This is a genomic window from Massilia sp. Soil_C_3, from assembly GCF_057657035.1.
This window is the reverse complement of the sequence record NZ_JBDGJG010000004.1, coordinates 285308-342978: the sequence shown is the minus strand read 5'-3', so window position 1 is coordinate 342978 and position 57671 is coordinate 285308. Positions and strand designations below refer to the sequence as shown.

Annotated in this window: 46 protein-coding genes and 1 pseudogene (2 of these 47 running past the window's edge); 27 read left to right on the top strand and 20 right to left on the bottom strand. The window is 62.4% G+C overall.

Annotated features, from left to right (window positions below; genetic code table 11):
* The 10 genes from ileS to AC3A6F_RS09665 all read right to left on the bottom strand — a co-directional run.
* Positions 1-1645, bottom strand: the 5' portion of a protein-coding gene (gene ileS, locus AC3A6F_RS09710; protein WP_487680153.1) for an isoleucine--tRNA ligase. Its footprint begins 1241 nt before the window's first position; the window shows 1645 of its 2886 coding nt (coding positions 1-1645); the start codon lies at positions 1643-1645; its stop codon lies beyond the left edge, outside the window.
* Between the two features lie 100 nt (positions 1646-1745).
* Entirely contained in the window at positions 1746-2717 is a 972-nt protein-coding gene (locus AC3A6F_RS09705) for a bifunctional riboflavin kinase/FAD synthetase (protein WP_005665787.1), read from the bottom strand.
* Between the two features lie 281 nt (positions 2718-2998).
* Positions 2999-4228: a tetratricopeptide repeat protein gene (locus AC3A6F_RS09700; RefSeq protein ID WP_123068878.1), complete on the bottom strand. Its 1230-nt coding sequence runs from the start codon at positions 4226-4228 to the stop codon at positions 2999-3001.
* A gap of 70 nt (positions 4229-4298) precedes the next feature.
* Positions 4299-4730 (bottom strand): ExbD/TolR family protein, encoded by a 432-nt coding sequence (locus tag AC3A6F_RS09695; RefSeq protein WP_183407367.1) that lies wholly within the window; start codon positions 4728-4730, stop codon positions 4299-4301.
* A 79-nt stretch (positions 4731-4809) separates the two neighbouring features.
* Positions 4810-5226, bottom strand: a complete 417-nt coding sequence (locus AC3A6F_RS09690; RefSeq protein ID WP_137172942.1) for an ExbD/TolR family protein — start codon at positions 5224-5226, stop codon at positions 4810-4812.
* Between the two features lie 3 nt (positions 5227-5229).
* Positions 5230-6165, bottom strand: a complete 936-nt coding sequence (locus AC3A6F_RS09685; protein ID WP_487680150.1) for a MotA/TolQ/ExbB proton channel family protein — start codon at positions 6163-6165, stop codon at positions 5230-5232.
* Positions 6166-6249: 84 nt separating this feature from the next.
* Positions 6250-6912, bottom strand: a complete 663-nt coding sequence (locus AC3A6F_RS09680; protein WP_123068891.1) for an energy transducer TonB — start codon at positions 6910-6912, stop codon at positions 6250-6252.
* Positions 6913-7737: 825 nt separating this feature from the next.
* Positions 7738-9264 carry a SpoVR family protein gene (locus tag AC3A6F_RS09675; protein WP_487680148.1) on the bottom strand — a complete coding sequence of 509 codons (1527 nt, stop codon included), beginning with the start codon at positions 9262-9264 and terminating at the stop codon, positions 7738-7740.
* Positions 9265-9299: 35 nt separating this feature from the next.
* The gene (locus tag AC3A6F_RS09670; RefSeq protein ID WP_487680146.1) at positions 9300-10571 is read right to left on the bottom strand and encodes a YeaH/YhbH family protein; all 1272 of its coding nucleotides are present in this window, start codon (positions 10569-10571) and stop codon (positions 9300-9302) included.
* A gap of 212 nt (positions 10572-10783) precedes the next feature.
* Positions 10784-12706, bottom strand: coding sequence for a PrkA family serine protein kinase (locus AC3A6F_RS09665; protein WP_487680144.1), 1923 nt, complete (start codon positions 12704-12706; stop codon positions 10784-10786).
* A gap of 628 nt (positions 12707-13334) precedes the next feature.
* Here AC3A6F_RS09665 and AC3A6F_RS09660 point away from each other — a divergent pair.
* Genes AC3A6F_RS09660 through AC3A6F_RS09645 form a run of 4 tightly spaced genes read left to right on the top strand, consistent with a single transcriptional unit; the run spans position 13335 to position 18713 of the window.
* Positions 13335-14342: an adenosine deaminase gene (locus AC3A6F_RS09660; RefSeq protein WP_487680143.1), complete on the top strand. Its 1008-nt coding sequence runs from the start codon at positions 13335-13337 to the stop codon at positions 14340-14342.
* A gap of 22 nt (positions 14343-14364) precedes the next feature.
* A complete protein-coding gene (locus AC3A6F_RS09655) occupies positions 14365-16896 on the top strand; it encodes an ABC transporter permease (protein WP_487680141.1) in 2532 nt (843 codons plus the stop codon).
* A gap of 54 nt (positions 16897-16950) precedes the next feature.
* Complete coding sequence (locus AC3A6F_RS09650; protein WP_487680139.1) at positions 16951-17376, top strand: group II truncated hemoglobin; 426 nt, start codon at positions 16951-16953, stop codon at positions 17374-17376.
* 8 nt (positions 17377-17384) lie between these two features.
* Entirely contained in the window at positions 17385-18713 is a 1329-nt protein-coding gene (locus tag AC3A6F_RS09645; RefSeq protein ID WP_487680137.1) for a DNA recombination protein RmuC, read from the top strand.
* Positions 18714-18783: 70 nt separating this feature from the next.
* Here the strand turns inward: AC3A6F_RS09645 and AC3A6F_RS09640 are convergent, their stop codons facing one another.
* The 4 genes from AC3A6F_RS09640 to AC3A6F_RS09625 form a co-directional block, all read right to left on the bottom strand.
* Positions 18784-19320: an REP-associated tyrosine transposase gene (locus AC3A6F_RS09640; protein ID WP_487680135.1), complete on the bottom strand. Its 537-nt coding sequence runs from the start codon at positions 19318-19320 to the stop codon at positions 18784-18786.
* A 129-nt stretch (positions 19321-19449) separates the two neighbouring features.
* Positions 19450-21333, bottom strand: a complete 1884-nt coding sequence (gene moeA, locus AC3A6F_RS09635; protein WP_487680133.1) for a molybdopterin molybdotransferase MoeA — start codon at positions 21331-21333, stop codon at positions 19450-19452.
* A gap of 11 nt (positions 21334-21344) precedes the next feature.
* On the bottom strand, positions 21345-22457 hold the full coding sequence (gene moaA, locus AC3A6F_RS09630; protein WP_487680131.1) for a GTP 3',8-cyclase MoaA: 1113 nt from the start codon (positions 22455-22457) through the stop codon (positions 21345-21347).
* Positions 22458-22700: 243 nt separating this feature from the next.
* Complete coding sequence (locus AC3A6F_RS09625; protein ID WP_487680129.1) at positions 22701-25889, bottom strand: Rne/Rng family ribonuclease; 3189 nt, start codon at positions 25887-25889, stop codon at positions 22701-22703.
* 659 nt (positions 25890-26548) lie between these two features.
* Here AC3A6F_RS09625 and AC3A6F_RS09620 point away from each other — a divergent pair.
* Genes AC3A6F_RS09620 through AC3A6F_RS09605 form a run of 4 tightly spaced genes read left to right on the top strand, consistent with a single transcriptional unit; the run spans position 26549 to position 29673 of the window.
* Positions 26549-27532 carry an RluA family pseudouridine synthase gene (locus AC3A6F_RS09620; RefSeq protein WP_487680447.1) on the top strand — a complete coding sequence of 328 codons (984 nt, stop codon included), beginning with the start codon at positions 26549-26551 and terminating at the stop codon, positions 27530-27532.
* A gap of 60 nt (positions 27533-27592) precedes the next feature.
* Positions 27593-28252, top strand: a complete 660-nt coding sequence (locus tag AC3A6F_RS09615) for an HAD-IIIA family hydrolase (RefSeq protein WP_320476607.1) — start codon at positions 27593-27595, stop codon at positions 28250-28252.
* A gap of 16 nt (positions 28253-28268) precedes the next feature.
* Positions 28269-28646 (top strand): Rieske (2Fe-2S) protein, encoded by a 378-nt coding sequence (locus AC3A6F_RS09610; protein ID WP_487680127.1) that lies wholly within the window; start codon positions 28269-28271, stop codon positions 28644-28646.
* Between the two features lie 25 nt (positions 28647-28671).
* Positions 28672-29673: a S49 family peptidase gene (locus AC3A6F_RS09605; RefSeq protein WP_487680125.1), complete on the top strand. Its 1002-nt coding sequence runs from the start codon at positions 28672-28674 to the stop codon at positions 29671-29673.
* 364 nt (positions 29674-30037) lie between these two features.
* Here AC3A6F_RS09605 and AC3A6F_RS09600 read toward each other — a convergent pair whose 3' ends face one another.
* Positions 30038-30454 carry a hypothetical protein gene (locus tag AC3A6F_RS09600; RefSeq protein WP_487680123.1) on the bottom strand — a complete coding sequence of 139 codons (417 nt, stop codon included), beginning with the start codon at positions 30452-30454 and terminating at the stop codon, positions 30038-30040.
* A 238-nt stretch (positions 30455-30692) separates the two neighbouring features.
* Here AC3A6F_RS09600 and AC3A6F_RS09595 point away from each other — a divergent pair, with 238 nt between their 5' ends.
* From AC3A6F_RS09595 to AC3A6F_RS09585, 3 genes are all read left to right on the top strand, one after another.
* A complete protein-coding gene (locus AC3A6F_RS09595; protein ID WP_487680121.1) occupies positions 30693-31409 on the top strand; it encodes a pseudouridine synthase in 717 nt (238 codons plus the stop codon).
* Between the two features lie 145 nt (positions 31410-31554).
* The gene (locus AC3A6F_RS09590) at positions 31555-32691 is read left to right on the top strand and encodes a phospholipase A (RefSeq protein WP_487680119.1); all 1137 of its coding nucleotides are present in this window, start codon (positions 31555-31557) and stop codon (positions 32689-32691) included.
* A gap of 37 nt (positions 32692-32728) precedes the next feature.
* The gene (locus AC3A6F_RS09585; RefSeq protein WP_487680117.1) at positions 32729-33727 is read left to right on the top strand and encodes a fumarylacetoacetate hydrolase family protein; all 999 of its coding nucleotides are present in this window, start codon (positions 32729-32731) and stop codon (positions 33725-33727) included.
* Positions 33728-33840: 113 nt separating this feature from the next.
* Here the strand turns inward: AC3A6F_RS09585 and AC3A6F_RS09580 are convergent, their stop codons facing one another.
* Positions 33841-35028: a hypothetical protein gene (locus AC3A6F_RS09580; protein WP_487680115.1), complete on the bottom strand. Its 1188-nt coding sequence runs from the start codon at positions 35026-35028 to the stop codon at positions 33841-33843.
* Between the two features lie 292 nt (positions 35029-35320).
* On the opposite strand from AC3A6F_RS09580, the gene AC3A6F_RS09575 reads away from it, so the two are divergent.
* From AC3A6F_RS09575 to flhA, 3 genes are all read left to right on the top strand, one after another.
* The gene (locus tag AC3A6F_RS09575) at positions 35321-36607 is read left to right on the top strand and encodes an MraY family glycosyltransferase (RefSeq protein ID WP_487680113.1); all 1287 of its coding nucleotides are present in this window, start codon (positions 35321-35323) and stop codon (positions 36605-36607) included.
* 284 nt (positions 36608-36891) lie between these two features.
* Positions 36892-38061 carry a flagellar biosynthesis protein FlhB gene (flhB, locus tag AC3A6F_RS09570; RefSeq protein WP_487680111.1) on the top strand — a complete coding sequence of 390 codons (1170 nt, stop codon included), beginning with the start codon at positions 36892-36894 and terminating at the stop codon, positions 38059-38061.
* 18 nt (positions 38062-38079) lie between these two features.
* A complete protein-coding gene (gene flhA / locus AC3A6F_RS09565; RefSeq protein WP_487680109.1) occupies positions 38080-40194 on the top strand; it encodes a flagellar biosynthesis protein FlhA in 2115 nt (704 codons plus the stop codon).
* Positions 40195-40225: 31 nt separating this feature from the next.
* Here the strand turns inward: flhA and AC3A6F_RS09560 are convergent, their stop codons facing one another.
* From AC3A6F_RS09560 to AC3A6F_RS09550, 3 genes and pseudogenes are all read right to left on the bottom strand, one after another.
* Positions 40226-40507, bottom strand: a complete 282-nt coding sequence (locus AC3A6F_RS09560; RefSeq protein ID WP_487680107.1) for a hypothetical protein — start codon at positions 40505-40507, stop codon at positions 40226-40228.
* Positions 40504-40731: pseudogene (locus tag AC3A6F_RS09555) on the bottom strand (tlde1 domain-containing protein); the annotation flags it as partial. The pseudogene AC3A6F_RS09555 and the gene AC3A6F_RS09560, both read right to left, overlap by 4 nt.
* A gap of 80 nt (positions 40732-40811) precedes the next feature.
* Complete coding sequence (locus AC3A6F_RS09550) at positions 40812-41144, bottom strand: hypothetical protein (protein ID WP_487680105.1); 333 nt, start codon at positions 41142-41144, stop codon at positions 40812-40814.
* A 269-nt stretch (positions 41145-41413) separates the two neighbouring features.
* On the opposite strand from AC3A6F_RS09550, the gene flhF reads away from it, so the two are divergent.
* From flhF to AC3A6F_RS09520, 6 genes are all read left to right on the top strand, one after another.
* The gene (flhF, locus tag AC3A6F_RS09545) at positions 41414-42805 is read left to right on the top strand and encodes a flagellar biosynthesis GTPase FlhF (RefSeq protein ID WP_487680103.1); all 1392 of its coding nucleotides are present in this window, start codon (positions 41414-41416) and stop codon (positions 42803-42805) included.
* Positions 42798-43619, top strand: coding sequence for a MinD/ParA family ATP-binding protein (locus AC3A6F_RS09540; protein WP_487680101.1), 822 nt, complete (start codon positions 42798-42800; stop codon positions 43617-43619). Before flhF ends, AC3A6F_RS09540 begins: the two co-directional genes overlap by 8 nt.
* A gap of 46 nt (positions 43620-43665) precedes the next feature.
* Positions 43666-44394 (top strand): RNA polymerase sigma factor FliA, encoded by a 729-nt coding sequence (locus AC3A6F_RS09535; RefSeq protein ID WP_109346661.1) that lies wholly within the window; start codon positions 43666-43668, stop codon positions 44392-44394.
* Positions 44376-45119, top strand: a complete 744-nt coding sequence (locus tag AC3A6F_RS09530; RefSeq protein WP_147936417.1) for a flagellar motor protein — start codon at positions 44376-44378, stop codon at positions 45117-45119. The genes AC3A6F_RS09535 and AC3A6F_RS09530 overlap by 19 nt, the downstream gene beginning before the upstream one ends.
* Before the next feature lie 14 nt (positions 45120-45133).
* Entirely contained in the window at positions 45134-45889 is a 756-nt protein-coding gene (gene motD, locus AC3A6F_RS09525; protein ID WP_109346663.1) for a flagellar motor protein MotD, read from the top strand.
* A 96-nt stretch (positions 45890-45985) separates the two neighbouring features.
* Positions 45986-46489 carry a hypothetical protein gene (locus AC3A6F_RS09520; RefSeq protein ID WP_487680098.1) on the top strand — a complete coding sequence of 168 codons (504 nt, stop codon included), beginning with the start codon at positions 45986-45988 and terminating at the stop codon, positions 46487-46489.
* A 434-nt stretch (positions 46490-46923) separates the two neighbouring features.
* Here AC3A6F_RS09520 and AC3A6F_RS09515 read toward each other — a convergent pair whose 3' ends face one another.
* Entirely contained in the window at positions 46924-47976 is a 1053-nt protein-coding gene (locus tag AC3A6F_RS09515) for a M35 family metalloendopeptidase (RefSeq protein ID WP_487680096.1), read from the bottom strand.
* 327 nt (positions 47977-48303) lie between these two features.
* On the opposite strand from AC3A6F_RS09515, the gene AC3A6F_RS09510 reads away from it, so the two are divergent.
* From AC3A6F_RS09510 to AC3A6F_RS09480, 7 genes are all read left to right on the top strand, one after another.
* Entirely contained in the window at positions 48304-50862 is a 2559-nt protein-coding gene (locus AC3A6F_RS09510; protein ID WP_487680094.1) for an EAL domain-containing protein, read from the top strand.
* A 252-nt stretch (positions 50863-51114) separates the two neighbouring features.
* Positions 51115-52191 carry a dTDP-glucose 4,6-dehydratase gene (gene rfbB, locus AC3A6F_RS09505; protein ID WP_487680092.1) on the top strand — a complete coding sequence of 359 codons (1077 nt, stop codon included), beginning with the start codon at positions 51115-51117 and terminating at the stop codon, positions 52189-52191.
* Positions 52188-53093: a dTDP-4-dehydrorhamnose reductase gene (gene rfbD / locus AC3A6F_RS09500; RefSeq protein WP_487680091.1), complete on the top strand. Its 906-nt coding sequence runs from the start codon at positions 52188-52190 to the stop codon at positions 53091-53093. Before rfbB ends, rfbD begins: the two co-directional genes overlap by 4 nt.
* On the top strand, positions 53090-53983 hold the full coding sequence (gene rfbA / locus AC3A6F_RS09495; RefSeq protein WP_487680089.1) for a glucose-1-phosphate thymidylyltransferase RfbA: 894 nt from the start codon (positions 53090-53092) through the stop codon (positions 53981-53983). Before rfbD ends, rfbA begins: the two co-directional genes overlap by 4 nt.
* The gene (gene rfbC, locus AC3A6F_RS09490) at positions 53983-54528 is read left to right on the top strand and encodes a dTDP-4-dehydrorhamnose 3,5-epimerase (RefSeq protein WP_487680087.1); all 546 of its coding nucleotides are present in this window, start codon (positions 53983-53985) and stop codon (positions 54526-54528) included. The genes rfbA and rfbC overlap by 1 nt, the downstream gene beginning before the upstream one ends.
* Positions 54529-54876: 348 nt before the next feature.
* Positions 54877-57435, top strand: coding sequence for a sulfatase-like hydrolase/transferase (locus AC3A6F_RS09485; protein ID WP_487680085.1), 2559 nt, complete (start codon positions 54877-54879; stop codon positions 57433-57435).
* A 22-nt stretch (positions 57436-57457) separates the two neighbouring features.
* A protein-coding gene (locus AC3A6F_RS09480; protein ID WP_487680083.1) for a phosphatidylinositol-specific phospholipase C/glycerophosphodiester phosphodiesterase family protein crosses the window boundary here: on the top strand, positions 57458-57671 show its 5' end (the start). Its footprint extends 1484 nt past the window's final position; 214 of the gene's 1698 nt are visible here — the first part of the coding sequence; its start codon is at positions 57458-57460; its stop codon lies beyond the right edge, outside the window.

Below are 57671 nucleotides of genomic sequence, written 5' to 3'. Positions count from 1 at the left end.
CCTCGCCCAGCAGGGTAGCCGGGTCGAGTTCGTGCCAGGCGTCGATGCCGCCCGCTTCGATCAGCTTGGCCACCTGCTCCAGCAGTTCCGGGGTGCGCGGGTGCAGCGCGCCGGTTTCCTTGTGCACGAAGAAGGCCATCGGCACGCCCCACTGGCGCTGGCGCGACAGGGTCCAGTCCGGACGGTTCTCGATCATGCCGTGCAGGCGCGCCTGGCCCCAGTCCGGGTAGAACTGCGTCTTCTCGATGCCGGCCAGCGCGGTCTGGCGCAGGGTGGCGCCGCCGTCCTTCGGCACGACGTCCATGCCGGCGAACCACTGGTTGGTGGCGCGGTAGACGATCGGTGTTTTATGGCGCCAGCAGTGCATGTAGCTGTGGTCGAACATCTTCAGTTCGAACAGGGCGCCCGCTTCGGTCAGCGCGCCGCAGATTGGTTTGCTGGCTTCCCAGATCGACATGCCGCCGAACAGCGGCAGGGTCGAGGCGAAGCGGCCATCGCCCATCACGGGCTTGAGCATCTCGTCGTCCTTCATGCCGTGCGCCTTGCACGACTGGAAGTCTTCCAGGCCGTAGGACGGGGCCGAGTGGACCACGCCGGTGCCGCTGTCGACGGTCACGTAGTCGGCCAGGTAGACCGGCGACAGGCGATCGTAGAACGTATCCTGCGTGTGCAGCGGGTGCTTGAAGCGGATGCCTTCGAGCTTGGCGCCGATGGTGGTGGCGATGACCGTGCCTTCCAGCTTGTAGCGGGCCAGCACCGACTCCACCAGCTCCGAACCCAGGATCAGCAATTGCGGCTGGCCGTCACGCTCGACCTGCACCAGCGAATAGCCGACTTCCGGGCCCACGTTCAGGGCCTGGTTCGACGGGATGGTCCACGGGGTCGTGGTCCAGATGACGATAAAACCTTTATCGGTCGGCAGCTTGTCCAGGCCGAAGGCGGCGGCGATCTTGTCGTGTTCGTAGAACGGGAAGCCGACGTCGATCGCCGGGTCGCGCTTGTCCTGGTATTCGACTTCGGCCTCGGCCAGCGCCGAGCCGCAGTCGAAGCACCAGTTGACGGGCTTCAAGCCGCGATAGACATAGCCTTTTTCCAGCAGGGTGCCGAGCGCGCGCAGCTCGTCGGCCTCATTGCTGTAGGCCATGGTCATGTACGGGTTGTCCCACTCGCCCAGCACGCCCAGGCGGATGAAGCCGGCGCGCTGGCGGTCGATCTGCTCGAGCGCGTAGGCGCGTGCCTTTTGCAGCACTTCGGCGGTCGGCAGGTTCTTGCCGTACAGTTTTTCGATCTGGATCTCGATCGGCATGCCGTGGCAATCCCAGCCCGGCACATAGGGCGCGTCGAAGCCGGCGATGGTGCGCGACTTGATCACCATGTCCTTGAGGATCTTGTTGACGGCGTGGCCCAGGTGGATGTCGCCATTGGCGTACGGCGGACCGTCGTGCAGGATGAAGGTCGGACGGCCGGCGGCGGCCTTGCGCACGCGTTCGTAGATTTTTTTATCCTGCCATTGCTTGACCCAGCCAGGTTCGCGCTTGGCGAGGTCGCCCCGCATCGGGAATGGGGTGTCGGTCATATTGACCGGGTATTTGCTTTCAGGTTTCTTCTGACCCTTGGGGCCGTTGTTCTGTTTGGTATCGGACATAAGCTTCTTCTGGTAAGTGTTCGGTGTGCACGGCGCAAGGTGCCGCGGCAGAGTCGGGTGAGGCGCTTCCCAGGCGTCGCGACGACGACCGGGAGCGCGCTCAAATTCGGTCGGTCGCCGTCAGCGCGCTGTTGCGGTGGGCGAAGAAGGCGCGCGCCTGGGCCGCGTCGTTGTCGATCGCGGCAGTGAGCGTGGCCAGGTCATCGTACTTCTCTTCGTCGCGCAGCTTGGCGAGGAATTCCACGCGCACCAGCTTGCCGTAGCATTGCTGGGCATAGTCGAACACATGGACTTCAAGCAGCATACGGCCGGCATCCTCGACGGTCGGACGCACGCCCAGGCTGGCCACGGCCGGCAGCGGCGCGTCCGCCAGGCCGTGCACCTGCACGACGAAGATGCCGGAGAGGGCAGGGCGGTGCGCCACCCGCAGGTTCATCGTCGGAAAGCCCAGCGTGCGGCCCAGCTTCTGGCCATGGATCACGTGGCCCGACATCGCATACGGATGGCCGAGCAGCTCTTTGGTACGGACGAAATCGCCTTCCAGGAGGGCGGCGCGAACGGCCGAGGACGAGATGCGCTGGTCGCCATGCATGACGGCGTCGAGGGTGTGGACGTCGAAGCCGAACTCGCGGCCGGCCTCGACCAGCATCGCGATATCGCCCTGGCGCCGGGCGCCAAAACGGAAATCGTCACCGACCATCAGCCATTTGACGTGCAGGCCGTCGACCAGCACGCGCTCGATGAAGTCGCGCGGCGACATGGCGGCGAACTGTTCGTTGAAATGTTCGACGATGACGCGGTCGATGCCGGCCTGGTCGAGATCTTCGAGCTTGTCGCGCAGGTTGGCGATGCGGGCCGGGGCGCGCGACAGGTCGCCGGATTTGCGGGCGAAGTATTCGCGCGGATGGGGTTCGAACGTCATCACGGCCGCTTCCAGGCCGAGCCCCGCGGCGGCGCTGCGCACGTGGGCCAGCAGGGCCTGGTGGCCGCGATGGACGCCATCGAAATTGCCGATCGTGAGCGCGCAGGGCGCGCGCGCCCTGTCGTTGGGAAGTCCGCGAAATACCTTCATTAAATCTGGGTCCGGTTACAAGCCGCGCGACATTGGTGCGGCGCGAAAACCCTGATTATACGGTAACTCGGTAGTTGCATATGGGCGACGGCCGCAGGGATCGTAAGCGCAAATGACGCTGTGTTAGCGCAAATGACGTCGTCCCCGCGCAGGCGGGGACCCAAGTACTGCTTGCGATGTTGCAACGCATGCAAACTTGGGTCCCCGCCTGCGCGGGGACGACGGGTGACGCTGCTGTTGCAGGTCAGGCTTGATTCCCCGCTTGCGCGGGGACAGGCCGATCAGGACAGCGGATTGTTGATCGCCAGGATCCAGTAGCGGGCCAGTTCGGCGGTGCCGTCCTTGCCGCCCACGGTCTTGAGCGTGGCGATGGCTTGCTGCTTCTTGCCGGCAACAGCGTAGGCTTCGCCCAGGCGCAGCTTGGCGTCTTCAGGGTTCTTCAGGCCGCCGGCCTTGATCGCCGCGTCCATCATCTTGAGGCCCTTGTCAGCCTGGCCAGCCTGCACCAGTGCGTAACCCAGGCCCACCAGCGAGTCCTGGTCCTTGACTGCGGTGTGCTCGGCTTCCAGTGCAGCGAAGTTCTTGTTCTGCTCGGCCAGGTTCTTCTCGGCCAGATCCTTCAGGCGCTGGTGACGCGCGGCGTCGGTGCCGGTGCCCAGGGCGCCGGCCTTGTAGCCCTTGTCGATGATCTTGAGCGCTTCGGCCGGGGCTTTCGCCTGCAGCACCAGCTGGGCCATTTCCATGTACTCGCTCGGCTTCTTGAGCAGGTTGTTGGCCAGCTTCAGGCGGTACACGTCGACGTTCAGGCGCTGCGAGTAACCTGGCTGACGCTGCACGCGGTTCAGCAGGTCGGTCCAGTACTGGGCCTTCGGATAACTGGCGGCCAGCTTCTCGATGGTGCGCACGTAGCCGGCGGTATCGTTCTTCTTGAGCTGAATATTGGCCAGCATGCCGAGCTGGTCTTCGCTCAGGCGGCCGCTTTTCTCGATGGTGCGCAGTTCTTGCTCGAGGGCAGCGGTATTGCCTTGTTTGTAATAGTTCTGCAGCAGGTAAGCGCGCAGTTTCGGATCTTCCTTCTGCTTGAGCAGGGTCTGGATGGTGCTGTTCGCCTTGTTCAGGTCGCCTGCACGCATATAGATACCCACCAGGCCTTCGGCGAATTGCGAACGCTCGTTGGCGTTCAGCTTGCCAGACGCGAGCAGGGCTTCAAAGGATTTGGCGGCAGTATCGTAATCGCCGGCCGACGAGGCTGCCCCGGCGCGCACGCGCTCGATCAGGTAGCTTTCATTGGCGGTCTTGTTGCCCACCTTGTCCAGTCCGCGCAGGGTAGCCAGTGCTTCTTTGTGCTTGCCCTGTTTCATCTGGGCCTGGGCTTGCTGCAGCGGTTTACCAATCTCCGGGCGCATCGCTTCCTGCGCGACGGCGGAAGACAGGCCGATTACCGGGGTGAGCGCGGTAAAGCCCAGAGCGGCCATTGCAAGGCTGAGGTGAGCGAGACGGAACTTGATCATCTGAAAAATCCTTATTTCAAAATGGACACGGCAGGGATAGCCCTGCCGTGTTGGTCAAAACATGGAACGATTACTGGAACTGCTCGTTACCGACCATGCCGATTTTGGTGACGCCAATACGCTGGGCAGATGCCATGACACCGGCAACAACTTTGTACTCTACCAGCTTATTCGGACGCAGGTGCACTTCGGGCTGGTCAGGGATGGCCGCAACAGCGTTCATCTTGGCTTCCAGCGCAGCGCGATCCGGCACCACTTCGCCATCCCAGAGGATGGTACCGTCGAAGTCGACGTCGATCGTGATCACGACAGGCTTGATATCGCTCAGCGGCGGGTTACCAACTGGCATGTTCAGATTGACCGAGTGATCTTGCTTCGGAATCGTAATAATCAGCATGATGATAAGAACGAGCAAGACGTCGATCAGCGGCGTCATGTTCATTTCCATCATCGGTTCCGGATCCGCATCCGCTGCGGAGCCTCCACCTACGTTCATACTCATGGTGTGTCCTTATCAAATGTTGGGGAGAAGGTTACGGCGCCCGGTTTCACAACCAGGCGCCGCGTGCAGCGCTATCAGCTTATTGCGGCTGAATAACGAAACCAACCTTCTGCACACCAGCACGTTGTGCCGTGTAAATGACCCGGCCGATTGCTTCGTAGCGGGTTTCTTGGTCGCCACGAACTTTCACCGCCGGTTGCGGCACTTTCACCGACTGCTCCGCGAGGAACTTGAACAGCTCGTCCGTGTTCGCGAGGTGAGTCTGGTTGTAGTACATCTCACCGTCTTTATTGACGGTGATATTGACGTCTTCCGGTTTGGACAGGGTGACCTGGTTCTCTTCTTCAGGCAGCGTAACTTTCTGCAGATTCAGAACCACCGGGCTCGTGATCAGGAAGATGATCAGAAGAACCAACATGATGTCAACGAGTGGCGTCGTGTTGATCTCTGAATTCAGTGCATCTTCGCCGGAATCGGAACCGACACTCATCGACATAATTTATCCAATCTTTTTAGCTTGTGCAGCTGCGTTCGAGGTCGACATTGCGCCCGAGATCAGCACCGAGTGCACGTCAGCCGAGAACGAACGGACTTCTTCCAGCACGGTCTTGTTACGACGCACCAGCCAGTTGTAACCCAGGACGGCAGGAACTGCAACGAACAGACCGAAGGCGGTCATGATCAGTGCTTCACCGACTGGACCTGCGACCTTGTCGATCGAGGCGTTACCCGACATGCCGATGGCGGTCAGTGCGTTGTAGATGCCCCAGACGGTACCGAACAGACCGATGAACGGCGAGGTCGAACCGACGGTTGCCAGGAACGACAGGCCATCTTGCAGACGCGACTGGACGCGGTCGACCGAACGCTGGATCTGCATGGTGACCCAGGTCGACAGGTCGATCTGCTCGAGCAGGGCGCCGTCGTGGTGCTGGGTAGCCTTGGTGCCGGTTTCAGCGATGAAGCGGAATGGCGAACCTTCTTTCAGCTGAGCCGAACCAGCAGCGATCGACGGTGCTTTCCAGAACTTGGTTTGCATGTCTTTAGCTTGACGCATCACTTTTTGCTGATCGATCAGCTTGGTGATGATGATGTACCACGAACCGATCGACATCAGCGACAGGATGATCAGGGTGCCCTTGTTGACGAAGTCGCCGTGTTCCCACATGGCTTGCAGGCCGTACGGGTTGTAGACTTCTTCGGTCTGCTCGCCACCTGGAGCAGCGGCTGGCGCGCCAGCATCTGCAGGAGCGGCAGCGTCAGCAGGAGCAGCAGCTGGATCGACAGCTGGTGCAGCTGCGTCGGTCGCCACTGGAGCCGCGTCGGCTGCCGGGGTTTCTTGAGCGAAGGCGGGGGCCGAGACCAGAGCCGATGCTGCAGTAACCGACAACAGGACAGCCGCCAGGAAAGCGGACAAACGGGTATTCTTAAACATGCTTCCTCCAAAGATATTAAATAGACAGTTCGCTGAACTAATGACAACGACAATCAAAATTTGAGACGGTGTTTTGCCTCGGTTTTATTCCAGCGTCCAGACGTACTGCACCGCTGTCCACGCCTGTTCCGGCTTGCCATCAATCATGGCGGGCTTGAATCGGCATTTGCTCAGAGCCGATTGCGCGGCCCGGTCCAAGTCACGGAAGCCACTCGACTTCGCCAGCTTGGCTTCGATCACCCGACCATCGACACCGATCAGGAACTGCAGGGTCGTGGTACCGGTTTCTTCATTGCGCTGCGACGAACGCGGATATTCCGGACGTGCGCAAGTATTAAAGTCAGCGACTGCCTCGGTGCGGCTAGGACCACGTGCCGGCGGTGCCGGCGGTGCCGGAGGTGCTGGCGGTGCCGGCGGTGCCAGCTGGGTGGTTGGCGGCGGCGTGTTGGTCGCGGTAGCGATCGTGTTTTGCGGTGGCGGCGGCTGCTGCACCTGTACTTCGACCGGCGGGATGAACGGCGGCGGCGGCGCTTTCATTTCTGGCGGCGGCGGCGGCGGCGGAGTTTCCGGCGGCGGTGGCGGCGCGGTCTCTTCAATCAGCTTGGTTTCCACAGCTTCGGTCACCGTGGTGACAATCCGGGTACCCAGGCCAGCCACGAGTGCCCATCCCACGAGAATGTGGAAGATGAGGACAACGATGAATCCTGTGAGATTCTTCCCGGGTTGCTTCTCATTCGAAAAATTCATGCCATATTTCTCCAATACCAACTCTTTTTTGTTGCTACCAAACCCACTAAACACGACGAAAGCCTAGAGCCGCATCCGGGACATCGAAGAATTATACCTACGAATTCTTTTTTGCACATACATTTTTACAGCACTGAAAGGTACGCTAACTACCTGTAAATGCAGGCAAACAAGCTCATCTATACAAGCCTTGCGAGGTCGTTTTGAGGGGTCCGGAAGGCCGGAAAATGTGTAGTTTTATGTATCGATTCTCCTCATCGCGTGGAAGATCAGTGCAGATGCCATATTCACCAAATTTCTGACGCTAAATCGGAAAGTTGGCGAATTTCATATGACTCCGCAATGGCCTTTCTGCAAACAATAGCCTATTCTCATCAGACCCCGGCTTCCCTGCATTGTCCTGGAAGCTGCCTCGGGTGTACATACGGTATAGATAAAAGCGATACCCGGTATTGCGTTTGAGCTGCCTCAACAGTGCGTCATGCCGTAACTTCGACTTGACAGGAATGAAAGCTGCGCGCTCCCACACCCTGTGAGACAAACTATATTACTTAGTTAGTGCTAGGCCCTTCACCGCCAAATTGCCATGTCTTGGTTGTGACAGCGCTAACATGTGATGTCGGGAACATACCATGAAATCTGTATGTTGGCGATACCAGACGAGCGTAATTGAACATGCATAGGCAAGGCAAGGTGCTTGTGCCTCGTAGGGTCGGCCGGGGCGCGCAGCCGGCTGCGCCGCCGACCCTGCGTCAGTCCGCGGTTTGAATGCGTGAGCAGGCCGCCGCGCCGGCGGCGACCCACACGCATGAGGTACTCGGGAGGCTAGCGCCCGCGCTTTTCGCGCCGGCACTCGAGGAAGCTGACCACGTGCCCGGCCGGATCGGCCGTCTCCAGCCGCACGTCGAAGCCCCACAGCCGGGCCACGTGCTTGAGCACCTCTTGCGCCTGGCCGTTGAGCGGGCGGCGGTTGTATTGCGTGTGGCGCAAGGTCAGGGCGCGGTCGTCGCGTGTATTGACTTGCCAGACCTGGATGTTCGGCTCGCGGCTGCCCAGGTTGTATTGCTCGGCCAGCTTGTGGCGCACGTAGCGGTAGCCGGCTTCGTCGTGGATGGCCGAGATGGTCAGCTTGTCGCTGCGGTCGTCATCCAGTACGGCAAAGAAATGGAAGTCGCGAATCAGCTTGGGCGACAGGTACTGAGCGATGAAGCTCTCGTCCTTGAAGTTGCGCATCGCGAAGTCGAGCGTTTTGAGCCAGTCGCTGCCGGCGATGTCGGGGAACCAGGTTTTGTCTTCATCGGTCGGGTTTTCGCAGATGCGCCGGATGTCGGTCATCATCGCGAACCCGAGGGCGTAGGGATTGATCCCGCTGTAATACGGGCTGTTGGCTGGCGGCTGGTAGACCACATTCGTATGGCTTTGCAGGAACTCGAGCATGAAGCCGTCGCCGACGATCCCCTCTTTATACAGGTCTTGCAGGATCGTGTAGTGCCAGAAGGTGGCCCAGCCCTCGTTCATCACCTGGGTCTGGCGCTGCGGATAGAAATACTGCGAAATCTTGCGCGTGATCCGCACCAGTTCACGCTGCCAGGGTTCCAGCAGCGGCGCGTACTTCTCGATGAAATACAACAGGTTTTCCTCGGGCTCGGGCGGGAAACGGTGGGTCGGCGCATCCGCCGCCGCCTGTTCTTCGCGCTGAGGCAGGGTGCGCCAGATCGAATTGACCTGCGACTGGGCGTATTCCTCGCGTTCCTTGGTGCGCGCCGCCTCTTGCGCCACCGACAGCTTGGCCGGCCGTTTATAGCGGTCCACGCCGTAGTTCTGCAGCGCATGGCAGGAATCGAGCAACTCTTCGACCGCATCGATGCCGTAGCGCTGTTCGCATTCGGCGATATAGTTCTTGGCAAACACCATATAGTCGACGATGGCGTCGGCATCGGTCCAGCTGCGGAACAGGTAATTTCCCTTGAAGAAAGAATTGTGGCCGTAGGCGGCGTGGGCGATCACCAGCGCCTGCATCGTCAGGCTGTTTTCTTCCATCAGGTAGGCGATGCAGGGATTCGAGTTGATGACGATCTCGTAAGCCAGTCCCATCTGGCCGCGGCGGTAGCTCTTCTCGGTACTCAGGAAGTGCTTGCCGAACGACCAGTGGTTATAGGAGACCGGCATGCCCACCGAGGTGTAGGCATCCATCATTTGCTCGGCGGTAATGATTTCGAGCTGGTTCGGATAGGTCTCCAGGCCGTAGCGCTTGGCCACCCGCTTGATTTCTTCGTGCGCCTGCTCGATCAGGTCGAAGGTCCACTCCGACTGTTCGGGCAGGGCGCGCGGATTGCTTGGATCTCTTGGCATGGGGCGCCTCGCTGTGAATGCATCTGTTCCGCAGGCTATTTGGCCTGCTTCTTGAACAGTTCCCGGAATACCGGATAGATATCGGCCGGGGTCACGATCTTTTGCATCGCAAAATTGCGGTGCTGGGCGGCGACGTCGCAGTATTGTTCCCACAGGTTCTGCGGCGGGCCATCGGTGATCTCGACATAGGTGTAATACTGCACGCGCGGCATGATTGCGCTGGTAAGAATCTGCTTGCACAGCACCGAGTCGTTATCCCAGTTGTCGCCGTCCGAGGCTTGCGCCACGTAGGCGTTCCAGTCGGCGCTGCCGTAGCGCTCGGTAATCACCTTCTGCAGCAGGTGCAGGGCCGAGGAGACCACGGTGCCGCCCGACTCGCGCGAATGGAAGAACTCGTTCTCGTCGACCTCGGCCGCCGCCGTGTGGTGGCGGATGAAGACGACGTCGATCTTTTCGTAGACCCGCTTGAGGAAGAGATACAGCAGGATGAAGAAACGCTTGGCCGTATCCTTGCGCGTCTCGTCCATCGAGCCCGATACGTCCATGATGCAGAACATCACGGCTTGGGTGCTGGGCTTGGGGACCTTGATCCGGTTCGAATAACGCAGGTCGAACGGATCGATGAAGGGAATGGCATTCAGACGGATGTGCAGGTGGTGGATGCGGTCCTTCAGCGCGACCACCTGTTCGTCGTCGGACGGCGCCCCTTCGTCGAGCAAGGCCTGCAGCGCCTCTTCTGCTTCGGCCAGCTGGCGCCGGGCAGGGCCACCGACGGCGATGCGGCGGCCCAGGGCGCCGCGCAGCGAGCGCAGCACGTGGATGTTCGAGGGCGTGCCGGACACGTTGTAGCCGGCGCGCTGGTTCTTGTATTCGATGGTCTGGGTCAGCTGCGTCTTGACCATGTTCGGCAGCTCGAGATCCTCGAAGAAGTAATTCATGAATTCTTCGCGCGACAGCTCGAAGATGAAATCGTCTTCGACGGTCTGGTCGCTATTGCCGGCGCGGCCGCGCCCGGCGCCGCCACCGCCGCCGCGGGGACGGTTGAACTGGTCGCCTTTCTGATATTCGGTATTGCCGGGGTTGACGGTTTCATACACGCCGCCATGGGCGTGGCCGAAATGCGGTTCGTTCACGTCCTTGACGGGAATGGTGACTTTTTCACCGTTCTCGATGTCGGTGATCGAGCGGCCCTTGATGGCGCGGCCGACAGCATCCTTGATCTGCGCCTTGTAGCGGCGCAGAAAACGTTCGCGGTTGACCGCTGACTTGTTCTTGCCCTGCAAGCGACGGTCGATGAGGTAAGTCAAAACAGGCCTCCTGCTTTTAATAAGCGCGGAACTGGCGACATGTGGCGCTTGTCGCTGGCGCTTTGGCGCCGTCGCATGCGACGGCACCCCTATCTTAATACGCTGCGCGAACGAGCGTGCGCCGCACGCGTTCAAATATCGCACGCACCGCGAGATTGCGTACGCAACTTGAACGCGTGGACGGCAGAGCCGCCTCGGCGTCCCCGTCCACCCTACGAGGATTTCCGCACGCGCAGATACCATTCGCACAACAGACGCACCTGCTTTGGTGTATAGCCTTTCTCTACCATGCGGGCGACGAAGTCGGCATGCTTGTTCGCATCCTCGGCACTCGCTTTTGCATTGAAGGAAATTACCGGCAAAAGTTCCTCGGTATTCGAGAACATCTTCTTCTCGATCACGCTGCGGAACTTCTCGTAGCTGGTCCAGGCCGGATTCTTGCCAGAATTGGTGGCGCGCGCCCTGAGGCTGAAGTTGACGATCTCGTTGCGGAAATCCTTCGGATTCGAGATTCCGGCCGGCTTTTCGATCTTTTCCAGCTCGGCGTTGAGCGATTCGCGGTCGAAGCTCTCGCCGGTATCCGGATCGCGGAACTCCTGGTCCTGGATCCAGAAGTCGGCAAAGGTCACGTAGCGGTCGAAGATGTTCTGGCCATACTCGGAATAGCTTTCCAGGTAGGCGGTCTGGATCTCCTTGCCGATGAAATCGACGTAGCGCTGCGCCAGGTGCTCCTTGATATAGGAGAGATAGCGCTGCTCGGTCTCTGGCGGGAACTGCTCGCGTTCGATCTGCTGTTCGAGCACGTACAGCAGGTGCACCGGATTGGCCGCCACCTCGGTATTGTCGAAGTTGAAAACCTTGGACAGGATCTTGAAGGCGAAGCGGGTCGACAGACCATTCATGCCTTCGTCCACCCCGGCATAGTCGACGTATTCGTGCAGCGACTTGGCCTTGGGGTCGGTGTCCTTCAGGTTCTCGCCATCGTAGACCAGCATCTTGGAGAAGATGCTCGAATTCTCGGGATCCTTCAGGCGCGACAGCACGGCGAACTGCGACATCATGCGCAGGGTGCCGGGCGCGCACGGCGCCTTGTCGAGCGAGGAATTACGCAGCAGCTTGTCGTAGATCTGGGTTTCATCGGACACGCGCAGGCAATACGGCACCTTCACGATATAGATACGGTCGAGGAAAGCCTCGTTGTTGCGGTTGTTGCGGAAGGTCTTCCACTCGGATTCGTTCGAGTGCGCCAGCACGATGCCGTCGAAAGGAATCGCGCCGAAGCCTTCGGTGCCCTTGTAGTTGCTCTCCTGCGTGGCGGTCAGCAGCGGGTGCAGCACCTTGATCGGCGCCTTGAACATCTCGACGAACTCCATCAGGCCCTGGTTCGCCAGGCACAAGCCGCCGGAATAGCTGTAGGCGTCCGGATCGTCTTGCGGGAAATCCTCGAGCTTGCGGATATCGACCTTGCCGACCAGCGAAGAGATGTCCTGGTTGTTTTCGTCACCCGGTTCGGTCTTGGAAATCGCGATCTGTTTCAGGATCGACGGATAGCGTTTGACGACGCGGAATTTTTCGATGTCGCCGCCATATTCGTGCAGGCGCTTGACGGCCCATGGACTGGGAATGGCGCGCAGGTGGCGGCGCGGAATGCCGTAGTCTTCTTCGAGGATGGTGCCGTCTTCTTCTTCGCTGAACAGGCCGAGCGGCGATTCATTTACCGGCGAGCCCTTGATCGCATAAAAGGGCACGAGTTCCATCAGGCTTTTCAGCTTTTCGGCGATCGACGATTTGCCGCCGCCGACCGGGCCGAGCAAATACAGGATCTGCTTGCGCTCTTCGAGTCCTTGCGCCGCATGGCGGAAATAAGACACCACCTGCTCGATCACTTCTTCCATGCCGTAGAACTCGCGGAAGGCCGGATAGATCTTGATCACCTTGTTGGCGAAGATGCGCGACAGGCGCGGATCGAGGCGGGTATCGACCAGGGTGGGTTCGCCGATGGCGGCCAGCATGCGTTCAGGCGCGCTGGCATAGGTCAGCGGGTCTTTCTTGCACAGTTGGAGATATTCCGTCAGGGAGTATTCTTCTTCCCGTGTACGCTCATAGCGGGCCGCGTAGTTTTCAAAGATGCTCATTGAAGTTCCTTTAATGTGCCAACAACGAATCACTGTCACAGCAGCTACTGTCGAAGCTGCCCGGGGCCCCGGTAACTTTGCGTACTCCCTGTTCGGTCGTCACGTGCCGCGCCGGGATGGCCGGCGCCGTTTGTGGAATTCACGTGCGATTGCTTGTTGTCGATTCGGCGGTTCGCCAAGGCGGTGCGCCAAGGCGGTACGCCAAATCCTCGCGTGGTGGAGAACGCTTTTTTTGCGTTTATGAAATTTATTATGTGCCTATTAGTTTCCGAAGTCAAAGCAGTGTCGTGCAAGCTGTTGAAGCGATGCCAAGTGCTTGATTCAACTATCGAAAGTCGGTTTTTGCAGGCGTCGCGGCGGCCCAGGGAAGGTGGGACCGGAACACGGCGTCGAGGCCGGTTTGAACGAAAGAACGGCGTGCCGGCGGCATCCCTATTTTCTTCCGTTGTGCGCCGATAGTGCACGAACTGCTCAACGCGCGGCGCACGCGAATCGTGCATGTCATATAGCCGAACGCAGCCATTTTCGCCCTGGCGCAGGCGGAAAGCGCGCATGCGTTACACTTGTCGGTCGGGTCCGAATGACTCGCACTATTGAATATTGTCTGATGTACCTGTTGGAGAAAACCATGCTCGACGAACGCCTGCGCAACCTGCTGCAGAACATGCCCAAGGCAGAACTGCACATCCACATCGAGGGCTCGCTCGAACCAGAACTGATTTTTGAGCTTGCGCAAAGAAACGGCGTCGACCTCGCTTATAGCTCGGTTGAAGCGTTGCGTGAGGCCTACGCTTTCACCGATCTCCAATCCTTCCTCGACATTTATTATGCCGGCGCCAGCGTGCTGCTGAAGGAACAAGACTTCTACGACATGACCGCGGCCTATCTGGCGCGCGCCCATGCCGACAATGTCCGCCACGCCGAGATCTTCTTCGATCCGCAAACCCATACCGCGCGCGGCGTGCCGTTCGAGACTGCCATCAACGGCATCTGGCGCGCCTGCCAGGACGCGCCGCAGAGCGCCAGCCTGATCATGTGCTTCCTGCGCCACCTGTCCGAAGACGAGGCGCTCGCCACGCTCGAAGAATCGCTGCCGTTCCGCGACAAATTCATCGGTGTCGGCCTCGATTCGTCCGAGGTCGGCCACCCGCCCGAGAAATTCGCGCGCGTGTTCGAGCGCGCCCGCGCGCTCGGCCTGCGCCTGGTCGCGCATGCGGGCGAGGAGGGCCCGCCGGCCTATATCGAGAGCGCGCTCGACGTGCTCAAGGTCGAACGCATCGACCATGGCGTGCGCAGCCTGGAAAGCCCGGCCCTGGTCGAGCGCCTGGCGCGCGAGCAGATTGCCCTCACCGTGTGCCCGCTGTCGAACATCAAGCTGCGTGTGTTCGACGTGATGGGCTCGCACAATCTGCGCACCTTGCTCGATGCGAACCTCGCGGTGACCGTCAACTCGGACGATCCGGCCTATTTCGGCGGCTACGTCAACGAGAATTATTTCGCCGCCTTCGACGCGCTGCCGCTGGATGAACGCCATGCGCGCCAGCTGGCGAAGAACAGCTTCCAGGCCGCCTTCGTCGACCCGGAGCGCAAGCGCGCCTTCCTCGCCGAAGTCGACGACTTCTTCGCCAACGCCTGACCTTTTAGAACGGAGCGGATCCATGTTCGTCCAGGCTCTTCGCATGACGGCGCGCGACTGGCGCGCCGGTGAGCTGCGCTTCCTGCTGGTGGCGCTGATCGTCGCGGTCGCGGCCTTGAGTTCGGTCGGCTTCTTCATCGACCGCATGCGCTCGGGCATGGACCGCGACGCCCACCAGTTGCTCGGCGCCGACCTGCTGGTCAATACCGACGACCCGGTGCGCCAGGCGTGGCGCGACGAAGCCCTGAAACGGGGCCTGCTGCTGGCCGACACCGTCACCTTCCCGAGCATGGCGCAAGCCGGCGAGGGCGACGACTCGCTGGCCCAGCTGTCGTCGATCAAGGCGGTGTCACAAGGCTATCCGCTGCGCGGCCAGGTGAGCATCACGACCGACCCTGTCGCCGCAGGCGGCGCGCAAGGCACGCCCACGCGCGCCGTGCCGGCGCGCGGCACGGTCTGGGTCGATCCGGGCCTCTTGCCGCAGCTGCGCACCGAGGTCGGCGCCACGCTCACGCTGGGCAACAGCCAGTTCCGCATCGCCCAGCTGATCGCCACCGAACCCGATAAGGGCGCCTCGTTCGCCAACTTCGCGCCGCGCGTGATGCTGGCGCTGGAAGACCTGCAGGCCACCGGCCTGATCGACGACTTCGCGCGCGTGAGCTTTCGCCTGATGGTCGCATCGAAAGACGCGAACGACATGGCCGCGGTGCGCGCCTACGAACAGTGGATACGGGCCCAGATCCGCGCCGAGAATATCAAGGGCGTGCGTATCGAGACGCTGGAAAACGGCCGTCCCGAAATGCGCGCGACGCTCGATCGCGCCGGCCTCTTCCTGTCGCTGGTGGGCTTGCTGTCGGCGATGCTGGCGGCGGTCGCGGTGGCGATGGCGGCGCGCCGCTTCATGGGCCGCCACCTGGACGCCTGCGCCATGCTGCGCTGCCTGGGCCTGACCCAGAACCAGGTCACCGTGCTGTACCTGCTCGAATTCGGCTTCATCGGCCTGCTCGGCAGCGCGATCGGGGTGCTGGTCGGCTTCGGCGCCCACTTCGTGCTGCTCGAGATGATCGCCTCGCTGATCAACACCGATCTGCCGCCGGTGTCGATGCTGCCCGCGCTGCAGGGCGTGGCGACGGGGATGCTGCTGCTGGTCGGCTTCGCGCTGCCGCCGATTCTCCAGTTGCGCAACGTGCCGCACAACCGGGTGATCCGGCGCGAGCAGGGCGCGCCGCAGCCAGCCGCGCTGGCGACCTATGGCCTGGGCATCGGCGTGTTCTTCCTGCTGCTCCTGTGGCAGGCCGGCGACCCGACCCTGGCCCTGATCACCGCCGGCGGCTTCCTGGGCGGTTTCGCCTTCTTCGCCCTGGTGGCCTGGCTCGGCCTGCAAGGGCTGCGCCGGATGCGCGGCGCGTTCCAGCACCAGGCCTGGCGCTTCGCCGTCAACTCGCTGCAGCGCCGGCCCGGCGCCACCGTGGTGCAGGTGGTGTCGCTGGCGCTGGGCCTGATGGCGCTGCTCTTGCTGACCGTGGTGCGCGGCGACCTGATGGCGGCCTGGCAGCTGGCGACGCCGGCCGATGCGCCGAACCGCTTCGTGATCAACATCCTGCCCGAGCAAAAGCAGGGCGTCGAAGGGCAGCTGATTGCGGCCGGCGTCAAGGAACCGGTGCTGTATCCGATGATCCGTGGCCGCCTGACGGCCATCAACGGCGATGCGATCACGCGCGACACCTTTGCGGACGGCGAGGCGCGGCGCCTGGCCAACCGCGAATTCAACCTGTCGACCACGGATGTGCTGCCGCAGGCGAACGAGGTGGTGCAGGGCGAGTGGTTCAAGGATGCGCCCGGCGTGGCCGAGGCCTCGGTCGAGCAGAGCATCATGGAGCGCCTGGGCCTGAAGCTCGGCGACAGCCTGCGCTTCGACATGGCCGGCCTGTTGGTGGAGGCGAAGATCACCAGCGTGCGCAAGCTCGAATGGGGCTCGATGCGCGCCAACTTCTTCGTCATCATCAATCCGGCGGCGATGATGGACGCGCCCACTACCTATATGACGGCCTTCCACGTGCCGCCCGAGGGCGCGAACCTGGGCAATGCGCTGACCCGCAACCATCCGAACCTGACGGTGATCGACGTCTCGGGCATCATCCGCCAGCTGCAGGACGTGCTGGACCAGGTGGTGACGGCGGTCGAGTTCCTGTTCCTGTTCACGCTCGCTTCCGGCGTGCTGGTGCTGTATGCGGCGCTGATGGGATCGCAGTCCGAGCGCACGCGCGAGGCCGGCCTGCTGCGCGCGCTGGGCGCCACGCGCCAGCAACTGGCGCAGTCTCAGCGCATCGAGTTCGTGCTGGTGGGCGGCCTGGCGGGCCTGCTGGCGGCGAGCGGCGCGGCGGCGCTGGGCTGGGCCCTGGCCACGTACCAGTTCAAGTTCCCATGGGTGTTCGAGCCGGGCGTATGGATCGCGGGCCTGTTCGTCGGTGCGCTATGCGCGATCGTGGGCGGTTGGCTGGGTCTGCGCGGGGTGTTGCGGCAGCCGCCGTTGCAGACCTTGCGCGAAGCATAAGCGACGATGGCACGGCCGCGGACAAGGTCCGCGGCCGTGCGCTATCATGGCGGGATGTCCGAACACAACACCGAAACACAGACCGACGTGCAGGCCGAACCCCAGACCCTGTACGAGATGATGGGCGGCGGCGAGCGCCTGCGGGCGCTGGTCGACCGCTTCTATGACCTGATGCAGCTGGAGCCCGATTTCGCCGGCATCCACGCCATGCATCCGGCGCCCAACGACAGCTCGCGCGAGAAGACCTTCATGTTCCTGTCCGGCTGGATGGGCGGTCCCGACCTGTACATCGAACGCTACGGCCACCCGCGCCTGCGCGCGCGCCACCTGCCGTTCGCGATCGGCAGCGCGGAACGCGACCAGTGGCTGCGCTGCATGGCCTGGGCCATGGAAGACCTGGGCTACGACGACACGCTGCGCGTGCGCATGATGAATTCCTTCTTCCAGACCGCGGACTGGATGCGCAACAAACCCGATTGAGCGCCACCATGACCGTCGCCGAAATCCTCATCCTGGTCGGCCTCGTCGTCGTGGCCGGCCTGCTGGTTGCCGTGCTGATGCTGCTACTGCGCATGCGCGGCAATGGCGACGGGAACCACGTCGAGCGCCTCGAGCGCGAGCTGCGCCAGGAGCTGCAGTCGAGCGCCCAGTCGACGCGCCAGGAACTGTCCTCTCATCTGGCGCAATATCACAATGCCACCGTCCAGCAACTGGACAGCATGCGCCAGCAGATGCAGCTGCATTCGAGCAGCGGGCGCGAAGAACAGGCGCGCGCATTGAAGCGCTTCGCCGACACCTTGCAGCAGACGCTGGGCAACCTCACCGAATCGAACGCCCAGCGCATGCTCGAGGTGCGCAACACGCTGGAAACCAAGATCCGCGACCTGCAAAGCGATAACGCCAAACGCCTCGAAGAGATGCGCCAGACGGTCGACGAAAAACTGCATGCGACGCTGGAGACGCGCCTGTCCGAATCGTTCCGCCAGGTGTCGGAGCGGCTGGAAAAAGTGCACCAGGGCCTGGGCGAGATGCAGCAGTTGGCGATCGGCGTGGGCGACCTGAAGCGGGTGCTCACCAACGTCAAGACGCGCGGCACCTGGGGCGAGGTGCAGCTCGAGATGCTGCTGGAGCAGGTGCTCACCGTTGAGCAGTACGCCAAGAACGTCGAGACGGTGGCCGGTTCGAATGCGCGGGTCGAGTTCGCGATCAAGCTGCCCGGCGCGGGCGATGGCGGCAAGCCGGTCTGGCTGCCGATCGACGCCAAGTTCCCCAAGGATCAGTACGAACGCCTGCTGGCGGCAGCCGACGTCGCCGATGCCGACGGCGTGGCGCGCGCCGGCGCCGAGCTGGAACGGGCGGTGCGGGGCGAGGCGCGCACCATTTGCGACAAATACGTGTCGCCGCCGCAGACGACCGACTTCGCCATCCTGTTCCTGCCCACGGAGGGCCTGTACGCCGAGGTGATGCGCCGTCCCGGCCTGGCCGACGACCTGCAGCGCACCTTGCGGGTGACGATCGCGGGGCCGTCGACCCTGGCCGCGCTGTTGAACAGCCTGCAGATGGGCTTTCGCACGCTGGCGCTCGAGAAGCGTTCGTCCGAGGTGTGGCAGGTGCTGGGCGCGGTCAAGACCGAGTTCACCAAGTTCGGCGACGTGCTGGCCACCACCAAGCTGACGCTGGAGAAGGCCGCCAAGAACATCGAGAGCGCCGAGGTGCGCAGCCGTCAGATGGCGCGCAAGCTCAAGTCGGTGGAGGCGTTGCCGAGCGAGGCGGCGCAATTGATGCTGGGGCCGGATGGCCTGGAGCGGGACGATTGATTTAAATGCGGCGGATGAACGACCGTAGGGTTGGCGGCTCCGCCGCCGACGCGTTCACCCTGCTCGTGAATTACTCCAACTCCATTTCGCGCGCCTCATCCGTCCCGCCCCAATCGGTCGGATAAATCCCGTTCTCGACATATCGCCTGAACGATGAATATTCCCATGTCGCGGCGCATGCGGTTAACCCGTGCTTGACCGGATTGTAATGAATGTAATCGACATGCTTTTCCATGTCGCGTTCATCCCGAATCCGGTGCTCCCAGTATTTCCGTTGCCATATCGGCGCTTCTCGCCGCCGCCGCTGGGCGGTCGTCACCATAAAATTCCCGTACGTTTCCCTGCAAGCAAATGCTACGTGATGTTTGATCTGCGACCACCGTGCGGTGAAGTTCACGTCTCCGTCGGGCAGTGTCCAAATGCAGTGAAGGTGATCGGGCAGCAGGACGATCGCATCGATATGGAAGGGTAGGCGAACCCGAACGCGTTCGAAAGCCGCTCGTAGCGCAAGGCGTACCGGTTCGTCGCACAGGATGGCGCGTCGACGGTAGGTGACGAGGGTGAAGAAGTAGGTGGTGCCATCGAGGGCACGGCGGTAGCGGGCCATGCCGGCATCGTACGGATGCGATCCGGCAGGTGGATGTGGCAGATCAAATGTGTGTTGAACGCGTCGGCGGCAGAGCCGCCAACCCTACGGTAGGGTTGGCGGCTGTGCCGCCGACGCGTGCAATCATCGCTAGAATAACCCTTCAAACGGCAAGATGTCCACCATCTCCCCCGCCGCGACATTGCCTTGCCCATCATGCAGCACCACCATGCAATTCGCCTCCGACATCGAGCGCAGGATGCCCGAGCCCTGCGATCCGGTGATGCGCACCTCCGGCTCGCCGTCCGCCCCGCGCGCGACGATGCCACGTTGATACTCGGTACGGCCCGGTTTCTTGCGGATCGCCTCGACCGAGCGTGCACGCAGCAGCGGCAGCGGCGCCTCGGCGCCCATCATGCGCAGCAGCGCCTCGCGCGCGAAGAAGTAGAACGACACCATCACCGCCACCGGATTACCTGGCAGCCCGAATAGAAAGGCGCTGCGGCCGTTGGACGATACCCGTCCGAAGGCCAGCGGCCGGCCCGGACGCATGCCGATCTTCCAGAACGTCACGTCGCCCAGTTCGGCCATCACCTGCTTCGTATAGTCGGCCGCGCCGACCGACACGCCGCCCGAGGTGATGATGGCGTCGGCGTTTTCGCAGGCGGTGCGCAGCGCTTCTTCCAGGGCCTCGGGACTGTCGCGCACCACGCCCATGTCGATGATCTCGCAGCCCAGGCGGGCCAGCATGCCGTAGATCGTGTAGCGGTTGCTGTCGTAGACGCAGCCTTCGTCGAGCGTCTCGCCGATCGAGCGCAGCTCGTCGCCGGTCGAGAAGAAGGCGACGCGCAGGCGGCGCTGAACGGGAATCTCGGCGAAGCCGAGCGAGGCGCACAGTCCCAGGTCGGCGGGACGGATGACGCGGCCGGACTTCAAGGCGGCGCTGCCGGCCTTCAGGTCTTCGCCGGCCAGGCGGCGGTTGTCGCCCGCGCGGATGGCGCCGGCGCGCAGGGTGACCGTGTCGTCGGTGGTGCTCTCGGCGAATTCCTGCGGCAGCACGCTGTCGCAACCGGCCGGCATCACGCCGCCGGTCATGATGCGCACGCATTCGCCGGGATTGATAACGATGTCGAGCGGCTTGCCGGCGTAGGCGACGCCGACCACGTTCAAGGTGACCGTGCCGTCGGCCGGCAGGTCGCCGCTGCGCAGCGCGTAGCCGTCCATGGCCGAGTTGTCGTGCGCCGGCACGTTGATCGGCGAGACCAGGTCGCGCGCCAGCACACGGCCGAGCGCAGTGCGCAGCGCGACCATCTCGACCGCGCGCACGGGTTGCACGAAGTCGCGGATGATGCGCTGGGCATCCTGCACGCGCAGGGCGTCTGGATCGTAGCCGTTGATGCAGCTCGCTACGTGGGCCAGGCTGGCGGGGAAGGGCGGAGAAGCGTCGTCCAGCCCGCGCAGCTCGTCCAGGGTATTGATGTTGCGGAAGGAGTCGGCGTCGTCGAAGACCACTTCGACCGCCTTCAGGTCGCGGTGCCAGCCGTCGACGCGGCGGCCGCCCTCGGCAAGATAGGCCGACAGCTGCGGCAGGCGGTCCACGCGCACCAGGCAGAACACGGGATGCGGCTGCGCGCGCTGGCCGGCTTCCTGCGTTGCGGCATAGGCGACGTCGGCATCGGCTTCCTCCAGCGCGGCGAACAGGCGGGAGGCCAGGTCGGCCGGCAGGAAGGGTGAATCGCAGGGGACGGCCAGCAGATAGGGCGTGGCGCAGTGACGCAGCCCGGTTTCAAGGCCGGCCAACGGCCCCGCATAAGGTTCCACCCCGTCTGCGATCTCATCAGGCAGCACCATCGCATCGAAAGAGCGATAAGTGTCGAGATTGCGGTTGGCGCTGATCGCCACCGGCCCGACCTGCGGCCGCAGGCGCGCCAGCACGTGCTCGACCATGGTGCTCGAGCGGAAGGGCTGCAAGCCCTTGTCGACATTGCCCATGCGCGAGCCGCGACCGCCCGCCAATACCAGTCCGCTGATCATCCCCTGTTCCATCATCCGCCTATATAGGACATTTCAACCTTGCGCGAGCCGTCGCGCTGCCCGATACCCGTCTCCGCCGTGCGTGTCTCGGAATAGCGATCGGCCCGTCCGCGCCACAGCTGGGCGATGGCGCCCGACAGTTCGAGGTCGCTGCGATCGGCGCGCAGCAGTGCGCGCAGATCGTGGCCGCGGGTGGCGAACAGGCAGGTGTACAGCTTGCCCTCGGTCGACAGGCGCAGGCGCGAACAGTCGCCGCAGAAGGCCTGGGTGACGCTCGAGATGACGCCGATCTCGCCGCCGCCATCCACGTAGCGCCAGCGCGAGGCGGTTTCGCCGCTGTAGTTGGCCGCGACCGGTTCGAGCGGTAGCTCGGCCGAGATGCGCCGCACCACTTCGTGCGACGGTACGACGTCGCGCATATTCCAGCCGTTCGAGGCGCCGACGTCCATGAATTCGATGAAGCGCAGGATGGTCGGCGAGCCCTTGAAGTGGCGCGCCATGGGCAGGATCTGGTCGTCGTTGGTGCCGCCCTTGACCACCATATTGACCTTGACCGGCCCCAGGCCGGCCGCGTGGGCGGCGTCGATGCCGTTCAGGACGTCGGCGACGGCGAAGTCGACGTCGTTCATGCTGCGAAACACCGTGTCGTCCATCGCGTCGAGCGAGACCGTGACGCGGTCCAGGCCGGCGTCCGCAAGAAGCTGGGCCTTGCGCTTCAGGATCGAGCCATTGGTGGTGAGCGTGAGGTCGAGCGGACGGCCACTGGGCGTCGGCAGCGCGCGCAGCATCGCGACCAGGCGCTCGAGGTTCTTGCGCAGCAGCGGTTCGCCGCCGGTCAGGCGCAGCTTCTCGACGCCATGCGCGATGAACAGCCGCGCCACGCGCGTGATTTCCTCGAACGACAGCAGGTCGCCGTGCGGCAGGTACTGGTAATCCTTGTCGAACACTTCCTTCGGCATGCAGTACACGCAGCGGAAGTTGCAGCGGTCGGTGACCGAGATGCGCAGATCGTGCAGGGGCCGGCCGAGCGCGTCGCTCAACAGGCCGGTCGGGGCCTCAGGCACGGCCGGGACCTGCAGCGCGGACGAGCGCAGGTCATTGATCAGAATGATTTTTTCAGCCATTTCAGTACGATAGCACGGTGCTGATGAAGCTGCCCGTATCGCTAGGGGAATGAGACGGTAACTTAATACCGTTCATCGAACGCAAAATAATTCTTTTGTTAGCCCAAAAACGTCGTTCCCGCGCAGGCGGGAACCCAAGTTTCTCAGCGCTGTGGCAACGCTTGCAAACTTAGGTTCCCGCCTGCGCGGGAAGTCGGTGTCGCCAGTGGCGGCGACGACGTACGGATGTAGCTGACTACCGGATTATTGGCGCGTCGTATCGACCTGCACCAGCGGCTCGTCGACCGGTGCGACGACTGCCTTGCGGGCACGGCCGAGGCGAACCGGGGTTGCCACCGCGGCTTCCTGGGCGGCGCGCAGTTTTTCAGGGTCGGTCGCTGCCAGTTGCAGGCCGGCCTGGGCCAGCACCTCGTCCAGCTTGGCCGGTGCTTCCACCGGTGCCGCAGGCGCTGCGGTCAGGGCCGCGCCTGGCGCCGGTGCGCTGGCTGCCGGGGCGGCAACTGGCGTCGGAGCGACGGTGATGGCCGGTGCGGCTGCAGGAGCCGTCTCGACCGCCGATGCGGCGACCGGTGCAGCCACTGGTGCGGTTTCAACCACGGGAGCAGGCACTGGAGCCGCCTGCGCCACTGGCGCCTGCTCGACCGGAGCCGGGGCAGGTACGGGGGCAGGTGCCGGGACCGGCGCAGCTGCCTCGTCGGTCGAGGCACGTGCCGCAGCCACCGACGCCGCGGTCGGGAACATATTCTGCTGAGCAGCAACCGAAGCTGCAGTCGGGAACATATTCTGCTCGGCAGCCACTGGCGCCGGTGCGACCGGAGCAGCAGGTGCTGGAGCTGGAGCTGGAGCTGGCGCTGGAGCAGCAGCCTTCTCGGCCTCCGCTTTCTCAGCCGCTACCGACGCTGCGGTCGGGAACGGCCATGCATCCTGGGCAGTGGCGCGCGCCGGCTTGGCCTTGGCGGCCTTGGCGGCAGCGGCGACCTTGGCCGCTTCTTCATCGGCTACCGGGGTGAATGCCGGCGCTTCGTCCGAACCTTCCAGCGCCTCGCTGCCCTCGACCTGGTCACGGTCGCGGCGGTTGCGGTTGCGGCCACCACGGCGGCGGCGGCGGCGTGGCTCGTCGCCGTCGCCTTCGCCATCGAGTTCTTCGCCATCCGGGCCGATCGTCGTCACCGACTTCACGACCTGCTGCACGATTTCCTGGCTGCCCGCCAAGCCGGTCGTGGTCACAGCAACGGTTTCGGTGGAAACGACCTGGCTCACGCTCACTTCATCGAGCTTGGCTTCGATGGCCTGGGTGGTGCGTTCAGTACGCTCGGTACGCTCGCGCGGCTGGCGTGGCTGGCGCTCCTTGCGCTCAGGACGCTCAGTGCTTTCGACACGCGGTGCGCCTTCCACCAGCTCGCGCGGCTCACGCGGCTCGCGTGGCTTGCGTTCGCGTGGCTGACGTGGCTGGCGGCCTTCGCGCGCATCATCGGCCTGTGCGCCCTTGGTAACTTCCTCGCCCGGCGCACCCTTGGCGACGGTGGTGGCAACCGCATCGCGCTCTTCGCGCTCACGGCCCGGCTTGGCGCCGCGTTCGCCATTGCGGCCGCCGTTGCGGCCACCCTTGTTGCGGTTGTTGCGCTCGCCCCGCTCGGCCGGCGCAGGGCCGGCCGGCTTCTCGGCCACGACTGGCGCCGGGGCTGGTTCTTCCGGTTTGCCGAAGAAGAAGTCGCGCAGGCGGCCGAAGAAACTCTTCTCGACTGGCGCAGGAGCGGGAGCGGCGGCCGGAGCGGCGGCGGCTTTCACCGGCTTGGCCGCTTCGCTGCGGTCGACCACCGGGGCCGGCTGGGCCGGGGTGATGGTCTTGACGACGGCTTCCTGGCGCGGTTTCGCTTCTTCTTTCTGGCGCTTGGCGTAGGCCATATCGGTGTCGGCGGTCTCGGCCATCGCATAGCTGGCGTGCGCGTCTTCCAGGCGCGGATCGTCGTGCTTGATGCGCTCGAGCTTGTAGTGCGGGGTGTCCAGATGCTTGTTCGGGATCAGGATCACGGTGATGCGGTGGCGGTTCTCGATCTTGAGCACTTCGCCGCGCTTTTCGTTCAGCAGGAAGGCGGCGACGTCGACCGGCACCTGCACGTGGATCGCGGCCGAATTCTCTTTCATGGCCTCTTCCTGGATGATACGCAGGACTTGCAGGGCCGACGATTCGGTATCACGGATGTGGCCGGTGCCCGAGCAGCGCGGGCAGGTCACGTGCGAGCCTTCCGACAGCGAAGGACGCAGGCGCTGGCGCGACAGTTCCATCAGGCCAAACCGCGAGATCTTGCCCATCTGGACGCGAGCGCGGTCGTGGTGCAGGGCGTCCTTGAGACGCTGCTCGACTTCGCGCTGGTTCTTGGCCACTTCCATGTCGATGAAGTCGATCACGATCAGGCCGCCCAGGTCGCGCAGGCGCAGCTGGCGGGCGACTTCGTCGGCCGCTTCGCAGTTGGTGTTGAAGGCGGTGGTTTCGATGTCCGAGCCGCGGGTGGCGCGGGCCGAGTTGACGTCGATGGAAACCAGCGCTTCGGTGTGGTCGATCACGATCGCGCCGCCCGATGGCAGCGGCACGGTGCGCGCGTAGGCGGTCTCGATCTGGTGTTCGATCTGGAAACGCGAGAACAGCGGCACGTCGTCGCTATAACGCTTCACGCGATGCGCCATGTCGGGCATCACGTGGCTCATGAACTGCTGGGCCTGTTCGTAGATCTCGTCGGTGTCGATCAGGACTTCGCCGATATCGGGCTGGAAGTAATCGCGGATGGCGCGGATGACCAGCGACGATTCCTGGTAGATCAGGAAAGCGCCAGCGGCCGACTTGCCGGCGCCTTCGATCGCGCGCCACAGCTGCATCAGGTAGTTCAAGTCCCATTGCAGCTCTTCGACGTTGCGGCCGATGCCGGCGGTGCGGGCAATCACCGACATGCCTTGCGGCAGGTCGAGCTTGTCCATGGTCTCGCGCAGTTCCTGGCGCTCTTCGCCTTCGACGCGGCGCGACACGCCGCCGCCACGCGGATTGTTCGGCATCAAGACCAGATAGCGGCCGGCCAGCGAGATGAACGAGGTCAGGGCGGCGCCCTTGTTACCGCGTTCTTCTTTCTCGACCTGGACCATGATTTCCTGGCCTTCGCGCAGCGCTTCCTTGATGGTGCAGTTGCGCACGTCGACGCCCTCGCGGAAATACGTGCGGGCGACTTCTTTGAAGGGGAGGAATCCGTGGCGGTCTTCGCCGTAGGAGACGAAGCAGGCTTCGAGGGAGGGTTCGATGCGGGTGATGACACCCTTGTAGATATTGGACTTGCGCTGTTCGCGACCGGCAGTCTCGATATCGATGTCGATCAGTTTTTGACCGTCGACGATCGCTACGCGCAGCTCCTCTTGCTGCGTAGCGTTAAACAACATGCGTTTCATTTTTATAAACTCCGCGACCCGTGGGCCGTGTGATGGCCGCCCTCGCGGGCGGCGCAGCTACAGGGATGTATGCGGGGATGGGAGTTCAGGAGGGGAAATGCCCGTAGCGTGCGATACAGCGAGAAAAACCGCTGCCGCAACGGGGCGCTGTGGGGCCGAACGTCATTGTCTACGCACGCCGCAACCTCAGCCGGCCGATTGCCACCACGTTGGGGTTGGCACAGCGGCGAACGAAGGGGGCGTGCTAACAGCCAGCCGGATCGATGCCAGCAACCGTCCAGGACCTGGAGGCGAAAAGACAGCCTTGCTCAAGTCATGAGGATGGTTCTGCATCGAGCCCGGCGAAAAACGACAAGCGTTATCGACACCATCACCCGGCAAGCAAGATCTGCTTGCCGGTACTTATCCTTAAGAATCCTGACAATCCAATCCTGCATCCTTGCGCGCAACCCGATTACAACTGCAGGTGCAACCCTGATCGGTGCAAGGATGTGCGTACACATTTCTTTCCATCGAATTTGCAATGAGCAGGGCCGATGGAGCGCGCCCCTGTGTAAAATATCGTTTTAATTCTTACACCAGCAGAGGTTTGACCGCCGCCTGTCGATTATATATTCAAAATGAAGGACTTACAGAGAATTTCTGGGAAGACAGAGCGAATGGCGACCCAAAACGATGTTGTTTCCCCTTCATCACAACAGGCTCTGCAGGCACAGTTCGTGACAATCGGCGAAGAAGACGCCGGACAGCGTATTGATAACTACCTGTTGCGTGTCTGCAAAGGCGTACCGAAGAGTCATATTTACCGCATCCTCCGTTCGGGTGAGGTACGTGTCAACAAGGGCCGCATCGACCAGCTGTACCGCCTGGCCGAGGGCGATATCGTGCGCATCCCGCCGATCCGCATCGCCGAAAAAGCCAATAACGACACCGTGCCGGGAACCGAATTCCCCATCGTGTTCGAAGACACGCATTTACTCGTCATTAACAAGCCGGCCGGCGTGGCCGTGCATGGCGGTTCCGGCGTGTCGTACGGCGTGATCGAACAATTGCGCGCGGCACGGCCGGACGCCAAGTTCCTGGAACTGGTGCACCGGCTCGACCGCGAAACCTCGGGCCTGCTCCTGATCGGCAAGAAGCGCAGCGCGCTCACCAATCTGCACGACCAGATGCGCGACGGCACGACCGACAAGCGTTATTTCGCGGCCGTCAAGGGCGACTGGCAGAATAAGCGCCAGCACGTCAAATTGCCGCTGCATAAATACACGACGGCCGATGGCGAGAAGCGGGTCGTGGTCCAGGCCGGCGGCCAGGAAGCGCATACCATTTTCAATCTATTGAAAAAATGGCAGGATTTCGCCTTGCTCGAAGCCGAACTCAAGACGGGCCGCACGCACCAGATCCGGGTCCACCTTGCCTCCTCCGGCTTTCCGATCCTGGGCGACGAGAAGTATGGCGACTTTGCATTCAATAAACAGTTGCACAAGGCGGGCCAGGGACGCGGGGCGCTCAAGCGCATGTTCCTGCACGCGCACCAGATCACGTTTACGCACCCGGACAGCGGGGAGCGGGTGACGCTGCGCGCGCCGATGCCGGAAGAGTGCGAGCGGTTCTTGGTAAGCTTGGGAGTAGCAAGTGCGTGATATAAGCTTGCGCACGATCAAAAAACTACGGAGACAGGCGCCCTGGGCCGCCACTAAATAATGGCAAGAAAACAATTTGACCTGATTGTGTTCGACTGGGACGGCACGCTGATGGACAGCACGGCGGCCATCGTCAAATGTATCCAGGCGGCGGCGCGCGACCTCGCCCTGCCGGTCCCGAGCGACACGTCGGCCGCCCACGTCATCGGCCTCGGCCTGGCCGAGGCGATGCAGGCGGTGATGCCCGACATCCAGCCGGCCATGTACCCGCGCATGGTCGAGCGCTACCGCTATCACTTCCTCACCAAGGACCACGAACTGGTGCTGTTCAAGGGCGTTCGGGAGATGTTGGCCGATCTTAACAATGAGGGTTACTTCCTGGCCGTGGCCACCGGCAAGAGCCGGGTGGGCCTCAACCGGGCCCTGAACGCCACCGGCCTGCTGTCGATCTTCGATGCGACCCGTTGCGCGGATGAGACATTTTCGAAGCCTCATCCCGCCATGCTGCAAGAACTGACCCGCGAGCTGGGCCAGGACCTGCGCCGCACCGTGATGATCGGCGACACCACCCACGATCTCCTGATGGCCAACAACGCCGGCGCGTCCGGCATCGCCGTCGAGTTCGGCGCACACCCGGTGGCCCAGCTGCAAGCCTGCCACCCGCTGTTCTCGGCGCGCTCGATCCCCGAGCTGCATGCCTGGCTGCTCGAGCATGCCTGAACCGGGAGGCGCGCAAATGGCGGAAGATGAGCGCCTGTTCGTGTGCGATGCCGAGGGTTTGCTCGACGCAGGTCGCGGCGTGCGCTTCGCGCTGCTGGCCTGGGGGCAGCCGGCCACCGGTTTCGTGATCCGCCACGGTGGCCAGGTGTATGGTTACCTGAACCGCTGCGCCCATGTTCCGATCGAGCTCGACTGGCGCGAAGGGGAGTTCTTCGAGTCTGGCGGCCAGTACCTGATGTGCGCCACCCACGGCGCGGTGTACGAGCCCGGCAGCGGCAAGTGCGCCGGCGGGCCGTGCCGCGGCGGGCGCCTGCATCCGATCGCCGTACACGAAGGCGCGGGCAAGATATACTGGCTGCCCGACGAGCGGTTCCGCGCACCTGCGCAGGGATAGCTCGCCCATCGACCCATCCGACTTTATGAGTGACCAAACGAGCCATGACCACCCCGGCGACAGCCGGCTCGCATCGAATCCGACGATAGGCAACTGGGAGCGCGAAACGCTCGAGAAACTGGTGTTCGCCACCGTCCAGGAGCGGCGCCGCGCCCGGCGCTGGAGCATTTTCTTCAAACTGAGCTTCCTCGGCGTCGCCCTGCTGGCGCTGTGGGCATACTACGACTTCAATTTCGGCAGCGGCGACGTCGAAAACCTGGGCCGCCACACGGCTCTGATCGAAATCAACGGCGAGATCGAAGCCGAAGGCAGCGGTGCGGCCGATACGGTGATCCCCTCGCTGAACAAGGCGTTTTCCGACCCCGGCTCGGCGGCGGTGGTGCTGCGCATCGACAGCCCAGGCGGCAGCCCGGTGCAGGCCGGCATCATCGTCGACGAGATCCAGCGCCTCAAGCGCGGCTACCCCGATAAGCCCTTGTACGTGGTGGTGGACGAGATCTGCGCCTCGGGCGGCTACTACATCGCCTCGGCGGCCGACCGCATCTACGTCAACAAGGCCTCGATCGTCGGCTCGGTCGGCGTGCTGATGGACAGCTTCGGCTTCACCGGCACCATGGACAAGCTCGGCATCGAACGGCGCCTGATGACGGCCGGCGAGAACAAGGGTTTCATGGATCCGTTCAGCCCGCAGTCCGCGAAGCACCGCGAGCACGCCCAGGAGATGCTCAACGAGATCCACCAGCAATTCATCGCGGTGGTGCGCGCCGGGCGCGGCAAGCGCCTGAAGGAAACCCCGGAAACCTTCTCCGGCCTGTACTGGACCGGCGCCAAGGCGGTGGACATGGGCCTGGCCGACGCCTTCGGCACCGTCGACACGGTGGCGCGCGACATCGTCAAGGCCGAGGACATCGTCGACTACACGGCGCACGAAGGCTTGCCAGAAAGGGTGCTCAAGAAATTTGGCGCCGCGGTCGGCGAAAGCGCGGTCAAGGCGGCTTATCATGGCGCCGTGCCGAAACTGCGCTGAACATTTTGTACTTGAATACAGACGGCTAGCGTCTATAGTGGAACGGTAGCGCGAGCAGCAAGGGTCAAGAGGCAAATGCTTCGGTCGGCCCGGACGGCGACACGCTATCCACCGCACGCGGTGCGGTTTTCGAGAGAATTCAATTCCTCATGGTAGTACGTCCCTGGGAGGCTTGCCGCATGGCGTGCCTGCCGCAGGAACGGAAACGACGGCCTTGGCCGTCGTTTCCTTTTGTACTTCATCGGTTCGCACCGCATCAGTTTTTACCTCAGCGGTACGGCTGCTGCTCTCTTCCAGTTGTTCCGTCGTCCGTTTTCCGGTCTCATCGGGGTGCCTCCGGCGTCCTGCCGGGAGGCGTGCCGGTTCAGGTACATGTGCCGCACTGCCGCGAATCGCCATCGCGATCCGAGCGGCAGGGGGACTGAGAATTCTGCTGCGTAGGGTATGGGTTATGTTGTTGTGGGACTTGCAATCCACCTTGTCGCGAGCTCGCTTGTGGCGGATGCCACATCGCCGGCTTTCGGAAGGGTATCAGCTCTTCGTGCTGGGCAAAGCCGCCACGGTCGAGCCAAGCCTGATGGTCGCGCACGGTGCGGGCATACCAGGCGGCGCGTAACGGTAGATGGCCGCCGTGCAGGTGGGGAAGGCCGCCGCCGCGCCAGCGCGCCATGGCGAGTCGGGTGGGGAAATGCGCCGCATGGTCCTTGGCGAGCTGTTGGCGCGCACAATGGGCCTCATGAGCGGAAAGCTTTCCATTCGCTGTGTCGAGATCGTCGTTCACGTTCATTCCTATCCTCTGGCTATGGCTTCCCCATACAAGGACGCCGTAGGTGCCGTTAGGCGGATTCCTAACGTGTTGAAGTCTATCAATGCGAATTTCGAAAGGCTTGACGCTGCTCAAATGAACGAATGCATGCAAACTGAGGTTGAGGTAACGCTACCAAATTGCCAGATAACGCTAACAGGTGTGGATGGCAACGCGCCCCAAGTGGCCTGCGCATCTGGTAAAGTCTCGGCCCATGAGTAAATTGTCCCTAGACCGTATCCTGCAATCGCAGGGATTCGGCACCCGCAAATATTGCCGCGCACTGATCGAAGATGGCGACGTCGCCGTCAACGGCGAGACCGTCGACAGCTACAAGGCCACCTTCGATACCGACGGCCTGGTCCTGACCGTGTTCGACGAAGAATGGCCGTATCGCGAGCACGCCTATATCGCGCTGTACAAGCCGGCCAACTTCGAATGCTCGCGCAAGCCGAGCCACCATCCGGGCGTGCTGACCCTGCTGCCGGAACAGTTCACCTGGCGCGACGTGCAGCCGGTCGGCCGCCTCGACCACGACACCACGGGCATGCTCCTGATGTCGGACGACGGCCCCTTCATCCACGCCCAGTCCTCGCCCAAGCGCCACGTGCCCAAGGTCTACCAGGCCACGACCGCCGAGCCGGTGACCTCTGAGCTGGTCGCCCACATGCTGGCCGGCGTGCAGCTGAACGACGAGCCGGCGCCGCTGAAGGCGGTGTCCTGCGTCCAGCGCGGCGACCATACCCTCGAGATCGTCCTGGAACAGGGCAAATACCACCAGGTCAAACGGATGCTGGCCGCCGCCGGCAATCATTGCAGCGCGCTGCACCGCTCGCAGATCGGCGGCCTGACCCTGGAATCGCTCGGCCTCGAAGAGGGCGAATGGTGCTTCCTCAACCAGGCCCAGCTCGACCTCCTGGTGCCTGCCTGAACAAGGCGGGGCCCCAAGGGCGTAGAGGGCGCCGCATGCCTGAGTGCAATACGTGCGCCATCGATAAGAAATATCCGCGACACTTACGCGCGATGGCAACTGAACATCAGTTGCTGCGCGAACGTTTTGATATAGAACAATAAATATGCACGCTTATCGCCCGAGACTTCCCCATACCATCGCCCTGATCCCGCTCCTGCTGGCCTTGCCGGCATTGGCCCAGACCGCGCCGCAAACCCTGGCCGAATGCGCCGCCATCGCCGACGGCAGCGGCCGCCTGGCCTGCTTCGACGGCGTCGTCGCCAGCCAGAAGGCCTCCGCGGCCAGTACCGGCCCGGCCACCGCGGCCGTCGCCACGCCCACCACGCCCGGCGCCGTGGCGCCGGTGCCGACCACGGCGCCTGTCGCCGAGGGCGCCTTCGATGCGCCGCGCACCAGCGCGGTGGACCGCACCGCCTCGGTTGACCCGGTGGTGCAGGCCGCGGCCCAGTACACGCTGAGCAGCCACTGGGAGCTCGACTCGCGCGACAAGCGCGGCGTGTTCAAGTTCCGTCCGCACCACCCGAGCTATCTGATCGCGACCCGGACCCACCGTCCGAACGAAGAGCCTTACCGCGATTTTTGGGAGGCAGACCCGGATGCCGAAGGTTTGTCGAAGGCCGAGCTCGAATTCCAGCTCAGCTTCAAGATGAAGCTGGCCGAGACGCTGTTCGAATTGCCGGTCGACGTCTGGTTCGGCTACACCCAGAACAGCTTCTGGCAAGCGGCCAACCACGAGGCGTCCAGCCCTTTCCGCGAGACCAATTACCAGCCCGAGGTCATGGTCGTCACGCCGCTCGACTACGCGCTGGCCGGCGTCAATGTGCGTTTCCTGAACCTGGGCTTCGTGCACCAGTCGAATGGCCAGTCGTCGACCCTGTCGCGCAGCTGGAACCGCTTCTACGCCCAGGTCGGCCTGGAGCGCGGTCCGCTGAGCATGACTGTCAAGGCTTGGAAGCGGGTCAATGAATCGGCCGAAGACGATAACAACCCGGACATCATCGACTACATGGGCCGCTTCGAACTGGCTGGCAACTATCGCCTGAACGGCGGGCATGAGCTGTCGGCCCTGGTGCGGCGCAACTTCAGCACCGACAAGGGCGCGGTCCAGGTCGGCTGGGCCTTCCCGCTGGCCGGCCCGGTCAAGGGTTATATCAATGCCTTCGCCGGCTACGGACAGAGCATGATCGACTATAACTATTTCCAGCGCAGCGTCGGCGCCGGTGTCATCGTTAAATATTGATCTGTAGAATGGCGGGCTCGATTCCCGGAGTCCGCCCATGAAACTCGCCACGCTCGACGACGGCACCCGCGACGGCCAGTTGGCCGTGGTGTCGCGTGACCTCAAGACCGCCCACGTCGCCGACGGCATCGCGCCCAGCCTGCGCGCCGCCCTCGACGACTGGGCTTTCATTGCGCCCCAGCTCGACGCCCTCTATCGCCAACTGAACGAGGGCAAGGCGCGCCGTCCGTTCGACTTCGACCCGGCCCGCTGCATGGCCCCGCTGCCGCGCGCGAGCGGGCGCGTGTGCGGCGCCGCCTACCTGCATCACCACGAACTGGAGCGTCGCGCCTTGGGCGCTGCATTGCCTGCGGCCTGGCGCGAGGCGCCGCAGCTGGCCTGGGCGGCGAGCGACGGCTTCCTCGGCCCGCGGCAAGAGCTGGTGTTGGCGCGCGAGGAATGGGGCATCGATTTCGGCGCCGAACTGGCGGTCGTGAGCGGCGACGTGCCGCAGGGCGCGACGCCGGACCAAGCGCATGGCCAGATCCGCCTGCTGTTGCTGGCCAATGACGTCACCTTGCAGAACCTGGTGGCGGATGAGCGGGCCGCAGGCCTGGGCCTGCTGCATGCGAAGCCGGCAACGGCGTTCGCGCCGGTGGCCGTGACGCCGGACGAGCTGGGCGAGGCCTGGCGCGGCGGCAAGGCCGCGCTGCCGCTGCGGGTGGTATGGAACGGCAATCCGGTCGGCACCCTGGAGGCGGGCGAAGACATGGCCTTCAATTTCCCGCAATTGCTGGCGGCGCTGGCCGGCAGCCGCAAGATTGCGGCGGGCACGGTCGTCGGCACGGGCGTCGTGGCGAACCGCGCGACGCGCCGCCACACGCCGGGTTACGCCAGCATCGCCACCCAGCGTTGGCAGGAAACGATCGATGGCGGCGAAGCGGTCACCCAGTACCTGCGCTTCGGCGACACGGTGCGCATCGAGATGCTCGATGAGAACGGCAAATCGTTGTTTGGGGCGATCGAGCAGACGCTCAAACATCCGGATTCGGCCTGAGACACTTGCACGTCGCCCCCGCGGAGGCGGGGGCCTAAGTGCTGCCTGCGTTACGATGATGCTGGCGAGATTGGATACCCGCCTTCGCGGGTATGACGTGCTGGCGGTAACGATTAGGGTTGCGCGTTCCAGAATGCATCGTCCGCTTGCTTCCCACGTAATTCCACATCGACCGGCCGGCTGACCCGGCGCAACGCGTCGGCGCGCAGCAGCCGGCCGTCCGGCTCGTGCAGCCGGTACCACAGGAAGGCCACGCCGGACAGGGACAGGCGTTCGCCGCCGAACAGGTTGCCGCGCACCTGGGTCAGGCCTTCCAGCCGCAGGTCGACGTCCAGCACGAGGGCGCCGGCGCTGCGTTCGGCCTGGCCGAGGTAGCGCGCGGCGGTGAACAGGGGGCTTTTGTCGCTGGCCTCGCCCGCGCGCAGCCCCTCGGTGAAGGCGTCGACCGCCTTCAGCTGGGCCCTGGCGGCGGTCTCGACGGCCTGCAGCTCTTTCTTGAGCTCGCCTTTGGCGGCGTCGGCCAGCACCTCCAGCCGCGCCGCGTGCTGCGCCAGCACCGACCGTTCCGCACCCACCAGCCTGACCTGGTCGAGCAGGCGGGCGTGGCGCGCGATGTCGAGTTCGCCCATATAGCCCCCGCTCAACCCCGCAAGGCGGGTGGGGCAGGAACGCGCGAGCGCACTGGCGAACAGGGCGCGCGCGCCGTCGCCATAGGCGATGCCGGCCAGCGTCGCGTCGCTCTTGAACAGGCTGGCCAGGTCGGCGCCGGCGCGCAGCAATACCGTGGGCGTCGTGAGCCAGATCAGCGGTATTGCCGGGCGGCGGTCAGCCGATTGCGGGGTCTGCGCGTTAATGTAGCGTTGCAGCTCGAGATTGCGCTCGGCCAATTCCTGCAAGGTGCGTGCGAGGGCGCCGTCGACGGTGCGCGCCGCCACCACGCCCTGGCTGACGACCGGGTCGTACAGGATGACCTGGCGGTCCTGGGGCAGGCCGGCGCAGACATCATGCGCGAGTTCCAGCGCCAGGTCGAAGGCGCGCGCCAGGCCGGCGGCGCCCAACTTGCCCGCTTCGACATTGCCGCTCAAGGCCTTGGCCTGGACCGGCGGCAGGCGCGCCAGCAGTTCGGCGCGCTCGGCCTCGGCCAGTGCCTGCCGCGTTTCCGCTTCCAGCAGGCGGGCCTGGGCTTCCAGCAATTCGGGGGAGGGGGCGCCCTGCGGCCGGGCGGTCCCTGGATACAGCGCGCTCAGGCATAACAAAATGCTGAAAATGAAGGTATGCGGCTTGCGATTATGTTTTGCCATGGTTCACCTTATTTGTGAGCAAGAAATAAATCTATCCAAATATCACCGAGGAAAAGTGTAACAATTTGTCGAGAAATATTAGGAGAAGTTTCAGGGCGATTGATTGGCAGATCGCAACCTCCCTAGAATCGTCGAATTGTTCTTGCACAATCAATGGCTTGCACTACAGAACAGAGCATTTGTGACATTGGGATAGAATCCTTGCCCAGGCACGTTTGCCGGAAGATCAACGAGAAATGCGATAGAATTGACGAGTTAACAAAGTGGTTCTATGAGTATTAATAACCTTCCCATGGCCGGCCTCGAAATCGGCTTTCTCACATCGCTGATCTGCTCCCTCCTGCTCGTGTTCACCACACGCTGGCATGGGCGCTATTCGCTTGACGCGACGCGCGGTGTGCAGAAATTCCATATCACCCCGACCCCGCGCATCGGTGGCGCCGCCATCATGATCGGCCTGTGGATGGCGCTGGGCGTCCTGCCGCAGGCGCAGCAGGAACTGCTGCTGCCGGTGCTGGTGGCCGCCTTGCCGGCCTTCGTGTTCGGCCTGGCCGAAGACCTGACCCGCACCGTGTCGGTGCGTGCACGCTTGCTGGCGACCATGGCCAGCGGCGCGGTCTGCTGGTTCCTGACCGGCGTCACCCTGCAATACACCGGCCTGGCGCCGCTCGACGGCCTGCTGGGCTGGCTGCCGTTTTCGGTGCTGTTCACCGCCTTCGCGGTGGGCGGCGTGGCCAATGCGGTCAACATCATCGACGGTTTCAACGGCCTGGCCAGCGGCACGGTCGTGATCGGCCTGGCCACCCTGGGCCTGATCGCCCTGGGCGCCGGCGACGTCCACCTGGCCCAGCTGTGCTTCGTGATCTGCGCGGTGACGGCCGGCTTCTTCGTCGTCAATTTCCCGTTTGGCAAATTGTTCCTCGGCGACGGCGGCGCCTACCTGCTCGGCTTCCTGCTGGCCTGGCTGTCGGTGATGCTGGTCTACCGCAATCCGTCGGTCTCGGCCTGGGCTCCGCTGCTGGCCTGCGCCTATCCGGTCTTCGAAACCCTGTTCACCATCTGCCGCCGCCTGTGGTGCCGCCGCCATCCGGGCCATCCGGATAGCTGGCATCTGCACAGCCTGGTCAAGACGGCGATCACCGCGCGCTACCTGCGCATGCTGCCGGCGCCGCTGCGCAATGCCTGCGTGTCGCCGGTGTCGTGGAGCATCGCCCTGGTGCCGGCCGCGCTGGCCGTCAACCATGCCGGCACGCCCGACGTGTTGATGCAGGGCGTGGTCGCCAGCTTCGCGCTGTACCTGGCCGTGTACGGCCTGGTGGTTGCCGCCTGGCGCGCCCGCCGCCGCCTGCCGACCCATATGGCCGCCGCCCGGCTGGCGCCAGCCACCACGGCCACGGTCAAGGTGGTCAAGCCGATAGTCACGCCGATCGCCCCGATCGTTCCGATGTCGGCGCCGGTGATTTCTCCAGTCATCGTGGCGGCCCGCGTCGCCAAGCCGAGCGCGGCCAACCAGGCGGCGCCCCTGTCCGACCTCGGCCGCGAGCAGCCGGCCCCGGCCTTCGTCCGCCGCCGCGTGTAAAGAAGAGCCTATCCCGGCAGGTGGGAGTCGCTCCTGGCGCGCCTGGCAGGCGTGTGCTGCGTTGCTCGTCGTTGCATGGCGCCGCCATGCGGCCTCCTCGCGCCTTGCCCACGCCAGCCATGCATCCCCATGAGCGTCCCCCCACCTACCGGGATAGGCTCTTGCCGGCCGCGAACAGCGGCCGGTTCCTCCCTCTGTTTTTTCTCTGGCCGCACGGCAATTCCGGCGATAATTTCATTTGCGCGGTACAAAGGCGCATGTGACATAGTTTTGGCGGAGTACGGATGTCGGAAGATAGCGACGCAGAGAAGACAGAAGACGCATCGCCCCGGAAGATCGAGAAGGCGCGCGAGGACGGCGACGTTCCCAGATCGCGGGAGCTGGCTACCTTCACCGTCCTGATGACCGCCGGGGCTTGCCTGTGGGCATTTGGCGGCATGCTCGTCGGTAAACTGAGCCTGGCGCTCAAGTCCGGCCTGTCGCTCGACCGCGAGCAGGTCTTCAATCCCGCCATCCTGATCGAGCGCATCCTCAATGACCTGGTGGCCGTGCTGCTGGCCTGCCTGCCCATCGCGGGCGCCATCATGGTCATCGCCCTGGTCTCGCCGCTGCTGATCGGCGGCTGGCTGTTCTCGTCCAAGGCCTTCATGCCCAATTTCGGGAAGTTGAACCCGATCAAGGGTATTGGCAATATGTTCTCGAAAAACGCCCTGGTCGAGCTGCTCAAGGCGGTCGCCAAGACCATCGTCATTGGCGTGGTGGCCTATATCGTGGTCAGCGGCCAGAAGGAGGCGATGCTGGGCCTGGCGGTCGAACCCCTCAACGAAAGCAGCGCCCACGTGGGCGCCATGATCGGCAAATCCTTCCTGTTCATCGTCGGCGCGCTGGGCTTCATCGCCCTGATCGACGGTCCTTACCAGTTATGGCACTGGAAAGACAAACTGAAAATGACGCGCCAGGAAATGATCCAGGAATCGAAGGAGTCGGACGGCAATCCTCAGATTAAGGGGAAGATTCGCCAGCTGCAGCGCGAAATGGCCCGGGGCCGGATGATGCAAAATGTACCTACTGCAGATGTGATCGTCACTAACCCGACCCACTATGCAGTGGCGCTGAAGTATACGGATGGCAAGGGCGCGCCGCGGGTCGTGGCCAAGGGCATCGACGACGTGGCCGCCAAGATCCGCGAGCTGGGCCAGGAACACAAGGTCACGCTGATGGAAGCCCCGGCCCTGGCCCGCGCCCTGTACAAGCATACCGATATCGACGACGAGATCCCGGAAAAGCTGTACTCGGCGGTGGCGGAAGTGCTGGCCTATGTCTACCAGCTGCGCGCCTACAAGAAGGGTGACGGGGATTACCCGGATCGCCCGACGAAGTTGAAAGTGCCTGACGAGATGGACCCGCTGAACCCGGCGTCGCAAACGCCTTTCACGCCAGGGGGGCCGAATTGAACTGAACACGGAGAATGAATGACCAACAGCATGAAACTGCCAGCCTGGATGAGCGGCCTTGGTGCGCAAGGCAGCAAGGCGGCAGCGCCGATCCTGATCATCATGCTGCTGGCAATGATGATCCTGCCGTTGCCGGCCTTCGTGCTCGACGTGTTCTTCAGCTTCAATATCGCGCTGTCGATCATCGTGCTGCTGACCGCACTGTATACGGTCAAGCCGCTCGACTTCCTGGCCTTCCCGGCCATCCTGCTGGTCTCCACGATGTTGCGCCTGGCGCTCAATGTGGCTTCTACTCGCATTGTCTTGACCGAAGGCCACACCGGCGGCGCCGCGGCCGGCAAGGTCATCGAGGCCTTCGGCCACTTCCTGATCGGCGGTAACTATACCGTCGGTATCGTCGTCTTCATCATCCTCACCATCATCAACTTCTCGGTCGTGACCAAGGGCGCCGGCCGTATCGCCGAAGTCGGTGCACGCTTCGCCCTGGACGCGATGCCAGGCAAACAGATGGCGATCGACGCCGACCTGAACGCCGGCCTGATCGGCGAAGCCGAAGCCCGCAAGCGCCGTGCCGAAGTCAGCCAGGAAGCCGAATTCTACGGCGCCATGGACGGCGCCTCGAAGTACGTGAAGGGCGACGCCGTCGCCGGTATCATGATTACCGTGATCAACATCGTCGGCGGCCTGATCGTCGGCGTGGTGATGCACGACCTGGCCTTCGGCGAAGCGACCAAGATCTACACCCTGCTGGCCATCGGTGACGGCCTGGTGGCGCAGATCCCTTCGCTGATTATCTCGATCGCAGCCGGTATGGTCGTGTCGCGCGTGGCCAACGACGAAGACGTGAGCTCGCAGCTGACCAACCAGCTGATGGCGCGTCCTGAATCGATGTACATCACCGCCGCCATCATCGGCGGCCTGGGCCTGATCCCGGGCATGCCGAACCTGGTGTTCCTGCTGCTGGCCGGTTCGCTGGCCGGCGCCGGCTACATGATCTCGAAGCGCCAGAAGGCGGCACCGGCCAAGGAAGAAGCGGCCGCCGCAGCCGCCGCCGACGCCACCGCCGCCAAACAGGCCCCGGCCGAGAGCGAAGAAGCGACCTGGCAGGACGTCATGCCGGTCGACACGCTGGGCCTGGAAGTTGGCTACCGCCTGATTCCGCTGGTCGACAAGAACCAGGGCGGCGAGCTGCTCAAGCGCATCAAGGGCATCCGCAAGAAGTTCGCGCAAGAAGTGGGCTTCCTGGCGCCGCCGGTGCACATCCGCGACAACCTGGAACTCAAGCCTTCGGCCTACCGTATCACCCTGAAGGGCGTGGAAGTGGGCAGCGGCGAAGCGATCAACGGCCAGTTCCTGGCGATCAACCCGGGCATGGCCAGCGGCACCTTGCCAGGCCTGGTGACCACCGATCCGGCCTTCGGCCTGCCGGCCACCTGGATCGAAGCCGGCCTGCGCGACGAAGCGCAGAGCATGGGCTACACCGTGGTCGACGCCGGCACCGTGGTGGCGACCCACCTGAACCACCTGATCACGATGCACGCCTCGGAACTGCTGGGCCGCATGGAAGTGCAGGCGCTGCTGGACCACCTGGGCAAGGAAACGCCGAAACTGGTCGAAGACCTGGTGCCGAAAGTCGTCTCGCTGTCGGTCCTGCAGAAAGTGCTGCAGAACCTGCTGGTCGAAGGCGTGCACATCCGCGACATGCGCTCGGTCATCGAGGCGTTGTCGGAACACGCGAACATGACGCAGGATCCGTCGGAACTGACCGCCGTGGTGCGTGTGGCCCTGGGCCGCGCCATCGTCCAGCAGCTGTTCCCGGGCGAGAACGAGTTGTCGGTGATGACCCTGGACAACCGCCTCGAGCGCCTGCTGCTGCAAGCCATGGGCAATGGCGGCGACGGTACCGGCATCGAGCCAGGCTTGGCCGACACCATCGCCCAGCAGGCGGCCAACTCGGCCAACCAGCAAGAGCAGATGGGCCACACGCCGGTGCTGCTGGTGCCGGCCCCGCTGCGCGTGCTGCTGTCACGCTTCCTGCGCCGCGCCGTGCCGCAGCTGAAGGTGCTGTCGCATGCGGAAGTGCCAGAGAGCAAAACGATTCGCGTGACCAGCCTGGTGGGTGTGCCGATGTAATGGGGGAGGGCGGTACCCGTGTGCTGCCCGGTCACTCGGCGAGCGCCGTGAAGCGGCCAGCTCTGCGCCAGATGAATCTGCAGAGCGCCGTGACGATGAGCAAGACGATGAATGAAAAGCCGAGTGCGAGCAGGGTTTCGAGATCGGCCAGCTCCTCGCCATTTGTCGAGCCATATACATCGATTGCCCAGAGTGCGAATGACTCGGGAACTCGAGGGAAAAGGTCGGGGCGGACAAGGATCAGTCGGGTGAGCGCGAGGGTAGCGACAAGGGTCCAGATGGCAAGAAGAAAACGCGTAACGGTTTTGTTCACCTGACGATGACCCTTCCATAGGCCTGTAGCGAGCTTCCCGGAACGTCCATCTGATTACTTGCTTTGAGATGGGCGCGCAAAGTATTGAAGTCAGCCAGACTCTCCAAAGTGATGCAACCCTGGCTTACGCCGCCGACTCGGTTCGGATGAAGTCTGAAGTTTCCTCGCTTTACATTGTCGCAAAATACTTCGTCATCAATCTTCCCGTCGGCTGCATGCAAAGCGAGCCATTCTGATCATAGCGAGATGGCGTGTGCAGCCGATGAGGCCTCGCAACAGTCGAGCGTTAGATGATAGGGAGAGATCATGTGATGACAATCGTCCGTTCGATCAATCCAAGGTCGGTGATGGTCACCAGTACGTCGAGCGGAACGTCCGAGTCGACGTGCAGATAGAACTCGACGCCACCCGGCCCGCCCTCGGAATCGTGCGGCCCGATATTGGTCACATACACATTCGCCGGGCCAAGGTGGGGGCGGCCGGGTGAGGAATCCTGGGGATACCCGGCCCCGGCGCTCCACTCGACGGCGGTGACCATGACGGCGGAGCGCTCGCACATCTTTTGCCAGTCCCAGTTGTAATTGCATCGCACGCGGCCCTGGACGTTGCGATACAACAGTCGAATCGATTTGACCATGGTGTCCTCCCGGCGCCATCGACAGGTGGCGTGCCTTCCTGTTTAGACCTCCCCGCGCGAGCAAAGATCGCCCAGCCATGGGATGCCTTTTGCCGAGAAACCCGGCTTGTCACTCCGTCAAAATGTATCGGTTTTACTGATTTCGTCGAAATAGACCATTTTCCCCATCCTTTTCCCCTGATGGTTTCCTGGGGGCATCGTCAATAATGCTTCCTATCGACAGGCATCGTGCCCGTCATGCAGAACCAGATTGAAGCGCGGAGAACCAGATGAAGGTTAAGAAATTTACGGCAGCAACTTCCCGAGATGCATTGCGCAAGGTGCGCGAAGCCCTGGGGCCGGATGCCGTCATCCTCTCCAACCGTCCAGTCGACGGCCAGGTCGAGATCCTCGCGCTGGACAACGATGACGTGGTCTCGCTGGCCGCGCCGGCCGTTGACTCGGAAATGGCCCAGCCGAAGCCCAACCTGCAGCTGCAGCACCTGGAAGACCTGGCGCCCGCACCGGCCGCCGCCGCCCCGGCCTTCCTGTCGCGCCGCCTGCAGGACGCCGCCCCGGCCGCGCCGATGGCGCCAGCCTACTCCGAGCCGGCCCCGACCTACGCCGAGCGCCGCGCCCCAAGCGCGGAGCCGGCGATCGACATGAGCGCCATGACCTCGATGATGAGCGCCGCCATCGCCCAGGCCAAGGAATCGGCCGCCGCCGAAATGAACGGCATGATGAGCGAGATCCGCGCCATGCGCGGCCTGATGGAAACCCAGTTGGCCGAACTGTCGTGGAACGCCACCGCCCAGCGCGAGCCGCACAAGGCGACCGTGCTGCGCGAGATGCTGGCCGCCGGTTTCTCGGCCACCCTGGCACGCTTCCTGATCGAAAAAATGCCGGCAACCAAGGATGCCGCCGAAGCCATGCGCTGGGTCAAGTCCGTGCTGACCCGTAACCTGACCACCATCGGCAACGAAGACGCGCTGCTGGAGCAGGGCGGCGTCTACGCGCTGGTCGGCCCGACCGGCGTCGGCAAGACCACCACGACCGCCAAGCTGGCCGCGCGCTGCGTGATGCGCCACGGCCCGGACAAGCTGGCCCTGATCACCACCGACGCTTACCGTATCGGCGGCCACGAACAACTGCGCATCTACGGCAAGATCCTGGGCGTGATGGTGCACTCGGTGAAGGACGAAGCCGACCTGCGCATCGCCCTGAAGGAACTGCGCAACAAGCACACCGTGCTGATCGACACCATCGGCATGTCGCAGCGCGACCACATGGTGGCCGAGCAGGTCGCCATGCTGTCCGGTTCGGGCGCCGACGTGAAGCGTCTGCTGTGCCTGAACTCGACCTCGACCAACGAAACGCTGAACGAAGTGGTGCGCGCCTATCAAGGCAGCGGCCTGCACGGCGCCATCATGACCAAGATGGACGAAGCCGCATCGATCGGCGGCGTGCTCGACGTCGTGATCCGCCAGAAGCTGAACCTGCACTACATCTCGAACGGCCAGCGCGTGCCGGAAGACCTGCACGTGGCCGACCGCGCCATGCTGGTCGACCGCGCCTTCCGCAACCGCGGCAACGCGGCCGGCGCGCAGTTCAGCAACGATGACCTGCCGCTGATGATGGCTGCCGCACAAACCGCAGCCGCACGCGAGGTGAACCTTGGCTAGTTTCGATTTCGACCAGGCCGAAGGCCTGCGTCGCATGCTGCAAGGCCCGCGTCCGCGCGTGGTCACCTTTCTCTCGGCCACGCCGGAAGACGACAAGGGCGCCATGCTGGTCAACCTGGGCGCCTCGCTGGCCCAGGCCGGCAACGATGTGCTGATCGTCGACGCCTGTGAAGTGGAATACGGCGTCGCACGCCGGCTCGGCATGAACCGCAGTGCCTCGCTGCTGCAGGTGGCGCGCCAGGAAAGCGCATTGAACCAGGTGATCCGTCCGGCGCCGCAAGGCTTCTCGGTGGTGCCAATGGGCGCGCCCGAGACGGCGGCCGAAGCTCGCCGCCTGGGCAATACCTTCGACGTGCTGGCGCTGCAATCGGGAATCGTGATCGTCGACGCCGAACTCGGCGCGGACGGCGATTTCCCGGTGGCCTCGATGGTTGAATCCGAGATCGTGGTGCAGGTGTCGACCAGCGCGGCGTCGATCACGAATGCCTATTCGCTGGTCAAGCGGCTGTCGCAGCAACTGGGCCGGCGCCCTTTCGGGATCCTTGTTACCGGTGCGACAGAGGCAGAGGCCAAGGTGGTATACGATAATATGTCAGCAGCAGCAACACGTTACCTTGCCGTCAAGCTCAGTTTCATGGGCTCGGTGCCGGCCGATGAGTACCTGCACCGGGCCGCGCGCCTTGGCCGGGCCGTGGTCGACGCCTTCCCATTGGCCGGCGCTTCGGTGGCGTTTCGCCAGCTGGCAGGCAAGTTCGCGCTGCACGCCATGCCGCAGTTCGGCAAGCAGGGGAGCGCGGCCCACTTTGGTTCGTAATCGATATCGGCAATAGAGCACAAGCAGAGAGAAGACTTACACCAGCATGTACACGGTCAAAGGGAAAGCGGACAAGAATTCTTTGCTGACGGAGCATATGCCGTTGGTAAAGCGCCTTGCCCACCACATGAAGGCCAAGTTGCCGCCTTCGGTGGAAGTGGATGACCTGGTGCAAGCCGGCATGATCGGCCTGCTGGATGCCATCAACCGCTACGAAGACAACCACGGCGCCCAGTTCGAGACCTATGCGGTGCTGCGCATCCGCGGCGCCATGCTCGACGAACTGCGCAGCAGCGACTGGATGCCGCGCAGCACGCGCCAGAACATGCGCAAGGTCGAGAGCGCGATGCACGAGCTGCAGCAGCGCCTGGGCCGGCCGCCGAGCGAATCCGAAGTGGCCAAATCGCTCAAGCTTTCGCTCGAGGATTACCAGGACATGCTGGCCGACTCGGGCGGCCACCAGCTGCTCTATTACGAAGATTTTCACGACGACGACGGCGACGGCAACTTCCTCGACCGTTACGCGGTGGACGACAGCGACCCTTTGCGCGGCCTGATGGAAACCGACTTCCGCCACGCGGTGATCGAGGCCATCGACAACCTGCCGCCGCGCGAGAAGCTGTTGATGGGCCTGTACTACGAAGAAGAGCTGAACCTGAAGGAAATCGGCGCCGTCATGGGCGTCTCTGAATCGCGGGTGTCGCAGCTGCACACCCAGGCCGTTGCGCGCCTGCGCACCACCTTGCGGGAGCATATATGGACTGGGCCAGCGTAATCGGCCTGGTGCTGGCGATCGCCGGCATCTTCCTCGGCTACACGCTCGACGGAGGCAGGTTCGCATCGCTGATGCAGCCGGCCGCCTTCGCCATTGTCGTCGTCGGCACCTTCGGCGCCGTGCTGCTGCAAAGCGAAACGCGCACCTTCCTGCGCGGCATCGGCATGCTGCGCTGGGTCTTCGTGCCGCCCAAGAACGGGCGCCAGAAGCTGTCGCGCGACATCACGCTGTGGAGCCAGACGGCGCGCCGCGACGGCCTGCTGTCGCTCGAGCAGTACATGGCCAAGGCCGATCCCTTCGTGGCCAAGGGCCTGCGGCTGGTGGTGGACGGCATCGCGCCCGACAAGCTGCGCAGCCTGCTCGAACACGAGATCAACGGCTACGAATTCGCGCAGCGGCAAGCGGCGCGCATCTGGGAATCGGCGGCCGGCTATGCGCCGACGATCGGCATCCTGGGCGCCGTGCTGGGCCTGATACACGTGATGGAAAACCTGTCCGACCCGGCGCGCCTGGGTTCCGGCATCGCGGTCGCCTTCGTCTCGACCGTGTACGGCGTGGGCCTGGCCAATCTGTTCTTCTACCCGGTCGGCAACAAGCTCAAGGCCATCGTCAACGACCGGGTCTCGCAGTACGAGATCCTGGCCGAAGTCTTTGCGGATCTCGCCAGCGGCGACCATGGCCGCGTGGTCGACGAGCGCGTCGCCAGCCTGCTTGCGCGGCACTGAGCGCGAGTCCGCCCATGGCCCGCAAGCGCTACGACGACGACGTCCCGCAAGAGCACCACGAGCGCTGGCTGATCTCGTACGCCGACCTGATCACCTTGCTGTTCGCCTTCTTCGTGGTGATGTACGCGATCTCCATCGTCAACGAGGGCAAGTACCAGGTGCTGTCGGACGCCCTGGGCGATGCCTTCGGCGGACGCGGCGCCGCGACGCAAGTCAACACCAATGTCGAGCCGGTGCTGCCGCTGTCGCACATCATCAACCGCAAGCGCAACGAGGCTGCCCGCCGCGAGCAGGAGCGCATGGGCGTGATGGCGCGCGAGCTGTCGGCGACCCTGCTGCCGCTGGTGAAATCGGGCCAGGTGCGAGTGACGCAGAACGCGCGCGGCATCAGCGTCGAGATCAATGCCAGCGTGCTGTTCGAGCAGGGCCAGGCCTTGCTCGACCCTGAAGCGCGCGAAGTGCTGGGCGCCGTGGCCGGCCTCTTGAAGGACGATACCCACCGCATCGAGGTCGAGGGCCATACCGACGATGTGCCGATCGCCAGCCCCGTGTATCCGTCGAACTGGGAACTGTCGACCGCGCGCGCATCGAGCGTGGTGCGGCTGTTCATCGACAACGGCCTGCCGCCCGCGCGCCTGTCGGCGATCGGCTTTGCCGACACGCGGCCGGTGGCGCCGAACACGGACATCGCCGGGCAGACCCGCAACCGGCGGGTGGCGGTAACCATCCTGGCGGCCTTGCCTGAAACAGGCGGTAACATACTGCCCTGAACTGTAACGACTTCTCGTGTCATAATCGAAAGGCCGTTGCCGCGTTCGCGGCGGCGTGTCGTTAAACCGTGATGGCCCATGTCGGGAGGAGACGAGATGCATGTCAAACGAAGCATGCCGGCAGCTGTGCTGGCGACGTTGCTGGCGCTGGGCGGCCTGGCCGGCGCGGTCAAGGCCGTGGAGGCCAAGGTGAACGTGCATCACCGTCTCGAAGTCGAGACCGGCGCCAAGTCGGTCAAGGTGCGGGTGCTGATTGAGAACCGGGGCGACCAGTCGGTATGGATCCCGCGCGAGATCGCCCTGGGCGACGACCTCTCCGCCCCGCGCTTCAACCTGCGCACGCCCCAGGAAGAAGTGGCCTATACGGGCCGCATGGTCAAGCGCGCCGCGCCAGGCCCGGCCGACTACCTCGAGGTCAAGCCGCAGACCACCCATCTGAACACGATCGACATCACCCAAGCCTACGCCTTCAAGCCGGGGCAGCACAGCTACGAGATCCGCTACGCGGGGCCGTGGCTGAGCAGCCTGGGCAAGCTCGATGCGGCCAGCATCAAGAGCAGTCCGGCGATTCCGGTGAAGTTTTCGTTTACGCAGCGGTAGGGTTTTGCGACTGGTTGCATCCCAACGCAACGATTCCTTCGTTAGCCCCAAAACCGTCGTTCCCGCTGAGGCGGGAACCCAAGGTTGTATGCGTTACGTTAGCGCACGCAAACTTAGGTTCCCGCCTGCGCACACTGGTGTCCGGAATAATTTCGGGCGCTTGAGTAAGCCCGCTTCATAGGAAAAACCACGTCGTTCCCGCGCAGGCGGGAACCCAAGTGTGCCCGGCCAGTGGCCTAAAAATCGACCTCCGATGAACGTTCGGGCCACGCAAGAGCATGAACATTCTGTGACTTCACTTGGATTCCCGCCTCCGCGGGAATGACGTGCATACTTTGCGTATAAATATTCCGGACACCAGTGCGCCTGCGCGGGAACGATGTGCTGGGGGTGTTTGCCATTGCCAGCGCAGGCAATCTTCCGACGCCCGACCATCACTGCTGCACCGGCGTATTCTCCCCAAAATACTCATGTGAATCCGCGTTATTGATCGCCCGATCCGGCGCCGATCTCGCCAGTTCCGCCGCGCCGGCCTGGCCGTACACATGGTCGTCGGTCGCCGCCACCACGTCAAAATGGCTGAGCTCATGCAGCAGGGTGCCGCCGCGCGAATCGGTGCCGGTCACGGCCGCGGCCCAGAATGCCTTGCATACCCACACGGTGTACGGCCGCGCCGGATACACATACGCGAAATACGGCTCATCGCAATCGCAATCGATCTTGACCGGCTTGTTCTCGAACGCGTCCTTGATGGCCGTGAAATTGCTGGTGACCTTGGCGCCACGGGCGGCGTCGGGCGCACCGAACCAGGTCGTGTAGCGCTCGCCATATTGCTTGCCCGAGGTGAGGTAGGCATGGCTGTCGACTGCCATCGCGCGTCCCGCATCCATCGCCGTCACCAGTTGCTCCTGCTGGGCGTTCGAGCAGTTGGCGTAGTTCAGGCCAGCGCCGCCCGGTTCCGGCGCCATGCCGGCCGGCCTGGCGCCGCGCGGCAGGCGGCCGTCGACCCAGATGCTGACCGGCTTTGAGACCAGTTCGCCGACCACCGCCTGGACACCGGCGCCCGGCGCCGGCATAGCCGCGCTGTGATAGCGGATCGTGTAGCTGCCGGTCACGCTCATCTCGTACAGCCGCGACAGCTCCACCGTCTTGCTGAGCGAGGCGCGGGGCTCCAGGCGCACATAGTCCGACGGGCCGGGCGCCGCGCGCTTGATCTGCCGGCCGAGGTAGCGCACCGGCTGGCCGTCGCGCCGCACCTCGAACAAGGGCGCTTCCACCCCATCCAGTGGCGTACGCCAGCGCAGCAGGTGCTGGGCGATGCCGGACGAATTGGAAATGGTGACGCGCACCATCACGTCGTCGCCGCGCTCGACGGTGGGCTTGACCGGGGTGACGGTGACGTCGACGGCCGCCGCCGCGGCGCTGCCCGAAAACGACAGCACCAAGGCCGCGACGGCGGCTGAAGGGAGGAGGGGACGGAGGGGCATGGCAGGCTCCTGAAATGATGGCGATTCCCCACTGTCACCCCATCCATGCGCTGCATCTTGTGCTGATGCAACGTCCATCGCTCCTCTACTTAAACCAGGTTAATAGGCTGACCGACACTAAGACAAATAAACAACAGATCACTAATAAGTGACAGACCGCCAACACGCTATTTGCTATGATGCAACTAAGATATCCAGCAGGTTATTAATTCTTGGTCAAGACGATTGGCCAGAGGCATTTCCCATGAATACCCAGACGAGCAGTGGTACGACCAGGTCGATGCGGTTCTTGCAGGCGCGGTGGACGGCATGAGGGAAACCCGGGAAATGATCGACACGCTGGCACGAGAGACCGGCCTCGACGACGAGGAAATCGCAGCGCGCCGGAGCTTTTTGCAACTCGACGAGCGCGACGCCGCCGTCTTGCGCGAGGTGCACGAGCTGCTGGACCAGGAGCGCGACACCTTCTCGGACAGTTTTTATGCACATCTGCTGGCCTTCCCGCGCATGCGCGAGCTGCTGGCCGACAGCGAGACCACGTCGCGCCTGCGCCGCGCGCAAGCGGGCTATTTCAGCAGCCTGACGGCCGGCGACTACGGCCCGGCCTACATCCACGAGCGCCTGCGCGTGGGCGCGGCGCACCAGCGCATCGGGCTGGACCCGAAATGGTATATCGGCGCCTACCGCAAATACCTGTCTGAACTATTCGGCATGCTGTGGCAGAAGCTGCACCACGACCCGGCGCGCTTCATCGAGGCCTGGGATGCGGTGCTGAAGGTGGTCTGCTTCGACATGGGGCTGGCGCTGGACACCTATGCCCACGCCGACCAGCGCAACGTGCGCCAGAACCGCGACTACCTGGAACAGGTCATCGACGGCATGCCGGCCGGCCTGGTGGTGGTGGACGCCGACCGCAAAGTGCGCTCGATGAACCGCACGATGGCCGACCTGATCGGCGCGCCGGAAGAAGCGGCGGCGGCGGGGCGCCCGCTCGAGGAATGGCTGCCCGACGCCGAGCTGGCGGCGCGCGTCGACGAGGCGCTGCGCACCGGCACGCCGCAAGACAATGTGCTGGTGACGCTGGACGACCGCGCCGACGGCGTGCGCTACGTCGAGTTCAACATCCGCCGCACCCGGCAGGCCGGCGGCCACATGCTGCTCTTGATCGGCCAGGACATCACCTTCCGCCGCAAGGCGCGCCTGCGCCTGCAGGAGAGCGAGGAATTCTTCCGGCTCACCTTCAGCCAGGCCGCGGTGGGCATCGTGCTGCTGGGCCCTGACGGGCGCCTGCTGCGCGTGAACCGCAAGATGGCGCAGATCCTGGGCTATAGCGAAGTAGAGCTGCTGCAGCGCTTCTTCCAGCAACTGACCTACGAAGACGACTTGTCCGACGAACTGGCGCTGGTCAAACGCCTGCGCGCCGGAGAAATCGGCGACTACCAGCGCGAGCGGCGCCTGCTGCGGCGCGACGGCACGCCGATCTGGGTGAACATCAGCGTCTCGATGATGCGCGACGCCAACGGCAACCAGCGCTTCATCTCGGTGGTCGAGGACATCTCGCGCCGCAAGAGCGCCGAGGAGGCCTTGCTGCGCATGGCCAACCACGACGCCCTGACCGGCCTGCCGAACCGGGTGCTGCTGCAGGACCGTCTGGCGCAAGCCATCGTGCACGCGCACCGCGCCGGCACGCAGGTGGCGGTGATGTTCATCGACCTGGACCGCTTCAAGCACGTGAACGACAGCCTGGGTCACGACGCCGGCGACAAGATGATCGTCGAGATCGCACGTCGCCTGGCGAGCAGCCTGCGCGAGAGCGACACGGTGGCGCGCCAAGGCGGCGACGAATTCGTGGTGGTGTTGCCCGAGCTGGCCGGCGAAGCCGATGCGGCCAAGGTGGCGCAGAAGCTGCTGGATAACCTGTTCCAGCCGCTGCTGCTATGCGGCCAGGAAGTCTTCCCGACCGGCTCGATCGGCATCTCGATGTACCCGCGCGACGGCCTGGACGCGGCGACCCTGCTCAAGTGCGCCGACAGCGCGATGTACCAGTCAAAGGGCACGGGCGGCAACCACTACAGTTTCTACGTGGCCGACATGGGCGCCCAGTCGGTGGAGCACCTGCGCATGGAAGGCGCGCTGCAACGCGCGCTGCAGCGCCAGGAGTTCCTGCTGCACTACCAGCCGGTGGCGGACATCGCGACCGGCAACGTGAGCGGCGTGGAAGCGCTGCTGCGCTGGAAGCCGCACGGCCGGCCGATGGTGGCGCCGTCCGACTTCATCCCGCTGGCCGAGGAGACCGGCCTGATCGTCCCGATCGGCGAATGGGTGCTGGAGACCGCGATGGCGCAGCAGGTGGCCTGGCTGCGCCGCGGCCTGTCGCCGCTGCGCGTGAGCGTGAACCTGTCGGCGCGCCAGTTCCTGGGCCAGGACGTGGCCCAGCGCGTGGCCGCGCTGCTGGCCAAAACCGGCTGCGATCCGCGCTGGCTGACGCTGGAGATCACCGAGAGCGTATTGATGCAGAACCCGGCCGCCGCCGCCGAGACCATGGCCCGGCTGACGAACATGGGCGTGCAGCTGGCGATCGACGATTTCGGGACCGGGTATTCGAGCCTGGCGAGTTTGAAGCGCTTCCCGATTCACAGCCTCAAGATCGACCGCTCCTTCGTGCGCGACCTGACCCAGGACGCGGACGACGCCGCGATCGTCAATGCGGTGATCGCGCTGGCGCATTCGATGAAGCTGAACGTGATCGCGGAAGGGGTGGAGACGTCGGAGCAGCTGGCCTTCTTGCACGAGCATGGGTGCGACCAGATGCAGGGGTATTGTTTCAGCAGGCCGGTGGAGCCGCAGGGGATCGAGGCGTTGTTGAGGGCGGCGGAGGCGGCCTGAACCCGGGGTGGGAATCCGCGTATTTTCATGCAGCCAGCATTTGTTATGCTTATGCCCTGTAGCGGCAGGGTGGACTGATTCATCGTCCATGCCGCGATATCCGGTAGTCGGATTTCCGCACCGGCACCGTCTCCACGCCGCCGTGACATTGACAATCCGGCCAGATCGCGCCGAAAATGTTACGGTAATCCTCGGGCTCGGGTATGCGCCCTGGCGCTGCCGATCTCTACACATCTACCAGGAATCGCAGGAATGACCATCCTCGTGACGGGCGGAGCGGGCTTCATTGGCTCGAACTTCGTCATCGACTGGCTGGCCCAACACGATGAGCCAGTCGTCAATCTCGACAAACTGACCTACGCCGGCAATCTCCAGAATCTCGCCAGCCTCGAAGGCAATCCGCGCCACCGCTTCGTGCGTGGCGACATCGGTGACGGTGAATTGGTGAGCCGCTTGCTGGCTGAACACCAGGTTCGCGCGGTACTGAACTTTGCGGCCGAAAGCCACGTCGACCGCTCGATCGAAGGCCCCGGCGCCTTCATCCAGACCAATATCGTCGGCACCTTTAACTTGCTGGAGACGGTGCGCGCTTACTGGGGCGGCCTCGAACCCGCGGCGCGTGCGGCGTTCCGCTTCCTGCACGTGTCCACGGACGAGGTGTACGGCTCGTTGTCGAGCGAAGCGCCGGCCTTCAACGAGCAGAACCGCTACGAACCGAACAGCCCATATTCCGCCAGCAAGGCCGCGTCCGATCACCTGGTGCGTGCCTATCACCACACCTATGGCTTGCCGGTCGTGACGACCAACTGCTCCAATAACTACGGCCCCTACCACTTCCCGGAGAAGCTGATTCCGCTGGTGATCCACAACGCGCTGGCCGGCAAGCCGCTGCCGATCTATGGCGATGGCCAGCAGATCCGCGATTGGCTGTATGTGACCGACCACTGCAGCGCCATCCGCCGCGTGCTGGCCGAGGGGAGCCTTGGCGAGACCTATAACGTCGGCGGTTGCAACGAGAAGGCGAATATCGACGTGGTGCGCACCTTGTGCGCAATACTCGACGAACTGCGCCCGCGTGCCGATGGCGAATCGTATGCGTCGCAGATGACTTTCGTGAAGGACCGCCCCGGCCACGACCGCCGTTACGCGATCGACGCGAGCAAGCTGGAGCTCGAACTGGGCTGGCGACCGGCCGAAACCTTCGAGACAGGCATCCGCAAGACAGTCGAGTGGTATCTGGCCAATGGCGAATGGGTGCGCAACGTAACCAGCGGCGCCTACCGCGAGTGGATCGACCGGCAGTATGCCGATGGACGGCCGGTGGTATGAAGATCCTGTTGCTCGGCAAGGATGGCCAGCTTGGCTGGGAGTTGCAGCGTGCGCTGGCGCCGCTGGGCGAATTGCTTGCGTATGGCCGCAGTGAAGCCGATTTCGCCGATCCCACGTCGCTGCGCGCGCTGGTGCGCGGTGCCGCGCCCGACGTCATCGTGAACGCGGCGGCTTATACCGCGGTGGACAAGGCCGAAAGCGACCAGCTTGCCGCGCACGCCTGCAACGCGGTTGCACCCGGTGTGCTGGCCGAAGAGGCCGTCGCCCTCGGCGCGTGGCTGGTGCATTATTCGACCGATTACGTGTTCGACGGCTCGAAAGAGGGCGCTTGGGTCGAGACCGACGCCGTCAATCCGTTGTCGGTGTATGGCCGTACCAAGTACGAAGGCGAGGAGCGGATTCGCGCGAGCGGCGCCAGGCATCTGATTCTGCGCACCAGCTGGGTATTCGCTGCGCGCGGAGGCAATTTTGCCAAGACCATGCTGCGCCTGGCAAAGGAGCGCGAAACCCTGAGTGTGGTGGCAGACCAGCACGGCGCGCCGACTGGCGCGGAACTGCTGGCCGATGTTACGGCACTGGCCTTGCATCGCATCGCGGCGTTGGGACCTGAGGCGCTCGGTCTGTCCGGCACCTACCACGTGGCGGCGACCGGCAGCACCACTTGGCATGCCTATGCGCAGCATGTAGTGACGCAGGCGCAAGCCCATGGTGCAGTATTGAGGGCAGGGCCCGAGTCGGTGCAGCCGATCGCTTCGAGCGCATTTCCGACGCCGGCCGTGCGGCCGGCGAATTCACGCCTGGATTGCAGCAAATTCTGCGCGAGTTTCAGCCTGGTGCTGCCTGACTGGCGCGACCACGTGAACCGCATGATCGCCGAGCTGTCGGCGCAAGGAAACCTATGAGCGAACCCGTGAAACGCAAAGGCATTATTCTCGCCGGCGGCAGCGGCACCCGGCTGCATCCGGCCACGCTGGCCATTTCGAAACAGTTATTGCCGGTGTTCGACAAGCCGATGATTTACTACCCGCTGAGCACACTGATGCTGGGTGGGATTCGCGACATCCTGATTATTTCGACGCCGCAGGATACGCCGCGCTTTCAGCAATTGCTGGGGGACGGCGCGCGTTGGGGCTTGAATCTGTCGTATGCAGAGCAGGCGTCGCCGGACGGATTGGCGCAGGCTTTCCTGATCGGTGAACGATTCCTTGATAATTCACCCTCGGCGCTGGTTCTGGGCGACAACCTGTTCTACGGGCATAACCTCAACACCTTGCTCGACAGCGCGAATGCGCGGACCGATTGCGCTACCGTCTTCGCTTATCACGTGCAGGATCCGGAGCGTTACGGCGTCATCGAATTCGATCGCGAAGGCAAGGCGGTCAGTCTGGAAGAGAAGCCGGCGGCGCCGCGTTCGAATTACGCGGTGACCGGTTTGTATTTTTACGATGAGAACGTGTCGCAGATGGCGCGTACGCTCGAACCATCCGCGCGCGGCGAGCTCGAAATTACGGACCTCAACCGTCTCTATCTGGAAACGGGCAAGCTGCACGTTGAGATCATGCGACGCGGTTACGCCTGGCTCGATACAGGTACCCACGAGTCGCTGCTCGACGCAAGTCAGTTCATCGCGACGATCGAGCGTCGGCAGGGGCTGAAAGTGGCATGTCCGGAAGAGATTGCCTTCCGCAAGGGATGGATCGACGCTGGTCAACTCGAAGAACTGGCAGATCCGATGAAGAAGAACGGATACGGCCAATACCTGATGCGTGTTTTAAAAGAAACGGTGTTTTAATGCAGATTACCCGATTGGCCATTCCTGACGTCTTGCGTATCGAACCTCGCGTATTTGGCGACGAGCGTGGGTTTTTCTATGAGAGCTTTCATCAGGCCCGGTTCGAGGAAGCAGTCGGCCGGTCGGTGACCTTCGTGCAGGACAACCATTCGAAATCAACTCATAACGTGCTGAGAGGCCTGCATTACCAGATTCGCCAGCCACAGGGCAAGCTCGTGCGCGTGGTCGCGGGTAGCGTATTCGACGTGGCGGTAGACTTGCGTCGCTCGTCGCCGACGTTCGGGCAATGGGTTGGAGAAATCTTGAGCGCAGAAAATAAGATTCAAATGTGGGTGCCGGAAGGTTTTGGCCATGGATTCGTTGTATTGTCAGATAGTTCTGAGTTTATGTATAAAGCAACTGACTATTACGCACCGGAATACGAGCGCTGTATTGCCTGGGATGATCCGAATCTAGCGATTACTTGGCCAATTCTCTCAGCCCCGATTGTTTCGGCTAAAGACCAAAAGGGCTTGGCGTTCAGTGTCGCAGAAAAATTCGATTGATACCGATCGCATTGTTGTGCGACTGAAATAACAGGTATTACTCGACGGGGTAATAATTGTTTCACCCCTACCGTTTTCTGCCGCAGTCGCGCGTTAGATTATTTTTCAGCTTTGATCAGCTACTTATGACGGACCTCCGATGATTCATGACCCGACATGGTGATAAGCCCAATTTAGTTGGCGTAATTTCAGGCTCTTGAAGTCTACAGCTTACAACTTAAAGACTGCCGATCGAACTAGGTCGAGAGCGTCTGCACACCTAAAATATTTCTGTTTTTGTAGTCTAATCTGTATGAGCCGGAGTCATGGTCATGAGAATTATTTGCTAGATACTTGTTGGAGAACTGTTTGAATCAAATCGAAATCGTTCTTATCGCATTAGTTGCGTGGAGTGCCACATCTCTAATCTCAACCAATAAGATTGCTAATGTAAAAATAAATATGGCGCAAATTTTTGGGCAGTTAGCCTTTGTGTCTATTTGCATCTGGATTGCAAGTTTCTCAAAACCCGCCGCATTATGTTTTTTCAGCTTAAACGGCTTGCTATTTTACCTGAACATCCAATATCTTCGTTTTTTCGGTAGCAGAATTAGAGTGGAGCAACTGAAGCATATATGGATGGAGCGGAAAAACTTTCGGAAATATTCTGGAATTGTTGGAAACTCTTTTCAAACTCTAGCACGACGCGTCGATTTATTGCTGGGCGTGCCATACCTTCTTGCCTGTGCAATGTTGTGGAATTTAGAGTCTGTGCGTTTTCCGAGCGTGTTCGCTATATTGGGAGTAATCTCAATTGCAAGCTGCTACTTATTACATAGACGAGGCGAGCAGAAAGCCGGTACATTCATGGAAATTGTATTCGGAGTGTTTGATTTTGGAAATAATCCAAGCGAAGATATTCTTAGTAGAGTTCCAAAAAATATCGAAAAGCACGACGGTAAGTGGTTTGGTAAATTAAAAGACAAAAACGCAATATTGATTCAACTGGAATCTTTTCAGGGATTTCTAATCGGACATAAGATAAATGGTCAAGAGGTTACCCCATTTCTGAACAAGCTGGCGCGATCCGGAATATATTTTTCCGAAATTTACAGCCAATATGGAATGGGACATACGGCGGATGTCGAGTTGGCTGTCCTGCAGTCCCTGTATCCTCAGGGTGACGAGGTGACTAACTACCGGCATTTTGGAAAGAGATTTGAGGGCCTTCCGGCTATTCTTTCAAAAAATGGATATTCTACCTATGCTTTTCATGGCTTTTCGGGAGATGGTTACAACCGAAGAGCTATGTTCAAAGCCTTTGGGTTTGATGAGTTTATTGCGCGTGAGGAACTCGTTGCTTCTGATAACATCGGCTTCGGGATTTCTGATGTGAGTTTCTTTAAGCAAATAGCTGAGAAACTTTCAATTGTCAGAAAGCCCTTCTTTGGCTTCGCAATTACTTTAACTTCCCACTACCCTTATGTACTCCCCGATAATGAAAAAAAACTTGACCTTGAAGGAGTTCCCAAAGAATTAGGGGACTACTTCGATTGCGTTAATTATACGGATAGAGCATTAGAGGCATTTTGGGGCGAGCTAGATAAAAAGGGGTTACTCGAAAACACAATTGTTGCCATGTATGGTGATCATGAAGGAATTGTGCATCGTGATATCCCAGCATTATTGGCTCATCTAAGTAACGTCGATCAGATTGTAGGACTTGCGCTTTCAGCGGCAAAAATCGCAAAAATTCCGTTTGTTATTGCAGCTCCGGATGCAGATCTTTTATCTGTCCATACTAGTGATCAAGTCGGTAGCGCGATGGATGTGGGGCAAACACTGCTTCATCTCCTAGGACTGCCTCCCATTACATACGGATTCGGCACGGATTTATTTAATGTGGATCGTGATAGAACGGTTCCATTATCCACGCAATTGCCTGGTTCATTTGCAACCAGAGAGAAAATCTTCCTCGTTACCACAGGCGATGACGGAGTTCTCTTAAGCTTGGCCTCAAATTCCGTAGAGTATGATATTGAGTATGTAAAACACCGGCGAGATTTTTCTAAGCAGCAAGTGCATGCCTCGAAATTTGCTGTTCAAAACGACGCGTTGGTTGCTACCGGCGCTCGCAAGACGACCGTGCCATTTTCTCCTCACGTCGATGAATTTATTTCATCTGCAAGATTCGAGCGGAACGCTATATTGATCCCATTTTCTCCGGTTATCGAAAATAATCATGTGCATGCACTGGGTGGCGATGAAAGCGAAATTTTGAATTTTGTCAGAGATATTTCAGATGCAATGCCATTGGAGGTGGCCTTGCGCCGCCACGTCGAGATCAATTCCAACACAAGACCTATCTATTTGTCGGGATCGGACTATATTCATGATTTTCGTGTGGCCGGATACGATATCACTGCTAAGTCTGGAATGCGAATGTCGGAATATCTGCGTTTACTTCCAGATCACTGTCTGATCGTAGTAGCCTGCGCTGATGAAGCAGCATCTGCATTCGACGAGGAAGCCGTTCAAGAATTCCGCGAATTTGGATTCTCTAAGCTAAATAATCAAATGTATCGATTTAGCTATATAAACGTGATTTATAAAAATAGGGGGTATATCTCCCTAATAGAGGAAGTGGCAGCCATCCCGCTAAATTTCAAATTTTCGGTTGGGCAGATTGTACGTGGGTTTACTCTTCCATTTTCGCTACGAGTGGTGAGCGTCGGAAGTGTTGCCGGAAACCCTGATGCTTCTATTTTTATCGATGGTATTAACCATTCCAAGCAACTACGCGGACTTAATATTGTCGCAATTGATATGCAGCGTGGCGAGGTCGTCTCGATAAAACGAATCGATAGTTGTATGACATTGTTCGATGACGATGCGATTTATTTGGCGCGTCCCGGATTTGGAAAATAAATAGTTACCGTTAGGACCAACCATGTCGAATCATATTCCACTGAATGCAGTACCGCGGGGGGCTATATATTTCTCTCAGACGTTAATAGAACAAGAGGCCATGAACTCGGCAGAGCTCGATGTATTTTATTCTTATGCATCTCAGGTATTTCGGGATAAAGGTATTGTGCTGCAGCGATTTGCAGAAACCGATCTCTCGCTACGTCATCGTGACTATTGCTTCCACGACAGTCATT

What these genes read in the sequence shown, in the direction of transcription:
- AC3A6F_RS09705 (WP_005665787.1), bottom strand. Translation starts at nt 2,717, where the DNA reads ATGAAGGTATTTCGCGGACTTCCCAACGACAGGGCGCGCGCGCCCTGC.
- AC3A6F_RS09700 (WP_123068878.1), bottom strand. Translation starts at nt 4,228, where the DNA reads ATGATCAAGTTCCGTCTCGCTCACCTCAGCCTTGCAATGGCCGCTCTG.
- AC3A6F_RS09695 (WP_183407367.1), bottom strand. Translation starts at nt 4,730, where the DNA reads ATGAGTATGAACGTAGGTGGAGGCTCCGCAGCGGATGCGGATCCGGAA.
- AC3A6F_RS09690 (WP_137172942.1), bottom strand. Translation starts at nt 5,226, where the DNA reads ATGTCGATGAGTGTCGGTTCCGATTCCGGCGAAGATGCACTGAATTCA.
- AC3A6F_RS09685 (WP_487680150.1), bottom strand. Translation starts at nt 6,165, where the DNA reads ATGTTTAAGAATACCCGTTTGTCCGCTTTCCTGGCGGCTGTCCTGTTG.
- AC3A6F_RS09680 (WP_123068891.1), bottom strand. Translation starts at nt 6,912, where the DNA reads ATGAATTTTTCGAATGAGAAGCAACCCGGGAAGAATCTCACAGGATTC.
- AC3A6F_RS09675 (WP_487680148.1), bottom strand. Translation starts at nt 9,264, where the DNA reads ATGCCAAGAGATCCAAGCAATCCGCGCGCCCTGCCCGAACAGTCGGAG.
- AC3A6F_RS09665 (WP_487680144.1), bottom strand. Translation starts at nt 12,706, where the DNA reads ATGAGCATCTTTGAAAACTACGCGGCCCGCTATGAGCGTACACGGGAA.
- AC3A6F_RS09660 (WP_487680143.1), top strand. Translation starts at nt 13,335, where the DNA reads ATGCTCGACGAACGCCTGCGCAACCTGCTGCAGAACATGCCCAAGGCA.
- AC3A6F_RS09655 (WP_487680141.1), top strand. Translation starts at nt 14,365, where the DNA reads ATGTTCGTCCAGGCTCTTCGCATGACGGCGCGCGACTGGCGCGCCGGT.
- AC3A6F_RS09650 (WP_487680139.1), top strand. Translation starts at nt 16,951, where the DNA reads ATGTCCGAACACAACACCGAAACACAGACCGACGTGCAGGCCGAACCC.
- AC3A6F_RS09645 (WP_487680137.1), top strand. Translation starts at nt 17,385, where the DNA reads ATGACCGTCGCCGAAATCCTCATCCTGGTCGGCCTCGTCGTCGTGGCC.
- AC3A6F_RS09640 (WP_487680135.1), bottom strand. Translation starts at nt 19,320, where the DNA reads ATGGCCCGCTACCGCCGTGCCCTCGATGGCACCACCTACTTCTTCACC.
- moeA (WP_487680133.1), bottom strand. Translation starts at nt 21,333, where the DNA reads ATGATCAGCGGACTGGTATTGGCGGGCGGTCGCGGCTCGCGCATGGGC.
- moaA (WP_487680131.1), bottom strand. Translation starts at nt 22,457, where the DNA reads ATGGCTGAAAAAATCATTCTGATCAATGACCTGCGCTCGTCCGCGCTG.
- AC3A6F_RS09625 (WP_487680129.1), bottom strand. Translation starts at nt 25,889, where the DNA reads ATGAAACGCATGTTGTTTAACGCTACGCAGCAAGAGGAGCTGCGCGTA.
- AC3A6F_RS09620 (WP_487680447.1), top strand. Translation starts at nt 26,549, where the DNA reads ATGGCGACCCAAAACGATGTTGTTTCCCCTTCATCACAACAGGCTCTG.
- AC3A6F_RS09615 (WP_320476607.1), top strand. Translation starts at nt 27,593, where the DNA reads ATGGCAAGAAAACAATTTGACCTGATTGTGTTCGACTGGGACGGCACG.
- AC3A6F_RS09610 (WP_487680127.1), top strand. Translation starts at nt 28,269, where the DNA reads ATGGCGGAAGATGAGCGCCTGTTCGTGTGCGATGCCGAGGGTTTGCTC.
- AC3A6F_RS09605 (WP_487680125.1), top strand. Translation starts at nt 28,672, where the DNA reads ATGAGTGACCAAACGAGCCATGACCACCCCGGCGACAGCCGGCTCGCA.
- AC3A6F_RS09595 (WP_487680121.1), top strand. Translation starts at nt 30,693, where the DNA reads ATGAGTAAATTGTCCCTAGACCGTATCCTGCAATCGCAGGGATTCGGC.
- AC3A6F_RS09590 (WP_487680119.1), top strand. Translation starts at nt 31,555, where the DNA reads ATGCACGCTTATCGCCCGAGACTTCCCCATACCATCGCCCTGATCCCG.
- AC3A6F_RS09585 (WP_487680117.1), top strand. Translation starts at nt 32,729, where the DNA reads ATGAAACTCGCCACGCTCGACGACGGCACCCGCGACGGCCAGTTGGCC.
- AC3A6F_RS09580 (WP_487680115.1), bottom strand. Translation starts at nt 35,028, where the DNA reads ATGGCAAAACATAATCGCAAGCCGCATACCTTCATTTTCAGCATTTTG.
- AC3A6F_RS09575 (WP_487680113.1), top strand. Translation starts at nt 35,321, where the DNA reads ATGGCCGGCCTCGAAATCGGCTTTCTCACATCGCTGATCTGCTCCCTC.
- flhB (WP_487680111.1), top strand. Translation starts at nt 36,892, where the DNA reads ATGTCGGAAGATAGCGACGCAGAGAAGACAGAAGACGCATCGCCCCGG.
- flhA (WP_487680109.1), top strand. Translation starts at nt 38,080, where the DNA reads ATGACCAACAGCATGAAACTGCCAGCCTGGATGAGCGGCCTTGGTGCG.
- AC3A6F_RS09550 (WP_487680105.1), bottom strand. Translation starts at nt 41,144, where the DNA reads ATGGTCAAATCGATTCGACTGTTGTATCGCAACGTCCAGGGCCGCGTG.
- flhF (WP_487680103.1), top strand. Translation starts at nt 41,414, where the DNA reads ATGAAGGTTAAGAAATTTACGGCAGCAACTTCCCGAGATGCATTGCGC.
- AC3A6F_RS09535 (WP_109346661.1), top strand. Translation starts at nt 43,666, where the DNA reads ATGTACACGGTCAAAGGGAAAGCGGACAAGAATTCTTTGCTGACGGAG.
- AC3A6F_RS09530 (WP_147936417.1), top strand. Translation starts at nt 44,376, where the DNA reads ATGGACTGGGCCAGCGTAATCGGCCTGGTGCTGGCGATCGCCGGCATC.
- motD (WP_109346663.1), top strand. Translation starts at nt 45,134, where the DNA reads ATGGCCCGCAAGCGCTACGACGACGACGTCCCGCAAGAGCACCACGAG.
- AC3A6F_RS09520 (WP_487680098.1), top strand. Translation starts at nt 45,986, where the DNA reads ATGCATGTCAAACGAAGCATGCCGGCAGCTGTGCTGGCGACGTTGCTG.
- AC3A6F_RS09515 (WP_487680096.1), bottom strand. Translation starts at nt 47,976, where the DNA reads ATGCCCCTCCGTCCCCTCCTCCCTTCAGCCGCCGTCGCGGCCTTGGTG.
- AC3A6F_RS09510 (WP_487680094.1), top strand. Translation starts at nt 48,304, where the DNA reads ATGATCGACACGCTGGCACGAGAGACCGGCCTCGACGACGAGGAAATC.
- rfbB (WP_487680092.1), top strand. Translation starts at nt 51,115, where the DNA reads ATGACCATCCTCGTGACGGGCGGAGCGGGCTTCATTGGCTCGAACTTC.
- rfbD (WP_487680091.1), top strand. Translation starts at nt 52,188, where the DNA reads ATGAAGATCCTGTTGCTCGGCAAGGATGGCCAGCTTGGCTGGGAGTTG.
- rfbA (WP_487680089.1), top strand. Translation starts at nt 53,090, where the DNA reads ATGAGCGAACCCGTGAAACGCAAAGGCATTATTCTCGCCGGCGGCAGC.
- rfbC (WP_487680087.1), top strand. Translation starts at nt 53,983, where the DNA reads ATGCAGATTACCCGATTGGCCATTCCTGACGTCTTGCGTATCGAACCT.